The sequence below is a fragment of the Corynebacterium sp. CCUG 69979 genome, assembly GCF_024454095.1.
Lineage (GTDB): Bacteria > Actinomycetota > Actinomycetes > Mycobacteriales > Mycobacteriaceae > Corynebacterium > Corynebacterium genitalium.
On sequence record NZ_JAGPZA010000001.1, the window covers coordinates 283,546 to 341,216 of the forward strand.

The window sequence follows — 57,671 nt, forward strand, 5'->3', positions numbered from 1 at the left end:
TTCGACGGATTCGTACCCACCCGTGCGCACATTGCTGTCGACGGTTCCAAGATGGGCGACACCATTGTCATTGACACTCCCGGCATCGGCGGCATCGGCTCTGCGGACTCAGCTGTGCAGGCGGACACGGAGAACTTCGCCAGTGTGGTCGTTGTGGTGGCAGATGCTTCTAGCCCGTTGACCAAGCCGGAGATGGACTTTCTCAAGCACGCCCACGAGGTCTCCGCGTCCGTGGTCGTGGCGGTGACCAAGACGGATAAGAACATGACGCGGTGGCGCGACATCGTCGCCGAGGACGAGAAGCTCATTGCCGCCCACGTCGGCGAGAACATTCCCGTCATCGGTGTGTCCTCGCTACTGCCGTTCGCAGAACTGGGCACTGACGACGACAATGTCGATGCCTTCGCCGGCTTGGCACGGCTGCGTAAAGAGATCGCGGATCGCTTCGCCAGCGCGGAGTCGCTGCCGGTGGCCAACGCGCTGCGGATCATGAACCGTGCGCTGGAAGACATCGAAGCGGAAATGGAGACGGAGCAGCGCGATCTCGAGCAGGCCGAGGATGTTCTGCCTGAACTGGAGGAGCAGAAGGCCAGCTTCGAAGAGCTGCGCCAGCAGGCCAAAGTGTGGGAACGCCACTTGAACCGCGACCTCCAGCTCATGCGCCAGTCTGCCGCGGACAAGTTGGATGAGGATCTCATGGAGATCCGCACGAAGTGGACGGATTTCATCGACAAGCACGGCATCCAGGTCTTGCGCAAGGATCCGCAGCACTTCACCCGTTTGATGGAAGAGGATTTCCAGCGTGCGGTGGTGGTGTCGGTCAGCCAGTTCGGTAATGATGTGGAGGCCTATCTGCACAAGATCTTCGGCAACTCCACCGTCCCAGACGAGATCATCGCGGAGATCCGCGAGCAGCTGCACATCGGGGAAATCCGTACGGCTGAAGTGAACCGCAACATGCGCGACACGTTCGACCCGATGATGCTCATGATGGGTTTCTCCGGCGGTTCCACCATTGGTGGTCTGCTCGGTGCGGCCCTGGTGCCCGGCGTGGGCATCATTGCGGGTGCCGCGTGGTTCGGCGTGACCTTCGGGTTCCGTGCCATCAAGTCGGGTAAATCCCAGCTGAAGAGTTGGCTCAATGAGTCCCGCAATTCGGCGGTGAAGCACACCAACAACATCTTGACGCAGTTCACACTGGTGGCTCAACCGCTGATCTCCGCCCGTTACACAGCCCAGTTGGAAGCGCAACTGGGTGACTTGAAGCAGCGCATCGCGCGTGCTCAAAAGACCATTAATCAGCGGCAGGAGACACGGAATCGGCGCCTGGAAGTGATCAAGAAGAACCGGTCGCGCGTGCGCAAGGCTCACGGTGATGCAGAGACCATGATCGATCAGCTCACGGCACGGAAAGCGGGGTAGTACATGTCCATTCTCGAATTGATTGCGAATGAGCTGCACCGCTTGGCGTCGCTGTCGCCGGAGATGGCCCACGCCTGCGGCCCGCTCATCGCGCGCGTGCAGACGCCGCCGCGCATCGTCATTGTCGGCCGCATCAAGGCCGGCAAGTCGACGCTGCTCAACGCGCTCGTCGGCGCGCCTGTCGCGGAGACCCGCGCGCTGGAGGCCACCAACGTGGTCACCGTGTTCCAAAACGGCATGCCGGATCGCGCCGTGGCCTACCTGCGCAGCGACGAGCAGGTCCCCATCCCGATCCAGCGTGGGCGCGTGTCCCAGTTGCCGGTGCCGGCGGCGGAGATCGCGTTCATCGACCGCTGGTTGCCGTCGCAAGCGGTGAGCAGGTACACGCTCATCGATACCCCGGGTACAGCAACGCTGACAGCGGAAAATGAAGCCACAACGCGCGCCGCGCTTATCGACGGCTACGAGCAAACCCGTTCCGCCTCCGTCGACGCCGATGCTGCCGTGTTCCTGTTTGACTCTGCACCCCGCCGCGACGAGGTCGAGTTCATCCAGCAGCTCGGTTTCACACCCTTGAACACGCTGGGCGTGCTGTCGCGCGCGGACTCCTTCGGTGAGGGGGCCTTGGGCGACGAAGACCCGATCATGAAAGCCCACGAGCACGCTGCGCGCCTGTCCCAGCAGCTGGGCGGTTTCGTCTCCCGGGTCATGCCGGTTTCCGCCCTGTTGGCGCAAACAGTGGCGACGGGCGTGGTCAGTGAGTCCTTGACCCGTGAGATCGCCGCGGTGACATCGCAGTCGCGTTTGGAGCTTGTCTCCGCCCTCTACTCGAAAGGCAATAAGGGTTCCGGTGGACCCCGCAACATCGATGCCAGCTTCTCCGCCCACTCCCTTCAAGCGGCCCCGGACCCGAACCGGCACGCAGCGCACCGCATCGAGAACGTCGTCGACCTGATTGGTGAGTACGGCCTGTTCCGCGGCCACGAGGAAGCCGTCAAGGGCGGCGCGGCGTTCAATGACTGGCTGATCCGCGCCTCTGGCATCGGTGCGATCCGCGAGGCGCTGGAGCGCGACCTGTCCTGGTACGCCTACCTGCACCGCGCTGGTGAGATCCTCACTGACCTTGAGGGGCTGGTCTACCGCCACCCGGCCTTCACCGAGCCGATCCGACACACGCTGCACACCCTGCGCAACCACCCCGTTGCCATCCCGGCGAAGTTGTTGATCACGCTGAAGTCGCTGCTGGCAGCGCATGCTTCCGAGGAGTTCATCCACGAAGCCGCGCGGCTCGCCCATGCTGGTCCGCCGCCGACGCGCTTGGACCTGCCGCCGAACGCGAACCCGTGGACGGTTCTGGACCGCATCCGCGAGCGTCGTTCCCAAATGCAGATGCTCTCCTTCGGGCTGCTCGACCCTTCGGAGGAAGAAGCGATGGTCGTGTTTAACCAGGCCTACGACCAGATGGAGCGCGACACCCAGGCGCTGACCTAAGCGGAGCCTAGCGCTGCTTTTGTTGCATCGAAGCACTTAGCAAGGTTCGCCGCTACGGATTTTGTAGAGTTTCTCCTGAAGGTCTGGTGAACCCGCATCGATCAAGCGTTGGAACATTCCATCATTTCGTAAGCGCTTCCTTTCCTGCTCCGCTTCACGTCGCTGCTCTACCTCCCAGAACCTAGTAGCCTTGGTGAGCTGATTTGGAAAACAAGTAGAATCCTTCGTCGGAGAATTGGACCATACAACAGAATTATCGGTCGGATGCGAGAGCTTAAAAATCTCTCGTCCTAGATCTACTGACCAAGCGAACTGGGACTCCTCCGCGAAGTGGTAGTCCGTCAACCTCCCCAAAAGAGCGCAAGTCCAGTCAACTAGCTGAACGGTGTTGTAAAGATGGCTCTCGGTCTGTAATGGAGTTTCGACGATGCTGCGATTCGACTTGTTACTGCGCGAGTAAATCGTGGCGCTCAGAGTGGCCACTGCGCGTTCACGGTTGTCAGTTTCCGTAGCATCCATAACTACGAGTATTAGCTCTTCCTCGTCTGAGGCAAGGGATCCGAGCCTGTTGATGGCTTGAATAAGACAATGGTTCTCCCTGTCCTGGGATTTCTCTCTTGTTTTACTCACTGGACCAACGGGTTTCTGCTGTCCGTAGAAGAAGAGATGTCCGCCGAACTTTCCCAGCTTCCGGTAGATACGGGAGAGCGCCGGGGCTAGTTCGTCCCCGTAGCGCTTAATGTTTCGCGTCGTGAGTAATGCAGAACCTTTCTTTTCCCACTGGTCTGACGGCACTCCGGATAGTTCGATCTCCACGGCGAGTAGCTGCTCTTTAACGTACTTGAAATAGCCACTCATCTCGCGAACGTTCTCAGCAGGCAAGATGTAACCTGCGTAACCGAAACACGGATGCGTGTTGTATTTCGCGTGGTCGTGAGAGATGTACGGACCTTGGTGTCCGAACTCGTCAATATAAGCGATAAGCATTCGTGAAGCCCCCAGCAGATAGCTCAGTGGCCGAGTCGCTCAAAGCGACCCGGCCACCGGAAATAGCGCGGTACGTGTGTTTCAACGCCGCCACTGTGGTCCCAACTTTAGATGGTGCTTTGCGCGATCGCAAGCGGGATAAGACGATGCTTCACATTTCAAGCCTTGTTCTCAAGTCCAGCTGACACACCAAAACCCAGGAAAGCAAGGTCCATGTGGTGCGTCACTCTGTGCTAGTCGCTTCTGGCAGCGCATGCTTCCGAGGAGTTCATCCACGAAGCGGCACGGCTCGCCCATGCTGGGTTACCGCCGAACGCGAATCCCTGGCCGGTTCTGGACCGTATTCGCGAGCGCCGGTCCCTGATGCAGATGCTCTCCTTCGGCTTGCTCGAGCCGTTAAGTGATCACATGGTTCACCAATTGATAAATTGATAAAACCGGAGCGCTGAGCTTCACAGCCCTTGGATCAGGTCGCCGTATTCGTCCTGGCCGCGGTGACGGAACACGGCGACGGTGCGGCGACGCGGGGCAGTCGGTTCAAGGTGAAGAGCTTCATTGATGGCGGCAAGCGCTGATTCAGAGTTGCCGGCGAGAGCCGGATCGAGGCCCATTGAGTCCAGGAGGTGAGCCAGGTCTACCACTGCGTCATCTGCAGGAAATGCACGAGCGGGAGCGGGGAAAACCGCGAATTCCTCCGGAGCGAAACGGAGCCACACCCGGTCGCCCACGGATACCTCGGCCTCGAGAAGGAAGCGGCGGATCGTGGATGTGTCGGACTGCTCCGCTGCGTTCACGCCCACGAACTGGTCACCCAGGCGGCTCGGCACAGCGACTTCACCGCCCGCCGGTACACCGTAGATACTGGCCACACCGAGCGGCAGGCTGAAGCCGGATCCTCCCAAGTGATCGTGGTTGACAGTGAGCAGCATGCACCACGCATCGTCGCGCCAGTAGAGGTCCGGGTCATCCTGCGGGTCAACCTCGGTCGTCTCACCCCGGCTGGTATCAGAATCGCTGGTGGCATCGGAGTGGTCGTGGAGCACGGAATCCGCCCCACCGGCATAGGCCTCCAGACCCCACTCGCGTAGCCCGTAGAGGTCAGATGCCACACGAATAATGCGCTCATCGACGTTCACGGCGTTGGTGATAAAGCGCTCATTGATGTCCATCGGCGTTGCCTGGGCAATCTCCGCGGTGCTCATCGGCGCTCCGTTGAGCGACAGCACGCCCGCGGCGAAGTCTTGGTGGCTGGACGCGATGAGGACGTGCGCGTCGTCGGAAAGCACGACCAGCCCGTTGCGCTGCGACATCCATTCCGCCAGAAGATCGCGGTCGGTCCCTAAAGACTCGGCGGCTGCGCTGATAAGCGCCGCGTTATGCTCGTCGGCAAGCTCTGCCAGCGCCGCGTCGACAGCGTTTGCGAAACCCGGCGCGGCGATCCACGTTTCGTCGGTGTCCCACAAGCCCCACATGCGGAAGTAGTGCTCGTACGTGCCAGTGAACGGCTCTGCATCCATTGCCAGCGCTGGAAGCTGCGCGTTCACCGAGGCGGTTGTTGACAGCGGCAGGAACCTCGCCGCGAGATGGTGCGCAACGTCAGTTGATAGGGCGGTGGTCCCCACGACGTCGTGTCTGATCTCCGCGTCGAGCTGCTGGATGCGCTTGTGCGAGATGTTGTAGAGTTCGCCCAGCTCTTCCAGCGTTGTGTCACCCATGTAGTGCATGGATATCATGGTCATCTTCATCGGATCGTCCGAGCACGCGGCGGCTAGTTCTTCGACGCACCGCGCGAACAGTCCCGCAATCGCGTCTCCCGCCATGCGCTTTTCGACGCCCGGTGCCAACCCCCTTACCCCACGCGGCAACTCCGTCCCCGTCAGCGTGAGCCAGCCAGCGAGAATGTCCAGTTCCTTTTCGATTTCAGCCTCCGTCTCCGACTCTGTGGCGTCATCGGGGCCGGGGTCGGCGGACGCCAGCGGCTCGTCGGGTGCGTCTGCGGGTGATGCCGGCTGATCCTGCGGTTGTTCTGTCTCCATGCTGGCCAGCAACCGGGAAAAGTGCAGCTCGCTGACAATCGGGATGTTTAGTTCGCGGGCACGGCGGGCCTTGCGGCTCATGGTGTCCGGGTTCGCAGCAACGAGGAGCGCAGTATTCTGTCCTACCCCGCCGACCGTTAGGCCGTGGCTGAGTGCCCGGGTTCTCCACTCTTCGCGCGACACGTCCATGGAACCGGTGAATGCGATGCGGTCGTGTGGGGTCAGCTCGACCCATTCCTCATCGTGATCGTTGTCCATCTGAGGCGTGGCGATGAGCTCATGGACCAAGGCCGGGTCAACGGCGAGTTGTTCGGCCAGCGTGCACAGTTCGGTTTTCTCGCGTTCGGTGATGACACCGTCGACCCAGGCTTTGCTGGCGATCTGGCGGATGAACTCCTCGTGGATCTTCGCGACATCCTCCTCGGTGAGTCCTGTGTCGTGGGCGAAACGGGCCAGGCCGTAGAACTCCGCCGGGGTGAGGTGCCGGTCGCCGAGGCAGACCCGCAACAGCTCGCGGTACTGGTCCGTGTCCGTGTCGCCGCCCGCGGGAAGCGTTTGGATGAGACGCGCGAGCCAGTTCTCTTCACCGCCGGGCTCATGGAATTCCGCCGTCTCGGTGTGCTCGGTGTGCTCGGTGTGCTCGGTGTGCTCGGTGTGCTCGGTGTGCTCGGTGTGCTCGGTGTGCTCGGCGGGTTCTGCGGTTTCTGCGGTCTCTGCGTTCTCCGCGGCGAGATCTTTCCGGGTGATCAACGTGGCGTTGGTGGGGGTCGTGTTGCCGGTGAAAAGCAGAGGAACGCCAATGAGCGTGCCGGAGAGGGTGCGCAAGAGTTCCGCTGTCGCTGCCGCGTTAGGTAGTGCGGCGTGTGGCTCGCTATTGGTCAGACCTGCTGCCTCGAGTGCGTCGGCGAGGCTACCGCAGCCCAGCTGCGCCGTGGCCAAGTCCTTCGTATCTACCCAGTGGGCCTCACCGACGTTCGTGGGAATGCCCACGCGGCGGAACTCCTTCGAAAGGAACCGCTTCTCAAACGACGCGTTGTGCGCCACCCCGATCCTTCCCCTGATCACTTGAGCGAGTTCGGGCGCGACTTCTTCCCACGTCGGCGCGTTCTTCAAATGCGTGGCGGTGAGCTTGTGCACGTGGCAGGTGGCAATGTCCCGGTTCGGCTGCACCAATGTCTCCCACGTTCCCTGCTCCCGCAGCTGCTGGTCCAGCAGCACGACACCGACTTCGACGATGCGATCAGAACCACCAAAACCGGTTGTCACAACGTCGATGACAGCGAAGCCGGGGTGCGGGCTCATGGCAGAAAATTCTCCAGCAGGAAGGGGCTAGGACTCCCCCACGGTAGTTCACCCTCCAGTGGGGCGCACGGCGAAAGATCGGGCTGGAAGGGCTACTGCGGATATTCAACGGTGGTGTTCAGGAAGCATCAGTTATCTTCACCGGCGGCGTCCAGTGCCCGGCCCGTCTGGAACCGTTCAGGTGGTCTTTCTCACCGGCCCAGATGAAGATGACGATGACACCGGATAACGGTGCGGTCCGGACAGGTTTAAGTCCTTTTGTGTGCTCGGGAAAGATCCCCTAACCCGCTTATTCTGGCATCCACGAAACCGGCACGACGTTCTTCACCGTTGGCACCAGCGGGTGGACGCAAAACTGCGCTGCTCAGATGATGTAACCACCTGCCGGCTTTCAGCTTTCGTCGAGCGAGGAGGATCGGTCACGCCATTTTCTTTTGATAATCCAGAGATGGATCACGGCAAGTGCGGCGCCGCATGTAAGTGGCGCTGTAAAGCGCAGCGTCAACGCCAGTGCAATTCCCCACGTGCTGTCCTTCACTGACTCCGTTGACTGGAGAACAACCCAAAGTCCCACGGCAGCCGCGACCGTCGTCACGAGCGACACAAGGAACAACACGGTGACTGCTCTGATCCACTTCTTACCCATTGCGGTTAAATTCTGCCTAGCGGAGTGCGGCGATGACGCGGCAGACTGGCGCGCTCCGCCGCGCGGCAGCCACGTGCTCGGCGGGGGATCGTTCGGCCCGGGTTCTGGCTCGAACTGATTCCAGTAGCTCTCCGGCCTTCCGGTGGGGTGAGCCATGTCGCTGTCGCCTTCCTCTGGGGGCCGAAGTGGATATCAGTCAATATCACGGTACGCATAACGCGAGGCCACTGTGGTGTGTGACCTCGCGTTATGGTCTGAATTCTGTGCCGGAGTTTACCCGTATCGGGCCTCGAGAATCAAGGGTGTGAGCTGGGTAGGCTTTAGTTCCTCCGGCCAATCTGGCAGGGCCCCGCTCGGGGCCCAAGCGATGGCCCAGGAGGCGCGTTCTTCGGGGGAGTCGCCTCCGTGGCCGCCCTCGTCCACGTGACCGTGGTCCGTGGTAATCACCACGAGCCAGTCTTCACCGAAGGTGTCGTAGCGGAACTGAATGTCCTCCGTCAGGGTCTGGACATGCGCATCCACCCGTCGGATCGCGTCGGCGTACTCATCCGACACTGCGCCGTAGACGTGGCCGGCGTCGTCCACGTCGCAGCAGTATACGAACCCCATGTCGAATGCCGGCCCCCGCAGTGCTGCGTGGGCGTAGGCCACGCATTCAGCGTCGGTAGCAATGTAGCCATGGGTTTCTCCGTCGCGTGCGACGATGCGGTGCAGGCCCGCCTTCTGCTGATCGTCCCGCGGGTGGAGAATCGGTCCCAGCCCCGCCGGATCGATCAGCACCGGCCAACCAGCCGCCGCAAACGTGCGGGTGGTGGTGTCCCGGTGGAACGCCAAAGAGAGAACGTCGGGGTAGGCCCAATGGTGGCTTCCCACCATGGTGTTGTCCACAATCCCGTGCTCGGCGTGCGAGGCTCCCGTCAACAGGGAGGCCCACCCCGGCCCAGAGATGGTCGGCACTTCCATCGTGATGGTGGAGAAGCGGCCTTCCTCGGCCAGGCGGGGAAGAACGTTACCGACGCCGTCACGCTGGACGAGGTCCCACCGGGTCCCATCGAGACCAATGATCAAGATGGGCCGGTGCGCACCCGGGCCGACATCGTTCGTGCCCTGATGCTCGTTGCTTGGGATCAGCATGTGTGAACCTGCTCCTTACTCGTGCGGCTGACCTGCTTGGAGCGTCGGGTAGGTGCCCAGCGGACGCTTCGCGTACAGCTCCTGGGCGACGGTCAGCTCCTCCTCGGTTGGGGTGTCGATCACGGCCTCGGAACGGACTAAGTCCAGCTTCACTCGCTGGCCCGGGGCGATCTGGTCGGCCTTCGTGGTGGAGACGTCGACACGCACCTGGCCCGGATAGTCGTCGTGGTCGAGCATCACGGCGGAGAAGATGCCACGGAGCTGAATGTCCTGGACGGTGAAACGGCCCTGCTCGTCGTGACGCAGCTCGAACTCCTCCGGGCGGAGAAGCGCGATCATGATGTCGCCGTCGGAGGCGGGCATGTCCTTGTTCACAATGTCCATCTCGACATCCATCACGTTGAGCCGGCCGTTGCGCACCACGCCGGGGATACGGTTGGTAATGCCGACGAAGGAGGAAATGAACGGGGACTCCGGGTGGCGGTAAATCTCGGCCGGGGTACCGATCTGGGCGATCACACCCTCATTCATGACACCGATGCGGTCCGCCATGACCAGAGCTTCCTCCTGGTCGTGGGTCACCATGAGGGTAGCGATGCCCTCTTGCAGCTGAATGCGGCGGATCTCGTCGCGCAGCTGCACACGGACCTTGGCGTCGAGGGCGGACAGCGGCTCGTCGAGAAGCAACACCTCCGGCTCCACCGCGAGAGCGCGAGCGAGCGCGACACGCTGCTGCTGACCACCCGACATCTGTCCCGGGTACTTCGCGGCGTGCTCATTCAGGCCGACGAGCTCAACGAGCTCTTCCGCGCGCTTACGGCGAGCTCCCGCATCAACGCCACGGATCTTCAGGCCGTATGCGACGTTCTCCACCGCATCCATGTGCGGGAACAGGGAGTACGCCTGGAACACGATGCCCAGGTTGCGCTTGCGGGTAGGTAGGCCCGACACCTCGCGGCCGTTGATGATGACCTCACCGGAATCTGCTTGCTCAAGACCGGCGAGGATCTTCAGCGAGGTGGACTTACCGCAACCGGAGGGGCCGAGGAGAGCGACCATCTCGCCCTCGCCGATGGACATGTTGAAGTTACGCAGGACGGTTTTTTCACCGTAGGACTTGACTAGATCCTTGACGATCACAAAGGGCTCAGCCATGGCTACGAGGCCTTTCTATTCTTTTTGAGCGAGATGGTGGATGCCGCTCTATTCTTTTTGAGCGAGATGGTGGATGCCGCCGAGATCAAACTGAGCAGAATCCAGGTGAAGATCATGACGAAGAACGACAGGGCGGCGATACCGCGCGGGTTCGTCGAGGACACTTCGACCATGAACACGGGGAAGGTGTACTGCAGGAGCAGGGAGGCGATAGCGAACTCGCTGACCACCATTGCGATGCAGAGCAGCGACGCGGACAGCATGGCGACGCGCAGGTTGGGGATGACTACGCCGCTCAACGTCTGCCAGGTAGTCGCACCCAGCGACGACGACGCAGCGAACATCGTGCGCAGGTCCAAGGCCTTTACACCAGCGTCAATGGCGCGGTAACACAGCGGCAGCGCGTTGATCACGTACAGCGGAACGAGGATCCACATCGAGGTGAGCAGCCCCGGGGCGAACGGCCGGAAGAACACCGACACACCGTTGACCAGAGCCACGGCCGGGACCACGAGCGGGAGCACCGACAGGAACTCCGCCGCCTTTGCCATCTGCGGCGCCTTGAGGTTCAGGAAGATGATGGTGGGCACGAGAAGAATCAGCATGACCAGGGTGGTCACCACCGTCAACAGCAGCGTGTTGATCAGGGATTCGCCTGCGCGCGAGTGGTTGAAGGTTTCCGCCAGGGTGTCTGTGGTGAAGCCGACACCCGGGCGGGTGAAACCGAAGACGGCAGCCGCCAACCAGGGCAGCGCGAAGTAGATCGCAGCGACGATGAGGATCGCGGTCGAGGCTGCCGACGTCTTGTGCTGGTTGCGGCGGCGGACCTGCTTGTCGGACGCGGGGTCAATGGCTTCCTCGGCCGGAGCTGTCGTTACTGGTTGAGCCATTTTTCACTCCTTCTGGTGAAGTAGATGCGCAGAGCCATCGCCGCGATGATGATGAGCATCATCCAGGTGACCAGCGCAGCTGCAAGGCCCGGGTTGAGCAGCACGTTGCCGCTGATGAAGAAACCGATGAGGATCGGCACCAAGTTGAGCGAGCCGCCGGCCAGGGCGAACGCGGTGGCGTAGGCAGCGAATGCGTTAGCGAACAACAGCAGCAGGGAACCCAGGATGGCGGGCCACAGAACGGGGATGACCACATCCTTGATGTATTGGCTGCGGGTGGCGCCGAGAGACGATGCAGCGTCGTACCACTCTTTGCGGATGCCCTGCATGGCCGGCAGCATCAGTGTGGCCATCAGCGGAATTTGGAAGTACAGGTACACCAGCGACACACCCCAGAAACCGGTCAACGAGAAGACGTCGCGGAAGCCGGGCCAGCCGTTGGCGATGGCAACGGTGAGCAAGCCTTCGGTGCCCAAAAGCGCGATGAACGCATACGCCAGACCCACACCACCGGACTGGGCGGCGAGAGCGGAGAAGCTGTTGATCAGACCGGAGAGCTTGCCCGGGCGCCTGTCGTGGGTCAGTGCCCACGCCAGCAGCACGCCGAAGAAGCCACCGACGACGGCGGTGAACAGGGACAGGTTGAAGGTGAGGACGAACGCACTGCGGTAGGTCGAACCCATTGCCTCGCCCATCGTCGCGAGCGTGAAGTTGCCTTGGGGATCTTGGAACGACTTTAGGGTGTTCGCCAGGATCGGCATGATCAGGAAGACAGCCAGAAAAAGGAAGTACGGGAGGGCACCGAGGGAAGCAGGGTTGAAACTGAACTTCCCTTTGGGTGTGCGCTCCCGCTTTTCCTTCTTCTTGCCGTTCTCGTCATGCCCCAGAGTAGATTGCGGTTCCACCGCGTCCTGGGAAGAAGAGACGGCGCTAGACATTAGTTACGGACCCTCTTTGCCCACTCGGTAGCGATGACTTCGTTGGCCTTGTCGCCCTGCTCAACGGACGGGACCTGCACCTTTTCCAGGACAGCCGGGTCCGGCAGCTTCTCCATAGCCTCATCGGAGAGTTTGCCTTCTTCTGCCAGCTTGGTGAAGCGGGACGGGATAGCGCCGCCGAGGGCGTACTGCTCTGCGCCCTCGTCGGAGTTGAGCCACTCAACCCACAGGCGTGCCGCGTTCGGGCGCTTCGGGTTGACGGAGATCGGCTGCGCGTAGAAGTTGCCGAAGACGCCGTCTTCCGGAACGACGCGCTCAAGGTCGACGCCGTCCTTCTCCAGCTGCTCGGTAGCGCCAACCCAGTTGTAGTTCCAGTCGAGGACGATCGCGGCCTCACCGGTGGTCAGAGCGGCAGCCGGGTCGGAAATGCTCACCAGGTTGCCGGACTTGGACAGCTCCTCAAAGAAAGCGACACCCGGCTCAATGTCGTTGAGGGAGCCGCCGTTAGCCAGCGAAGCAGCGAACACGCCGGCGATGGAGGATGCGCCCTGGCGCGGGTCGCCGGACAGAGCAATCTGACCCTTGTACTTCGGGTCGAGCAGGTCCTTGAAGGTCTTCGGGACGTCGTCGACCTTCTTGGTGTTCACACCGAACTCGATCACGCCGTAGTACGCGGACACCCACTTGCCTTCCGGGTCCTTGAAGTCGTCGGGGATCTCGTCGAAGGTGGACGGCTTGAACGGCTCCACCAGACCCTGGTCAATGGCTGGGTTGGTGAAGGAGTAGCCGATGTCCAGCACGTCAGGCTGGGAGTCCTGGCCTTTGAGGTTCTGGACGGCTTGGAGCTCCTCGGCGGAGGACGCGTCCGGGGAATCGACGGCGACCTTCACGTCGTACTTCGAGGTGAACTCGTTGAAGTGGCCTTCGTAGTTCGCCCAGGTCTTCGGGTAGGCGATGAGGCGGACTTCACCCTCCTCCTTGGCCAGCTGCGCGATCTCCTCAGGGGAGCCACCCACGTTTGCCGAGGCGCCGTCATCGCCCCCACCACCGCACGCCGCGAGGCCGAGAGTGGCGGCGACTGCGAAGCTGGCTGCTGCTACGCGTGCAGCCGCGGACTTCTTTGTAAAGAACATGTAGAGCCTTTCCATTAGGGCGAAGCTGGGCAGGAGTTTGCCCGCTTTCCGCTTAAAGGTTTCACAGGTTTCTTAATGATCAGTGGCAGCTTTGTGACAAATCGGCGAACAGGAGTTGATCATTATCTTGCGTTGGTTTCTGCGAAAACTGCTGGTCAAAAGGTTGCGTGTCGTCCAAACGGGCCGTGGCACAATCTATTGCATGGCCAATTTCTTCCTAGAACAGCTCAGGGATTGTGACGGGGTCTTGTTCGATTTCAACGGCACGCTGAGCGATGACGAGCCGGTTCTGGAAGCGGCATACGAAACGGCCCTGCAGAACGTGGGGCTCGACGGCTTACGTTCCAGTGAATATGAATCCTTGGTCGGCCTGTCCGATCCCGATATCGCCCGCCGGCTTTTGGCGGCGCGGTCCTCGGACGAATTCGATGCGCTCATCGGCCACCTATCCGACGCATATACATTGGCGGTGGCTGAGCATCCGACGATCACGAGTGCGTCGGCTCGGTTCGTCTCTTCGCTTATCGACGACGGCAAGCGCGTCGCCGTGGTCACCGGAACCTTCCGCGCACTGATGCAGAGCGGCTTAGCCCAAGCCGGGCTCGCTGGGATAGGGGAGCGTAGCGTCGCCATTGAAGACGTCACCCACGGCAAACCTGATCCCGAGGGGTTTCTGCTTGGTTCCGCGAACATTGGCGTGCCCACCGACAGGATCATCGGGTTCGAAGACTCCCGGGCCGGGTGGAAGCGCTCACACGTGCTGGCATTCGTGCCGTCGGCATTGGTCCCCACCTGGTGGAAGCAGACGGGCTGATCGCTCACTTTCCGAGTATGGATGACGCAGCCCGAGCGTACCTCGGCAATTAAGTTACGCGCTCACCCCGCCTACCAGATGAGCTCAGGCCGTTCGGCTTCTATTGTTGCTTCGGAAACCCGAAGAGGTGGCTAATGTTTACACCCATGAGCACGTCGATGTCGGTTGATCCCGCTGAGCACAGCCAGGCCGCCTACGCACCGGGCCTGATGGTCCGAGTCCGTGACGAGCTCTGGCTGATTACCCATGTCACCCAATCCGTGGACGGCTACCTTCTGAAGGTGCGTGGCCTGTCCGATTACGTGCGTGACACCACGGCGAGCTTCTACACGGCAATCGATGAGGTCGAGGTATTCGACCCATCTAGGGTCGAGGTCGTTGCTGATGAATCGTCCGGGTACCGCACCACGCGATTGTGGCTGGAGACAACGCTGCGCCAGACTCCGGTTCCGCTGTACCAGAAGGAGCTCTCGGTTGCGGAAGAGATGCTCATGGATCCGCTCGACTACCAACTCACTGCGGTCCGCAAGGCGCTTTCCGACGATAACCTCCGCCCCCGAGTTCTCATTGCCGACGCCGTCGGTTTGGGAAAGACCCTCGAAATCGGGATGATCCTGTCAGAGCTCATCCGCCGTGGCCGCGGGGACCGCATTCTCGTGGTGACCCCGAAGCACATCATGGAGCAGTTCCAGCAGGAAATGTGGTCGCGCTTTGCTATCCCGCTCGTGCGTCTGGATTCTGCGGGAATTCAACGCGTGCGCCGGATTCTCCCCGCCAGCCGGAACCCGTTCACGTACTTCTCCCGGGTCATCGTCTCACTGGATACGCTTAAGAGCCCGAAGTACCGCGCACAGCTGGAGAAAGTTCGCTGGGACGCGGTGGTCATCGACGAGATCCACAACGCCACCAATGTGGGCACGCAAAATAATGAGCTGGCCCGCACTCTGGCGCCGACAACCGAGGCGCTGCTTCTCGCCTCTGCGACACCGCACAACGGTGACCCCGAATCTTTCAAGGAGATCCTCCGTCTGCTGGACCCGACTGCTGTCATGCCGGACGGCACGATTGACAAGACTGCGGTGAGCCGTCTTCTCATCCGCCGCCACCGCCATAGCGAAGAAGTCGCCTCCGTGGTGGGGGAGAAGTGGGCTGTCCGGCAAGATCCACTGAATATTCCGGTGGAGGCATCAGCGGAAGAAAACGCAGTGGCCGGTGAACTCGAGGCCACATGGATCCACCCGGAGAACGGTCAAATTCCGGTGCAGGACCGGCTCTTCCCGTGGACGTTGGTCAAAGCGTTTCTGTCCTCGCCTGCGGCGCTCGAAGAAACGATCTCACACCGGCTGAAACGCATTCCCCCCAGCGACCCGAAACAACGCGAGGCGCTCGAGCGGCTCAAAGACCTGAACTCCACGGTGACCCGCCAAAATTCCAACAAGTACGCAGCGCTGATTAACTACCTGCATGACATCGGTGTGGAAAAGGGGAGCGACACCCGCGCGGTGATCTTCTCGGAACGCGTTGCCACTCTCCATTGGCTGCAGGAAAACCTGATCAAAGACCTCAAGCTGCCTAAAGACGCCGTCGCAGTGATGCACGGCAGTCTTTCGGACGAGGAGCAAATGAGGCTTGTCGACGAATTCAAGCGCGAAGACTCCAAACTCCGCATCCTTGTCACCGGCGACGTCGCTTCAGAGGGCGTGAACCTCCACACGCTGTGCCACAACCTCGTCCACTACGACATTCCGTGGTCGCTCATCCGTATTCAGCAGCGCAATGGCCGTATTGACCGCTACGGCCAGACCGAGCCGCCGCAGATCACGGCTCTTCTGCTCGATACCGCGCAAGGTGGCTACGTCGGTGAGCTCCACGTGTTGCAGAAGCTCATCGAGCGCGAGCACCAGGCCCACGAAATCCTCGGCGACGTCGGTTCACTCATCGGACAGCACTCCGTGAAAGGCGAGGAAGACGAGATCCGCAAGATCATTCAGAACCAGGCCGGTTTCGATGACGTTGTGAAGTCCCCGGAACACATCGCTGAAGAAACCGCGCACACTGAAGAAGATCTCATTGACCAATGGATGGCGGGGTTCGGCCTTGAGCTCGACGAACAGGACATCGACTCCGCTGCTCCGCACACCCACAACACAGCGGGGAGTACCAACCGCGGCAGCCTGTACGCGTCCGAGATCGACTACCTCGAAGACGCATTGAGCGAAGCGTTCCACGGCGCCCCGGAGAAAGACATCGCAGCTAACGGCGTGGGCTACGTCCGTCACCCGAACCAGGTCGCTGAACTCACTCCGCCGGAGGACCTGCGCCGCCGCCTGGAAGTGCTCCCACAGGACTACCTAGCGGACCGTAAAGTGCGCGAACGATTCCAGCTGGCCACCAACACGGACATCGGCAACGAGGTGCTGCGCCGCGCCCGCACCGGACAGGACGGTTCGACGTGGCCGAAGGCCCACTTCCTCGGACCACTGCACCCAGTGACAGATTGGGCCACCGACCGTGCGCTCGCGTCGCTCTCCGCCGGCCAGATCACCGCCATCACCGGCGACGTCCCCACCCCGACCGTGTTGCTCATGGCGACGTTGACCAACAAGCGGGGCCAGGTCGTCTCCCGCGCATTCGTGGCGGTGATGGACGGCATGATCCCACAGGACGTGCCGGATCCCATCGGGTGGTTGCGCGGTATCGGACTCACCGAGCAAGCCATCAATCCGGGCACGTTCACCCTGCCCGACAACGCCCAGGAGCTTATTTCCCAGTCAGTGCAGGTGGCTAGTGGTCAGCTGCAACCGATGATGTCTGCTGCGCGCTCACATGCGGAGGACCGTATTGGGTACTGGATCGACCGCGCGGACAGTTGGCAACACGCCAAAAACGAAAGCCAGACAATGCTGCGCGTCGGCCGCTCGGCATCGCTTATCAGTGAAGAGAAAGCACTGATCTCCTCCCTCGAACCCGATCGCGAACTGATCCGCCCACTCGTCCTCATCCTGCCCGCCGACACCAACACCGAGCCACACGCAGGCGCGAACTAGGAGACGAACACCAATGGCTGCATACGATTCCATCCTCAACGTCGACGAGTGGATCAGCGATCACTACTTCACCACCGATGAGACCAAGGGCGAGTCCTTCACCAAACGCGTGAAGAACCGCACCAAGGAATGGTCGGAGCTCGAAGATGAAACCGGAACACTCTCGCCGGTCAAGCGTTTCCAGCAGTACCGCGGTGATCTCCAAAAAGCGTTTGCGACGAACCCTGATGCCGACGCCACCGATTCGCTCATCCGCACAGCTTTCGGGTTCGGGGCACCCTCGCAGACGACCTACGAGCGCGCTGGCGAAGAACTGTCCTACGTCGGTTGGCACGGCAACGCCGGCACTCTGATCGTCGTCAGCGCAGCACCCGCAACCGGAGCCCATGACGGAGGGGAGGGCGAAACAAACAACGACGTCACCGAGGACACTCTCACTTCCCTCCCGGTCGCTGGGGGAGTGACGCCAGCGGGCAAGGAATCTCAGCCCACCACAGTCACAGTGTCCAAGCTCATCGGTGATCTGTTTCTCTCGCAGGACCCGCCTGAGTTCATTGTGGTCATCGCGGGAACGTGGGTGCTTGTCGCTGAGCGCGAATCGTGGCCGCTCGGCCGCTATCTGGCCGTGAACCTACAGCTTGCCGTCGAGCGCAATGACACGAAGAAGGCCGGTGAGCTGGAACGCATTGCCGTCATCCTCGCCCGTGAAAATCTCGAGCGCACCCCCGACGGCACCACGTGGTGGGTTCAAACCCGCGAGGAATCCCAGCAGCACGCAGTGAAAGTCTCCGGCGACCTTCGCGATGCCGTGCGCGAGTCCATCGAGATCATCGGCAACGACGTGCTCGACCGGCGCCGCGAGCAGAACCTGCCCATCGACGACCTCGACGGCAACGAGCTCGCCCGCCAATCCCTGCGCTACCTGTACCGCATCCTCTTCCTGCTCTTCGCGGAGGCGTCCCCGGAGCTTGCCATCTTGCCCACCGGCGCGCCCGAATACGTCGACGGTTACGGCCTGGATCGTCTCCGCGACCAGATCCTGGAACCGCCGGTGACGGATAAAGCCCGCCGTGGTACGCACCTGTACGATTCCCTGCAGCTCTTGTTCACCCAGGTCAACCACGGTCACGACCCCCTGGAGACCCCCGACGCCGACAAAGACGCGCAGAATGAAGGCCTGACCTTCCGCAACCTGGAAGCAGACTTGTTCAAGCGCGAAGCGACATCGCTTATCGACGCAACGAAGCTCTCAAACGACGCCCTCACCCGCGTCCTTCAGAACCTGCTCCTATCCAAAGTCTCCGCAGGCAAAGACCGCGGATTTATCTCCTATGCCACCCTCGGCGTGACCGAGCTGGGCCAGGTGTACGAGGGCCTGATGTCCTATCACGGCTTCATCGCCCAAGAAGACCTCTACGAGGTCGCGCCGAAGGGCGACGCCTCCAAGGGGTCCTGGGTGCTCCCCACCAACCGCGCCGACACCGTCCCCGAGGACAGCTTTGTCATGGAGACCAAGCAGATGGAGGAAGGCGGCACAGCCAAGACCCGCCGCCGGCACCCTGAGGGTTCCTTCGTGTTCCGCCAGTCCAGCCGCGACCGCGAACGTTCCGCTTCCTTCTACACCCCGCAGGTGCTCACGGAGTTCACCGTCGGCCAGGCCATTGAGGTCCTCCAAGAGGAAGGCCGCATCGAAACCTCCGAGGACGTGCTCAGCCTGACCATCTGCGAGCCCGCCATGGGCTCCGGCGCCTTCGCCGTGGAGGCCGTGCGCCAGCTCGCGGAGCTCTATTTGAAGCTTCGCGAGGACGAACTGGACACCCAGGTTGAACCCGAGCAGCGCACAATCGAACTACAGAAGGTCAAGGCCCACATCGCTCTGCACCAGGTGTACGGCGTGGACCTGAACCCCACCGCGGTGGAGCTCGCCGAGATCTCTCTGTGGCTGGACACCATGACCAGCCAGCTCAAAGCCCCGTGGTTTGGCCTGCACCTGCGCCGCGGTAACTCACTCATCGGCGCACTGCGCTCCACCTACTCCGCAGCCCAGCTGAAGAAGCGCGAGTGGCTCAGCGCCGTCCCGCGCCGGGAGTCCGTTCAGAATCTCGCCGAAGCTATCGATGCCGGTGAGCCCCGCGACATCAATGCCGCCGGCCGCATCCACCAGTTCCTCCTGCCTTCCGCGACCTGGGGCGCCGCCGCCGACGCGAAGGACCTGAAGACCCTGGCCAAGGACGAGATCGCCGCGATGAAAGCGTGGCGCAAATCCGTCACCGGCAAGGTGCCCACCAAAGAGCAGGCAAAGAAGCTGACCAACCTCGCCGCCCGCGTGGAGTCCCTCTGGGCGATCACGCTGTCCAAAATGCGCATCGCGGAGGACCAGATCCGCCGCGACATTCACCTCTGGGGTCGCGCCGCCGAACACACCGCGAAGAACGTGCGCCGCGAACAGATCGAGCGCGAGCTGCTTCACGACGCCGAAGGCGCCTACCTCCGCCTCCGCCTCGCCATGGACGCGTGGAACGCGCTGACCTTCTGGCCACTAACCGAAGTGGACCAGCTTCCCGACCTCGACGAGTGGCTCGCCACACTTACAGACCTCCTCGGCGTAGACACCCAGGCCCGCGACACCAACCAGATCCGACTGGCCAGCGCCACCAACTGGGACGAACTGGTGGAGCTGGAACGCACTGAGATCGGCCTCTCCGGCGCCCGCAAGATCGAGACCGTGCTAGCGAACCACCCGTGGTTGCGCGTGGTGCAGTCCGTCGCCGCTGACCAAGGCTTCTTCCACTGGGACCTCGACATCGCCGCTGTCTTCGCCCGCGGTGGCTTCGACCTGCAGGTGGGCAACCCGCCGTGGGTGCGGCCGACCGCTGACCCGGACGCGCTCTATTCAGAATCGGATGCTTGGTTTTCCCTCGCGCTCAAACCAACTCAAGTTGAAAAGAATGCGCGCCGAGAACAGTGGAACGACGATCAATCCGCCCGTGAAATTGTGTACCGGGGGCTGGCCGAAGCTTTGGCAACCTCGTCAGTTCTGGGGGACGTGACCCGGTATCCTCACCTCGCAGGCCAGCAACCGGATCTTTACCGCGGCTTCATGGAGCGCACGTGGGGCAACGCTTCGGAGGATGGTGTCACCTCCCTCATCCACCCCGAGTCTCACTTCACCGAGAAGAAGGCTGCACCCCTGCGGCGGGGTGCCTACCAACGCCTTCGGCGCCACTGGCAGTTCATCAACTCCCTGTTTCTCTTCGACGTCCATGATCTGGTTCGGTACGGAATCCACGTTTATGGAAGTCAAGAAGACTCCCCAAACTTCATTCATGCCGCGTCGCTCTACCACCCTTCGACTATCGAAGAATCGCTCCGCCACGATGGTTCGGGAGTTTTGCCGGGCTTCAAGGACGATGATGATAAGTGGGATCAACGGCCACACCGTGATCGCATCCAAACGGTTGATCTCAAGGCGCTTGAGGTGTGGCACTCGATTCTTGAGGATGAATCGGTTCCGCCCACCGAATCCCGCATGGTCTACACGGTCAACACCGAAGCCGCGGCAGTTCTCGAGAAGCTTGCCGCCGCACCCCGTATCCGCGAACTCGGACTGCAATTCTCCGCCGGTTGGCACGAAACTGCCGACAAAAAGGCCGGTTACTTCGACACTGGATGGGCGCACCCAGATTCATGGGACGATGTCATTCTCCAGGGCCCGCACCTCGGCGTAGCGACACCGATGATCAAACAACCCAACCCCACCCTGAAACACAATCAAGACTGGTCTGAGGTCGACCTAGAGGCGATGCCCGTCAACTTCGTTCCAGCGACGGCGTACCAGCCTGACCGCGAACTATCGCCAACGTACGACATCGACTACGGAACTTGGAATGAAGTGTCCGCGAAGGAGCCATTTCGGATTGCATGGCGGGTAATGGCAGCGACAACAGGTTACAGAACTACATACCCGTCTCTAATTCCTCCCGGGGCCGCACACGTCGACGCTGTGGGTTCTGCAGCCAGCACCGAGAATGATGCGGATACCGTCCTGTTGGGCGCGATTCTCTCCAGCTTCGTCGTGGATTTCCTAGTTCGTGCCTCAGGTGTGAGCCATCTCCGACCAGCCGCCATAGAAGGTTTGGTTTACGGAAAAAGATCTTTGGGCTGCGTGCACCTGTTGCGCAACTACCTCCGTCTCAACTGTCTCACCGAGGCGTATGCCCCGTTGTGGGAGGAGCTGATGGGGGAGGCGTGGGACGTCGATAAGCCTTTGCGTAAGGATGAGGACCGTCGGGCCGCGCAGGTGGAAATCGATGCGATAGTGGCGTTGTCGTTGGGTGTGACGGCGGATGAGTTGTGCATGATTTATCGGACGCAGTTTCCGGTGATGCGCCGTTATGACCAGGAGGATCGGTTTGATGCGAATGGTCGTAAGGTGCCGAAGGAGATTGTGAAGGCTGACGCGAAGTTGAAGGGTGGTGCGGAGTTGTCGGTGGCGGATCGAACGTGGGTGCATCCGCAGTCGGGGGTGGAGTACGTCTACGAGTATCCGTTTAGGCAATGGGACCGGGAGGCGGGTATGCGGAAGGCGTATAAGCGGTTTGCGGGGATGGCGAAAAAATAAAAAAGGCTAACCCATGAGGGGATTCGAGCGGTTCGTAGAACTAATTTTTTCGGCCACGCTAAGCTAAAGCGACGCTGATCGCGAGCAGCGATTATGTTGATTTAGTCTGTTACTATCGAAATCCCAGAACGCTGTGTAGAAGGGGAACGCAATGCCTGCGACCGAGACACCGTTACGGTACCCCGGCGGGAAATCACAGGTGTACGAGCAGATAGCGTCGATTTTGAGTTTGAATAACGTGTCTCAACGTACTTACGTGGAACCGTTCGCGGGTGGTGCCGGACTCGCCTTAAAACTTCTGCTAAGAGGTGACGTTCCTGCGATCATTCTAAATGACATAGATCCCGCGATTGCGAATTTCTGGCTAACCGTACTTAGCACCCCTAATTACCTTTGCGATCGACTTGCCGAAACGCCTGTTGATGTGAGCTCGTGGTTCGAACAAAGGGCAATTTACGAGGACGATAGTCTGAAATGGACTCCCCAGCATGCTTTCGCAACGCTCTTTCTGAACAGGACTAGCAGGTCAGGTATCCTCCGAGGAGGACCCATCGGCGGGCGTAGGCAAAGTGGCTCCACCAAAATCGATGCGCGTCTCACACCGGTGACCATCAAAAACTTACGTTCAAAAATCGAAAAAATCAGCCGGTATCGCGATCGAATCACAATCCACTCGAAGGACGCGGTAGAGCTTCTACAGGATCTATCGTACGAAAAAGACGAGTACTTTATTTACGCCGACCCTCCGTACATCACCAAAGGCGCTGCGCTCTACCACAACAGTTTTACGCAGGAAGACCATAGGCGATTCGGTGCTGCAGTTATGGAATGTCACTGTCCATTCATCGTGTCTTATGACGAGCACCCTCTTGCTTGCGAAATTTACGAGCGGCTACGGATGCGCCCCTTGGTTCTCAGGTACTCGCTCAATAGCCGACAAAGAACCCAAGAGTATTTGTTCTTCTCCCAGGATCTACAGATTCCAGATGCATTCGATGCAGATTGATAGAGGCAAAACAGATGACAGACGAGAACTCCCCTTCGAAATCCGCTAAAGGTAAAGAGCCTTGGGCGGGGCACGTGGAATCAATTGAAATTTTTTCTTATAGGAAATTTAAACAGATCGAAATTAACTTCAAGCCAGGACTGAACATAATCAGCGGTGCTAATGGGATAGGTAAGAGCAGCATCCTGTATTTGTTGAGCAACGCATTTCAGCGGCCAACGAGCAATATTCCGTGGATGGCTGCCGCTTCGAAAGCTCAAACATTGACTGGGGTATCTGGGGTTCTAAATTTAAAGGTAGAGAAGCTATTAAAGAATTCTAAATACAGCGATCCTTCAGTTGGCGTCAAGGGCGTACTGTTTAGAATTAAATACGAAGGGGGGCGGAGTCTCAATTTTCGACGGCATAACTCCGATAAAAATAACCGGCACCGTATGACTCCATACTACGACAAGGGCGATTCATGGGGGCTGCCATCAGTGCCAGCAATCTACCTCGGCCTCTCGCGATTGGCAGCCCCAGGTGAGATTTCCGATAGTGAAACCTTTAAAAAGCAAAATAACTTGAGTCCTGAGTCGTTGAATGACCTGAAGCGGGCGTATAAGTATATAACGGGTTTGGACTTGCTAAACCCCCAAACTGGTAGCTGGAGCGGGGTGAAACTTTCAGGTACTTTTGATACGACCGCGGAAGGCGTTGACTCGAACACTATTTCTGCAGGGCAAGACAACGTTTTTGTAATTCTGTATGCGCTTCAGACGCTCGTAGAATTCTCTCAGTTAACCAACGGGAAGCCGTCAGTTCTTCTGATAGACGAGTTCGATGCCACACTGCACCCAGCCATGCAGTGGGATCTCATGAACCATCTGCGATCGGCTGCGGTTAATCATAATATTCGAGTCGTTTTTACATCGCATAGCTTTAATGTTTTGGAAAGCGGTCTTGGCGCGAAAGACCACATTCTCTATTTCAAGACTCTCGCCAATGGGGATCCCCAGCTGGACCCCGAGCCGTCAATGACGAGTTTCCGAATGGACCTCAGTACCCTTACCAGAACTGCCCTCCTTAAGAGCAACCAAATCTTTGTGTTGATGGAGGATGATGAGGCACGCACGTTTTTCAAGATTCTCCAAAGATCCCTATCAGACGTCGATCCAAAATTTGCGCAGATTGCTAATCGGTTTAGCCTCATCGACGTGAAGATGAGCGAGTCTAGTTTAAAGCAGCTTTTCGCAGCTCGAGATTTGTTCGCGGAAACACCAGCATTCGCCGTTTTAGATGGCGACCAGATGGGTAGCGCTCGGCTGTCTGACAAGGTTCTTGCCCTACCCGGGGGCACTTCGCCCGAAAGACTATTGATCGATTATGGGAAGGAGATCCAGACCGATATTCCAAGCTTTTGGGATAGCCCTCCCATGACACAAGAAGGATACTCTTTTAGATTCTTCGAAAAGCACATCGTTCACGAGGTGGAACAGAAGCTAGCGGGTTCGCAGAAGCCAAGAGAGATCTATAAAAACATCTGGAAGAAATTTGAACCAGCCTTCCGTATGCTGGCGCGCGCGTGGGTCGCTGATCCCCGAAATCGTTCTGAAGTATCCAAGTTTTTCGAGGAGCTGGAGAAGGTGATCATGAAGAATAGCTCGTTAGTCGGCCTTCCGAGTAGCACCTGGATTTTCGATGCGACTCTTTTGGAGCAACTAAAACCTTCCGAATTCTAATATTCCTTTGTTCAGTCGAAGCGATGTGTTAGTTGGGCAGTTGACTCGCCTTCGCCGATAGACTCGCTTCCGTGTCTACCCTCATCCCCGTCCACGCATCGCAGCACGTCCTTGGTAGCGTGTCTGAGTACCTCGCCACTGCGTTCTCGCTCGCGAACCCGGAAACGTCCGCTGCGCTGAAGGCGTTTTTGGAGGACACGGAGCGGGGCATGTTCCACGGCCCGTACGTGCGGGTGCGGCTGCCCTACGCGCGTGCAATTGGGTGGGACGAGATTTTGGACTGGATGCCGGAGTCCTTCGATTTCACGCCGTACCACCACCAGGCTGAGGCGTTCCTCAAGCTGCGCAGCCGCGACGAAAATGGGGAGCGCCGCCCGGATCCCGCGCTGGTGATCACGGGCACGGGCTCGGGTAAGACGGAATCTTTCCTCTACCCGGTGCTCGACCACGCGGCGCGTGCTCGCGCCCAGGGGCACACCGGCGTGAAGGCGTTGCTGCTGTACCCGATGAACGCGCTGGCGAACGACCAGGCTGATCGGTTGGCGAAGTTAATTGCCGATGAACCGGCGCTAGCGGGGGTTACGGCGGGTATCTACACCGGCGAGGCCGCGGGCAATGTGAAGAAGGTGACGGCGCATTCGTTGATCAATGATCGCGACGAGATGCGCCTGAACCCACCGGACATCCTGCTCACCAACTACAAGATGCTGGATCAGCTGCTGCTGCGCCCCGAAGACCGAGAGATCTGGCGCAAGTCCGCGACGTCGTTGCAGTACTTGGTGTTGGATGAGTTCCACACGTACGACGGTGCGCAGGGCACCGATGTCGCACTCTTGCTGCGCCGCCTCGGGTTGATGCTGAAGGAGCACCAGCCGACTGGCTTCATGAGTGAAAATGCGTCGAACCCGTTGGGGCGTGTCACGCCGGTGGCAACCTCGGCAACGCTGGGCGGCGACGATGACCGCTCCAAGGTGTTGGAGTTCGCGGGCACCATTTTCGGGGAAGCGTTCACGCCGGATACGTTGGTGAGCGAGAAGACGCTCACGTACGACGAGTGGACCGAGGAGATCGCGCAGACTTTTGGTCGCAGTGCCGCTGCCCTGCCGCCGGATATCGATGAGCTGCGCGGGATCGTGGACGCGGTCGCGAGCGACACCTCCGGGCGCGACCACGCGGACGTGGTGCTGGATATCTTCCGTACGCAGCTGTGGGGGCTGGATGCGGGTGCGGACCTGGACGCGACGATCGCGGCGTACGCGGTGCACCCGATCACCAAGGCGCTGCTGGATGGGGACGGCAAAGCTAAGCCCCTCATCCAACGCGAGGATGAAGAGACGAAAACGCTGCCGGAGGAAATGTTCGACCCGATTGTGCTGCGCAGTTTGGGCGAGGACACGGCACGGGAGTTCGTCACGCACCTGCTCACCGCCGTGGCGCACGTGCGCGCGCTCGCAGGGGAGGAGTACGGTTTCGGAGGCAAGCGCCTGCCCGGTGTGGAGACGCACCTGTGGGTGCGTGAGGTCTCCCGCATCGAGCGCGCTGTCACGCCGACGGAAGACGGCCAGGTGTTCCGCTTCGGGGACGATGGACAACTCGGCGCCGACGATGCCGCGGTGTGGTTGCCCGCGATTTATTGCCGCGAATGCGGTCGCGCCGGGTGGATGACGGCGCTTGAGCCCGGCACCGATGCGGTGGTGTTGGATGGTGGGGCGATTAGGAAGGCGAGCGTCGATAAGCCTGAGCTCCCGCGTCCGCTCATCGATGCCACGAACGAGTACCGCCGCGGAGTCGCCGATGGGGCGGAGCTGAGTGCGTTTGACGACGAAGACGGCAAGCGCGCGCTGATGTGGTTCCACACATCCACGCGCACGCTGAGCACGAGCGAGCCGAGCGAGGAAGCGCGTGCGGAGGGCAGCTCGGTGCCCGTGCTCACGTACTCGGGCCTAGGGGCGGAGGATTACGCGCGCGACCAGGTGTGCCCGAACTGCGGGGAACCGGACGCGGTGCGGTACATCGGTTCGCGCGTGGCCACGCTGCTCTCTGTGGGGCTGTCGAACCTCTTCGGTATGCCCTCGCTTGCCCAGGAGGAAAAGAAGACGCTGGTGTTCGCGGACTCGGTGCAGGACGCAGCGCACCGGGCTGGCTTTGTGCAATCGCGGGCGCGGGCGTTTGGGATTCGTACGCTGATGCGGGCGGTCGTTAGCGCCGTCGCAGGCTCCGGCGCCAACGACGAGGGGGTGACGATCGCGCAGATGCCGCTGCGGATCCTCGAGCGTGCCGATGCTGCCGAGGACCCGCTGCGCGCCCGCTTCGAGCTTTTGCCGCCGGAAATCGCAGATGCGCCCACGTTCGTTCCGTTCTGGTCCAAGGACGCGGACGGAAACGCCCGGCGCGAGGCCACAACTGCGGTGCTGCAGCGGTTGGAGCTGGACGCGGCGTTAGAGTTCGGGCAGCGCGCGCATCTGCCGCGCTCGCTGGTGTCCACGGGTTCGCTTTCGCCGTCGGTGGCGGTGGATGATGCGGTGTTGGTGGAGGCTTCCCGGGAGGCGCTGAAGAGCATCGATGCGGGCCTGTTCGATGTCGTCGATGCGGACGCGGACGAGGTGCAACTGCGGTGGATGCGTGGGCTTCTGGAGCAGGTGCGCGACCGCGGCGGTGTTTATACGCCGATGTTCGCCAGTTATCTGCAGGATGACGCGAATTCGTGGCGGCTGCATAACCGCTACGCCAAGGCGCGCGGCATGCGGCGCTTTCCCAAGGGCGGTGCGCCAGAGTTTCCGCGTTCCGGCCGGGCGTTGGACGACAAGGACCGCGGGGTCACCCCGCTGGGCAGCCCGCGCGGGCGCTACGCGCGTTGGACATCCAAGGTGCTCGGCATCGGCACCCACGATGCGGCGACAGTGTTGACCAACGTTTTCCGCGAGTTGGCTCGGCGCGAGGTGGTGATGGCGGTGTCCACGGACACCGGCGCCACCATGTACGCCATTGCGCCGCAGCACGTGGTGGTGCGGTGCGAGGAGGAACCGGCGCTGCTGCAGTGTGAGGTGTGCAATGCGACCTTGGGTGCGGATAAGCACGCCCGCGATTTGCTTGATGGCGTGCCGTGCCCAACGCCCGGGTGCCCGGGAACGCTCGGCGTGGAGGGGGTTACTGCGAACTACTACTCGCAGCTGTACTCCTCGACCACCCCGCGCGCGATTGTGGCGCGGGAGCACACGGGGTTGATTCCCAAGGAGGAGCGCCTGGCGCTTGAGCGGGCGTTTCGCGGCAGTGAGGACGCTGGCGACCCGAACGCGCCGAACGTGCTGGTGGCCACGCCGACGCTGGAGATGGGTATTGATATCGGGGACCTCTCCACCGTCATGCTCGCCTCCCTGCCCAAGTCCGTGTCCTCGTACGTGCAGCGCGTCGGGCGCGCCGGGCGTCTCACCGGCAACTCGCTCGTGCTCGCGTTCGTGCAGGGGCGCGGTACCAGCCTGCCGAAACTGAACCAGCCGCTGTCCGTTATCGCAGGCAATGTGGTGCCGCCGGCGGCGTTCCTCTCCGCCACAGAGATCCTGCGCCGCCAAGCCACCGCGTATGTGGTGGACACGCTCGACTTCAACGCGCACGGGTTGGATGTGAAGAAAGCGAGAGATGTATTCAGTTTCCACAGGGTGTCGCTACTCGATGTATTGGCAGACGAGATCGGCCAGGGCGTCGAGGCGCGCGTTGAGGCGTTCCTTGCAACCATTTCCGGGTTCGTGGACGAAGTCACTGTGGACGGTGTGCGCCAGTGGGTGTGCGGGCAGGGCCCCGATTCGCTGACCGGGGAGATACAGCGCACCCGCACGCTGTGGGATAGCGAGGTGAAAGAGTTCACCGCGCGCCGGGACACACTGCAGGAGCGGTTGGTCGAACTCGAGGCAAAGGTGGACCCGAACGCGGGCACTGAGAACGCTGACCCGGATTTGGAGCGCGAGAAGCGCAGCACCAAGGCGGCATACAAGCGGATCTCGCGGGATCTCGACTCGATTCTGCGCAAAGAGCACTGGATTTCCGCCATGGAGCGCTACGGCCTTCTGCCCAACTTCACGCTGTTGGACGACGCTGTAGAGCTCGCCGTCGTCGTGTCCCAGCTCGACCCCTCCACGATGCAGTTCAACCCGGAGACGTTCGAGCTCTCCCGCGGCGTGTCCTCGGCGCTTACGGAACTCGCGCCGGGCAACACTTTCTACGCCCGCGGCATCGCCGCCAAGGTGGACGCGGTTGAGGTTGGGATGAACGGCGCCGACATCGAGCAGTGGCGGTTGTGCCCAGCCTGCTCGTACGGCGAGCGGGTAGTTGCTTCGACCCACTCTGGGGCGTGCCCCGAGTGTGGAGCCAGCGCCTTCGCCGATAAGGGGCAGATTGTGGACACCGTGCGCATGCGCCGCGTTTCCGCTGAGGTGGACAGAGCACGTGCGCTTATCGACGACTCCCGCGACTACCGCCACGAACTCAGCTATCACACCGCTTTGAGCTTCTCCGTGCCAGAGGGCGGGCGCGGTGCGCGCTGGTTCCTCTCCCAGGGCTTCGGAGCGGAGTATCTCCGGTACGTGAACCTGAGCTGGTTCAACCTGGGCCGAGGTCCGTCGGCGAAGAGGATGTTCGCGAACAAAGAGATGGACGCACCGCTGTTCACCGTGTGCAATTACTGCGGCCACTTAGATTCACAAAACGGCGAGAACTCAAAGTGGGATCATCGTCCGTGGTGCCCGAAGCGCACAGCGCGGGAGGAAGAATCGGTGACGGTGGCACTCAACCGCACGCTGCAAACCCAGGGTGTGCTGCTGCACGTGCCGGTGCAGTTGACCGCCGGCGACAACTCGACCATTCCCAGCCTCACCGCTGCCATTCGGTTGGGTTTCAAGGAGGTGCTCGGCGGAGATCCGGATCACTTGAGCGTGGTCACGGTACGCGTGCCGGATCACAAGGGCGACACTGTCGAGGCGTTGTTGATGCACGACAACGTGCCCGGTGGAACGGGATACCTCTCGCAGTTCGCTTCTCCCGAAGATGTGCGTCGCCTGCTCGAGCAGGCCTTCATCCGCGTCAAGACATGCTCGTGCGCAAGCGATGAACGCCTCGCCTGCCCGGACTGCCTCTTGCCCTACACTCACTGGACGCAGATAGAGGTCACGTCCCGGGCAGCTGCTGAACGCGCTTTGCGCTCCATCCTCGCCGACCAGGTTCACCCGGCACCCGAACTTGACCCCTTAACGGTCGCATGGGAGACGCAGACTCACGCGCCGGAGCACGATACCTCCTCCCACTTGGAGGTGAAGTTCCGGGAAGTGCTGCGCAAAGCGCTGGAAGACCGCTATGCGACGGTGAAGGACGTACCCAACGCCGGGCAAGTGGAATGGCAGATCACGTTCACAAACGGCGAGTCCTGGAAGATGCGCGAACAGGTGAACAAGGGGTACACCACACCTGATTTCGTGTTCACGCACCGCACGAACCCCGGGGTGCGCCCAGTCGCCGTCTACACCGACGGAGTTGCGTTCCACATCAGTGAGGCGCACTATCGTTTCCCCGATGACATCGTGAAGCGCAACCGGCTCCACTTCGAAGAATCTTGGCTGCCGTGGAGCGTCACCGATGCGGATATTGAGTGGTTCAAGCAGGAGCAAGACCAAGTCGAGGAACCTCCATTCTGGACGGTGGTGCAAAACCAACCTGAGCTTGCCGGGTTTGGCGCAGGCGGGTGGAGCTTCCTTAAGTCCTCGCCGGTGACGCAGTTGCTGACCTATCTGGCCACCCCAGTGACGAGCATGCACGCGATGACGGACAAAGCGCTCTTCCTGCTCCTCAAACCGAAGGTGCGTGCAGCGAATACTCCCAGCGGGCCACGGCTCACATTCAACAATCAGATACACGTCGGGGGTTCCGTCACGGAAGGGCAGTTCCACGCGAAGCGGTTCTACGTGGATGCGCCGGCTGCCGGTTCCATCACTGAGGGCAACTGGCGGGATTTCTTGCGCTTCGCCAATATTCTCTGGTTGGCGGATTCCCCGGTGATCATCGCCACCAGCGAGCACGATGAAATTCCGGTAACCGAGACGGAGACGGAGGTTCCGCCAGCAGTGTCTGCAAGCGCAGACACAGGCGACTACCCGGCTGCGTGGGCAGATGCCCTCGAGGAGTTCGAAGACGAATCAGTTGTGGTAGCCGCCCTGCGGTTGCTGGCACACGCCGGCGCGGAAGCGACTGAAGAGATCGGTGAAGAAGTGGGCAGCTTGCCCACCGCAGTGGCCTGGCCGGACCGCAAGATTGCGCTGTTGATCGAGCGCGACGATTCCTACGTCGACGCGGAAACCCGCCTACGGGAAGACGGTTGGACGCTCATGTACCCGGATACACTCGACGAGCAGACGATCCCGGCGGCGTTGCTGGGGTAAGGAGTACACAGATGGTGACGTTCAGCTTCTACAGCGGCCTGAAACTCGACGGCGCGCTGTACAAGCCGGTGATGAATTTCCTGCAGAAGCTCGCGGAAGACCCGGCGAACCCGTCGTTACGCATCAAAACGCTCAACAACGCCGTGGACAAACGCGTGCGCACCGGCCGCGTCAACGACCAGTTCCGCGCAGTGCTCTTCGAAATCAGGGATTCGGAGACGCACCATTTCGTCCTCGTGGACGTCGACTCCCACGATGAAGGCAACGCGACAGCGCAGCGGCTGGATCCTGCTCGCCTTCGCTTGACGGTCAACCCGGTCAACGGTCTCACTCAGCTCATCCAGGAAGAACCCGTCGCACCGGATGATTCCGATCGCGCCACCGGTGACACCGAGTCCGAGCGCAAAGCAAAAGCTGCGGCCGAAGCGGCGAAAATGCTGGCCGAGCAACAACTGCAGCGGGCAGCTCAGTTGTCGGAGAAGAAGGGGGTGGATGCGGTTGTCGTCGATAAGCAAAAGCCCGCTCCCCGGACCGAAATGGAACGCCACGGTTATACCCCGGCACGCTTGTACGAAGAGCTCGGCATCGAGCAGTCGCTTGCTGAGGCAGTATGGGAGGCCGAGACCGAAACAGAACTCGAGCTGCTCCTTGATTCCCGCCCGACCTGGGAGCACGACGCGCTCCTTGGTCTGGCAGCCGGGTACACGGTCGAGCAGGTCCGGGAGTCCCTCGGGCTGCAGAAGCTCGACCCGCACGAAGACACCGCCAACGAGGACACACGCTTGCTCGCGGGTCTGCGTCACCCTGCCGCGGAGCTCGACTTCGCGTACGTGGACGACGTTGACACTGACTCCCTGCGCGCAGTCATCGAGGCCGGATCTTTCGACCAATGGCGCGTGTACATTCACCCGGAGCAGCGCCGCATGGCGGAGGGTGCCCGGAGCGGATCTTCGCGCGTGTTCGGCGGTGCGGGCACCGGCAAGACTGTGGTGGCGGTGCACCGCGCGAACAATCTCGCACGGCGCTCGGTGCCCAATCAAGATGCTAGCGAGGTGCCCCCACGAGTCTTGCTGACCACGTACACGAAGGGATTGGCCCAAGGGCTGAAATCTCAGCTCAACGCGCTGAACCCTCAATTCCCTGAGGCATCTAATCCCGGTGAAGAGGGCATTTGGGTGGACAACATCGATGCCGTGGTGCGCCAAGTGCTCACTCTCGCATCCCCGTCCGAGGTGGAGGTGGCGACGAAGCGCGTACTGGGGCACTCGGCGTCCCGCGTGCGCCCCTACCTTGAACGCGATGCGGAGCAGGTGTGGGAGACAGCTGTTGAATCCGCCAGCGAAGAGCTCCCGCGTTCAATCGCCAACCAGACATTCTTGCAGCAAGAGTTTGAGGGAGTCGTCCTTGGCGGCAGTGTGACCAGCCAGGCCGAGTACCTGAAGGTCGCGCGCACCGGGCGAGGAACGCCCCTGAACCGCAAACAGCGCAAGCTCATCTGGGACATCATGCAATCCGTCATGCAGACCCAAGCCGTTGACGGCCAACTCTTCTGGCCCACGATGTCAGCTGTCGGCGCCGAGGTTTTGAACGTGCGCCACGAAAACGGCGGGGGCTCACTGTTCGACCACGTCGTGGTGGACGAGGCCCAGGACTTCAACGCCGGCCACTGGCGTTTCCTGCGTGCGTGCGTCGCCGAAGGACCGAACGACATTTTCATCGCTGAGGATTCCCACCAGCGCATCTACGGACAACCGCTTCGACTTTCGCGCTTCGGCATTTCCACGCGTGGCCGCGCCTCCAGCCGCCTGACGCTGAACTACCGCACCACCAAAGAGAACCTCGAGTACGCGCTGCGGATCCTCGCAGGCGAAGAGGGATTGGCCTACCTGGACGGTGAGGGCGAAACGGACTCCGTTGCCGGTTACCGTTCCGCCCGAACGGGTCCGCAACCATACCTGGTGCGAGTCGAATCGGCCGAGCAGGAATTCGATGTCGCGGATCACTACATCTCCCGATGGATGGACTCCGACAAGGAAGTTCGCATCGGCGTCATGTGCCGCACCCGCGGCCAGATCTCGCGCGTTGTCTCCGGCCTCGCTGACAGCGGAATTGATGCAGTAGCTACCCGGAACGCCGAACGTGCTTCACACGAGCAAGTCTCCGTCATGACAATGCACGGAGCCAAAGGCATGGAGTTCACCCACGTGCTCCTCATGGGGGTGGGCAAGGAGCTGATGCCTCTCCGCTACCGGCTGAAGGACCTCTCTGAGGAAGACGCGCGTGAGGCGCTCCAACGGGAGCGGTCGTTGCTCTACGTCGCGGCCTCAAGGGCCCGCGACGAGCTGGTCATAACTGCTACAGGGGAGCCGTCGGAGCTATTGCCGGATAACTAGAGTGCAGGAGCTGGACTCAGCTCTTCCATCTAAAGTGGCTAGTTGAGTGCACGAAACGACGGAGGGCCCCATGAAAGGCACGACGAACCCTATCCTCAATGCCTTCGACGGCAACCACAAGGAACTCTTTATTCCCGTTTACCAGCGCAATTATGACTGGCAGCTTAAGCAATGCGAGCGTCTATTCCAGGATCTCGAGGACATTGTTGCTGTCGATAGGAAGAAGCACTTCTTCGGCGCAGTGGTGGGGAAGCCCGAGTCGTGGACATGGGTTGTCATCGACGGCCAGCAGCGTTTAACAACGGTAAGTCTTTTGATGCTTGCGCTTGCCAATGCGCTCCGGGCCGGCGACATTGAATCCACGGACGATGAGCTCGCAGAGAAAATCGAAATGGATTATCTCCGTATCGGCGCGTCCAAGGAACGAACCAAGTTCAAATTGAAGCCCGTGAAGGATGATGACAAAGCCTACAAAAGGCTTTTCGGGCCGGAAAAAGAGTTCATCAGCAGCTCCAATATCACGGCAAATTACAAGTATTTCCGTGACCGGATTGCACGCACTTCTTTGACCGCAGATCAACTGTGGGAAGCGATCCGGCGTCTCGAAGTCATGCATCTCGATCTTGAGGATTTCGACGACGCGCAGCGAATCTTCGAGTCGTTGAACTCAACGGGCTTAGAACTCAAAGAGGCGGACAAAATCCGCAACTTTGTCCTCATGGGGCACGAGTTAGAAAAGCAAACTCGGCTTTATGAGGAACGCTGGAACCCAATTGAGGAGAACAGCAGTTTCGAGACCGATGCCTTTATTCGCTGGTATCTCACCACAAAGACTGCGCGAACACCGAAAGAGCAGGATGTCTACGAGGCATTCAAAGCCTACGTGGCAAAGAAGGGACGGACGACAGAAGAGATCTTGGATGATCTCTACGAGTTCTCCTCCTACTACCGCAAGATCAAGCAGGCGAAGACTGGCAACGACAAGGTCAATGCGCTCCTGCGGCGGATGAACCCGATCCGAGGCGCGGTAACTATTCCATTTCTGATGCCTGTTTTGCGCGCCGTCGAAAACGGGGAGACGACCTACCGCGACTTCTACGATGTTCTGAAAATCATTGAGTCGTTTGTGACTCGACGATTTGTCGTAGGCATTGCAACGAACTCGCTGAACAAGATTTTCGCCACCGCATTCTCGGACGTGTCCAAACTACGCACGGACAATCAGCCGATGGCGGACATTTTCGCGTACACACTGCTGCGTCGCACTGGGTCCGGCCGTTTCCCGAACGACGCTGAATTCAGGGAGGCGTTCGCCGCCAAGAACATGTACGCACTGCGTGCAGCGTGGCGCGAATACCTCTTCGATGTTCTCGAGAACGGTGATTCAAATGACCACCGGGATATTGCCGAGGCACTGCGAAGCGGCAACATCACGGTGGAGCACGTCATGCCCCAGACCCTGACACCCGCGTGGAAAGAGGAACTGGGAGCTGAAGCCGAAGAAGTTCATCAGACCTGGCTCCACAGAATCGGTAACCTCACGGTGACCGGCTACAACCCCTTCTATTCCAATTCGTCTTTCGAGCGTAAGAAGACAATGGACCACGGTTTCGACAGTTCTCCGTACCGTCTCAACGACATGCTCAAGGCGAACCACACGTGGAGCTTGAAACAGATTGAGGAGCGAACGGCACGGTTTGCCGATCAAGCTCTCCAATACTGGCAGACGCCGACCACCGACTTTGAGCCGCCAGCTACCGTGCTGCCGACTCTGCCCATGGGTGAAGAGGGGTCGTTCAAGGGGCGTGAAATTGTTGCTTTCCAGTTCGGTGACATTCACCAAACAGTGGAGAGCTGGGCCGAGATGGTCGAAATGCTGCTGTCTTACCTCATGCGCGAACGACGAACGGAAATCCTCGGCTACGTCAAGGATTACGGACCTCTGAGAATTATCGCTCCCGAGGAAGAGACACCGGCCGAGTGGCGCCGAGTGGATGACACTCTGATCGTGTTCACCGCGAACAACACTGACACGAAGCTGACATTCCTGCGCAATCTGTTCGACTACTTGGATATCGATCCAGAAGAGCTGGTGTTCAGCCTTCGTCCAGGCAAGGGAGATGTCGCTCCGGCGGAAGCGATACCGCAGAACATCGAGGAAGCAGAGAAACCGCAACCCGCCGCTTACGCTGCAGTGACAAAGTACCAGGATGAGCTCGACGAAGCGGCGACTCTGAAGTCGCCGGTTGAGTCGACCGCAGAACTACGGGAGCAATTCGCCAAAGATTTCTCTCCATATGTGCGAGACAATGCGGCGGCCGTTCTCGGCGATGCCCCGATTTTTGACTTCATCGCATCGGCTGATCCGTCGCAGGCGTCAGAGGAGGTTGTTCTGGCAGTTATCACCCAGATGCTTTCGGCGGGCGCGATAGTCGGTCAAGGATATGTCCACCAAGTGATTGTCGACGGCACTTTGGGTGAGTGGGTAAAGCAATTGAACCGCTTCTGAGTAGTGGAATGCCCAAGCGGCCATGTCTGGGGACTTCCGTCAGTCGAACGAACTTTTGCTTCAAGGCATCGCGATGTCCAGCGTGCAGTTTAAGGTCTTGAGCAAATTGCCGTCGTGAGTGGAAAAGGAAGAAAAATGAAACGGACGATCGGCGTTCTTCTCGCCGCGAGCGCTCTGTTCCTCGCAGGATGCTCGGATAGCTCAGAGCCTGTTCAGGAAACGAGTGCTGAAGTCACCAGCACGGACAGTTCAGAACCCGAGTTTGCGAAGGTGGGGGACACCATCGCGGTGCATTGTTTCGGAGCGGAGTGCCAGGGCGAGTTCGAGGTGGAGGAGATTCTTCTCGGGGTGGAGTGCAAACAGCAGATGGTCGAAGAGGACATTCCGGAAGACATGCAGTTAGTCCAAATCAGCGGCATCCTCACCGCCACGGAGAAGTTCGCTGACGATCAGGGTGTCGAACTTGGAGTCACTCCGGAAAACATCGAGGTGTGGGATAGCCAAAGTTTTAGGGATCGCAAAGTCGAAGTTTGATCTGTCGATGCTGTCGGACCCGTCCGAACAGGAAAAGTCGACTGATCTCAGCGCTGTCCAAGCTACGGATGATCAGGAATCCGCTGGCACCAGCGCTAATAAGTACCCCACCGCACCCGCTCAGCCGGAGGAGGAGGCCGTCATCGGCTACACCGAGGCTCCGGGGCAGGAAGAGCCGCACGTGATGGACAAGCAGATCGCTTCGTGCGGTGACCCGAGCATCCACGAAACCGGCACGACCTTCTTCACCGACGGCACGAGTGGCTGGACCGCGAACTGCGCTTCGCAAATGATGTAGTGGAATGAGGACGCGTGCGTCGTAAAGCAGCAGCCCCCACTCCCAGAGACCCTGGGTACGCTTCTGCTAATCCATCTGCAACACCGTGCGCAGTTCTGCGAAGGTCCCGGGGAGAACTTGGTGCGTGACTGTGCGGCCGTGCCGGGTTTTGGTCAGCAAGCCGGCGTCGGTGAGCTTCTTCAGGTGGTGGGAGACTGTGGGCTGGCTCAGGCCGGATTGCGCGGCGAGTTCGGAGACGCTGATGGGGCCGCAGCCGTCTTCGGCGAGTTGGGAAAGGAGCCGCAGGCGGGCGGGGTCGGCGAGCACTTTGAAGAGCTGGGCGTAGCGGTCGGCGTCTGCGGGGGTGAGCAACCCGGCGCTCAGGGAGCAGCAGGTGGATGCTGTCGGAGGGGTATTCGGGGCGGCCATGATTCCTACTCTTTCATGTTGACAGGGATCAATAACAGTTTTAGGTTTCATATTGATAGTCGTCGATACGAAAGGTGCCATATGTCTGACCCGGTCGCGGCGCGGGAACCCGCCCGCATGTCATTCCTCGACCGCTTCCTGCCGGTCTGGATCCTTCTTGCCATGGCGCTGGGACTGGGGCTGGGCAACTGGTTCCCGGGTTTGAGCAGGGCGTTGCAGTCCATGGAGGTCGGCGGAATCTCGCTGCCGATCGCGCTGGGCCTGCTGGTGATGATGTACCCGCCGTTGGCCAAGGTGCGGTACGACAAGACGAAGGAGATCGCCACCGATAAACGGTTGATGGCGGTCTCCATCGTCCTCAACTGGGCCGTCGGTCCTGCGGTCATGTTCGCCCTCGCGTGGATCTTCCTGCCCGATGAGCCCGCACTTCGCACCGGTTTGATCATCGTGGGCCTTGCCCGATGCATTGCCATGGTGCTTGTATGGTCGGATCTTTCGTGTGCTGACCGTGAAGCCACTGCGGTGCTGGTAGCGATGAACTCGGTCTTTCAAGTGCTCATGTTCGGCGTGCTGGGGTGGTTCTACTTGCAGATCTTGCCGGCATGGCTGGGGTTGCCCACGGCGTCGGCAAGCTTCTCCTTCTGGGCGATCGTGACCTCCGTCTTAGTCTTCTTGGGCATACCGCTGCTCGCGGGCGTTGTCTCCCGGATCATCGGTGAGAATGCCAAGGGCCGGGACTGGTACGAAGAGACATTCCTCCCGGCGATCTCTCCGCTCGCGTTGGTCGGCTTGCTCTACACCATCGTGCTGCTGTTTTCCCTCCAAGGGGAGCAAATCATGTCCCGACCGTGGACGGTGGCGCGAGTGGCAGTGCCGTTGCTGATCTACTTCGTCGGTATGTTCGTCATCGCACTTGTCGTGTCCAAGGCATCTGGGATGGGGTACGCGCAGTCGGCGTCGGTGGCGTTCACCGCTGCGGGCAATAACTTCGAGCTGGCGATCGCGGTGGCCATTGGTACCTTCGGTGCGGAATCGGCGCAGGCGCTGGCCGGCACGATCGGCCCGCTGATCGAAATCCCGATCCTGGTCGGCCTCGTCTACCTCATGCGGGGAATCGGTCCGAAGCTGTTCCCGGGTGACCCGACCCTGCCTGAGCGGCAAGAGTCGCCCGCGCGTGCATCGGCAGCGAGTTCATCGGTATAGAAAGGATGCATGATGTCACCTACTCCCAAGATCCTGTTCGTCTGTGTCCGCAACGGCGGGAAATCCCAAATGGCTGCTGCTCTCGCGGAAAAGCACGCGGGGAAGCGGCTTGAAATCCACTCGGCCGGCACCGAACCCGGAACGTCGATCAACGCGGAATCTGCCGCCTCGCTGGAAGAGGTCGGCGCGGACATGTCCGACGGGCACCCGAAGGCGGTTGACCCGGAGATCCTCCGCACTGCAGACCGTGTTGTGGTCATCGGTGAGGAAGCGCAGCTGGACCTGCCCGATGATGCCCGCGGGACGATGGAGCGGTGGGTGACGGATGAGCCGTCGACACGCGGAATTGAGGGCATGGAGCGAATGCGGCTGGTCCGCGACGACATCGACGCGAAGGTGCGTGGGCTGATTGCTGACGTGCTCGGCGAGTGACGGAGCTGCCCGTCAGCGGTCCGCTATAGGTGGATGACTTCCACCCCGGACCATTTCTCCGCCAGGTATTCCGCCGCAACGAGTCGGTGGCATGTGGACGGGTCCGCCTCCGAGCACAGCAGCGCCGCACAGTCGAACGTCGCCTTGGTGGGCATCTTGCGGTCGTCGAATTGCTTGCGGAGCTTCTCGGCGAACTCGTCGAAAGGCAGACCCTCCTTGCGGTAGGCGTGCATGAGCTCCTCACTCGGGGCGAGCTCCAAGACGTGCTCGTAGTCGATGCCCACAATGACATCGAGGAACCACGCGAGGTCGTCCTGTTTGGTGAAGCCAGCGAGCTGGTTCGTGTTGTGCCGGCGGATGTCCACCACCCGCTTCACGCCGTTGTCGCGCAACAAGTCGAAGAACTCCTCGGCGCTCTTTTTCGAATAACCGACAGTGAACAGCTTCATGTCCGACATGGCGCCCAGTGTAAGTCCAGCGGCGGGGTTGCGGAGCGGGTGCAAAACCGCAGGAACTCCGCAGTGCGGAGTCGGCGGAGCGTCTATTGCCGTTGAACTTCCTGGGTGCGGTGGTGATGCTGCGCGCGTTACCTCGATGTCCCGATACTCTGGACCCCATGACAGTTCAGGACATTGCCCGCATTGAATCCGAGGTCGCCGAGTACTGGAGCGACGTGCGCCATGTGGAGACAGCATCCTCGACGAATACAGAGCTGCTGGCGTCGGGGGAGCCGGGCCACGTGCTCATCGCGGACCGGCAGACGGGCGGCAAGGGCCGGCTCGGCCGGGTATGGGAGGCGCCGGCGGGAGCGAGCCTGCTCATGTCGGTCGCGGTGGAACTGAAGCACGCCGAGGATGTCGGCCTCGCCAGCCTAGCCACCGGCCTGGCCGTGACGGATATCATCCCGAACGCCCAGCTCAAGTGGCCCAACGATGTCCTGCTGAACGGCAAGAAGTTCTGTGGCATCCTCGGAGAGATCGACGTAAACGGCGACAACACCATGCTGGTCATGGGCCTTGGCCTCAACATCGCGTGGCGTGCGGAGGATCTGCCCACGGACTGGTCCACGGCGCTCAACCTCGAAGGCATCACTATTGAGTGGGACTCATTTGTCATCGACCTGCTGCGCGCGCTCGGCGAGCGCCTCACGCAGTGGCAAGACCGCGACGCGGCGATCCTCGACGATTACAGGGCAGTCTCGGCCAGCATCGGCCAACGCGTTCGCTTGTCGACGGTGCAGGGCGACGTGGAGGGGGTCGTCGACGACATCGATAAGCATGGCGAAGTTGTCGTGGATGGGGTGAGTTACTCCACTGGCGACGTGACTCACCTGCGGCCCGCCAACTAAACTCCCTGACGTGTCCAAGATCAAGCTCGGTAGGGGAGAAGTCGTCCTGGCGGACATGGCGCCGCCGATGACGACGCTGGTGTTCCCCTTCCTCGAGCTGATCGTCATCACCGCCCTGTCGTGGATGGCCATCGGATGGATGGACGTCAACGGGGTGGATGTAGCTTTCCGCAACGGCGCCGTGGCGGTGTGGGCGGTGCTCGCTCTGTGGCGGTTTGTGTTTCCGCTTGTGCGCTCGCGCCGGCAACGCTTCGTGGTGACTAACAAGCGTGTCCTCTACATCGGCCGCGGCCGGACCGAGTCGATCCCGCTGGCGCAGATCCGCGGTGCCCGGCGCTACCGCGGAGGAATGAGCATCGGCGTGTTCGGCTACGGGCAGCCGGTCTACTTCCCCAACGTGGGGCGCACCAAACGGGTGGAGGAGCTCATCCGCCGGCAGTTGCTCTAGCTGGAAGCTCTCCTTTTCCTTGGGTCGTCCCTCAAGATTCCGGGGATCGGGTCGTTGGAAGAGTAGTGCTCGAGCACGGCCGGATCAAGACAATTGAGAAGTTCAAAGATTTCCTTTCGCAATCTACCGCAGTCAATGTCAATTAGGGACTCTTGGTGGCCGATCCGGTTCCTAAGCAAGTTGATCCGGTGCATCAAGAAACTTGCTCGATCGGGATCAATCGGTCTGGGGCCCGCAGAAAGCGCCGGCTCAGTAATGGCCTCGTAGACCCTTGTGAGATCGTTGTATCGAGTCTCATCCGGAAAGAACTTGACTTCCCCGTCCGGCTGCGTTTCGGGGGAGCGGTAGAAGAAGTTTTCCTTCCACTGAGTCAGGGTCACCTGAGCAATCAGGTCATCCCGCGTAATTGGCTCCCCCATGCGGGGATGTTGCCCTCCAATTAGGCCTTCACCACTATCGCGTAGCTCCTTGGCTTTCGCTGCCTTGCCTTTAGCTGAGTTAGCAATGGACGCGCTCACTTTGGAAAGCGGCTCACGAACATTGTCCTTCGGCTCCTTGACCCACTGCTTATTGCTAGGGGGAGTGACTGAATCGCTCCAAGCATCAATTGCATCGCAAAGCTTGTTCCTTAAAACGACCTCGAAAAGCGAAATCAAACTCCACATCGCGGCAGGTAGTCTCGAATCCCACTTGTACAAACTCAAAGCCCGATCAGCGTTGTTTCCCGTCTGAGCCAAATACTTCGCAGTGCGCTCTTCACTAAGCGCGCTCAGAACTAGCTTGCCGTGCTCACTGCCGTGCATCCGATTTCCCCCTTCGAACCGATGCGTCTCTTGATTTTCCTCGACTACCGATCTATTATCTTATGTTGAGAGAGCACAGGGGCCGTATTGGCCCTTTGGATAGCTCCAGCCGAAGGGGTCACGTCCGAATACCGGTCCTAGAACCGAAGCATCGGAAGGGATCCCTTCACTTATTTCCGCTCCCACCGGCAGCTGTTTTAGCTTTTCACCTCAGTGTCGTGGATCTGCTGGTCTAGATCCTCAGGCGAGAGGTTGCCCGCCGCGAAGTCAGCTGTCAGCGGCAGGTGGAGCTCAATGTCGGTGCCGGGGCAGAGCTCAATTACGGCCTCGTGAACGGTGTAGTCCAGCACGTGGCCGCCGGTGGTCCGGTCCTCATCGATGAAGTGCACGTGGCAGCCCGGCACACCAATGCCCTTCGCGTAGCCGGGGGTGCGGAAGCCGCCGATGATGCCGCAGACGTTTTCAAACTTGATTTCTTTGTCGTCGGCAACGGCGTCCTGCATCGGCGGGTAGGGCTTCTCCTGCTTGGTCACGGTGCGGGTGGTCACGGTGTCGAAGCTGCCGGTAATGCGCACAGCGTGCAGGTAATTCCCGGACGGCTGCAGCTCGTCGATGAATGCGGATAGCTCGCTGCGGCGCATCCCCTTCGGTGCGTCGGCGACGATCTTCGGCACGAAGTTGGTCACTTGCCCGAACGGGCTCTTCTGGTCAAGGTCGGCGATGGTGGCGGAGCCGTCGCCGCGCAGCTGGTAGCACGTGCCGTCCAGGATGATCATCTCCCCGTCGAGGGCGTCGAAGGTGCCCAGGCCGAAGTTGCCCCGCGACAGCATGTCGCCGATGGTGAGTTCGCCATCATAGATGCCGTCGAGCAGCGCGGACATGAGGGAGTTTTGGAAAATCGTGTGGCGGCCAATCGTGGTCATAGGCCCGATGGTAGCCATGCGAGGCGGTTGGGGGCGAGGGGTGCCGGACTGCGCCATGGAACTGCGTAGGACCCATCCCGAACTGAGTCACTCCTGTCACATAGATGGCATTGTGTCCCGCGCGCCTAGTTGTGGCTGCTGTGGCGCATGGGACTGAGTTCGGGATGGGGCCTACGCCGCCCTGAATGGCATACCGAAAGCAGGTCCAGCGCTCGTCGGGCGGGCAGGCTCACTAGAGTGGACAAGCGTGAGTGACGCAGCGAACAGAGACCCCCAGGGAATGCCCATTCTCGCCGTGATCGGCGATGGCCAGCTTGCCCGGATGATGCACACCGAAGCTATTGAGCTGGGCCTGAAACCCCGGGTGCTCGCCAGCTCCGCCGACGCGTCCGCCGCGCAGGTTTTCGGCGACGTGGTCATCGGCGATTACACAGTGCTTGACGACGTCAAAAGAGTCTGCTCCGGCGCCGCCGCCGCTACCTTTGACCACGAGCATGTTCCTAATGAATTCTTGAATGAGCTCATTGCCTCCGGGGTGAGCGTGCAGCCGCAACCCCAGGCACTCATTTACGCCCAAGACAAGCTGGAACAGCGCCGCAAGATGGCAGAGATCGGGGCGCCAGTCCCGGAGTTCGCCGCCATTGAGAGCGTCGAGGATGCGGAGACCTTCTTCGACTCGGTCGAAGGCGCGATGTGCCTCAAGGCCACCCGCGGTGGGTACGACGGCCACGGTGTGTGGTTCCCGAAGTCGCGGGAGGGGGCGGGTGAGCTCGTCGATAAGCTTTTGGCAGACGGCACCCCGCTGTACGCGGAGCGCAAGATCGACTTTGACCGCGAACTCTCCGCCATGGTCGCGCGCACCCCGTCCGGCGAGATCCGGGCGTGGCCGGTCGTGGAATCCCGCCAACGCGACGGCATTTGTGTGGAAGCGATCGCGCCTGCGCCGAACATGGCGCCGGAGATGGCCACCTACTGCCAAGAGCTAGCGATGAACGTGGCCGAAGAGCTCGGCGTGACCGGCGTGCTGGCCGTGGAGCTGTTCGCCGACGGTGACGAGGTGATCGTCAACGAGCTGGCCATGCGTCCGCATAACACTGGCCACTGGACGCAGAACGGCTGCGTGACCAGCCAGTTCGAGCAGCACCTGCGCGCAGTGCTGGACTGGCCACTCGGTTCGGTGGAGATGACCGCGCCGTTCACCGTCATGGTGAACACTCTCGGCGGGGAGACCGAGCCAACCCAGCCGATGGAGGAGCGCGTTGCAGAAGTCATGCGCCGCTACCCGGAGGCGAAAGTGCACCTCTACGGCAAGGGCTACCGCCCGGGGCGCAAGATGGGGCACGTCAACGTCGCGGGCCACGACCTGGATACTGTGCTGGAGACGGCGAAGGCGGCCGCGGAGATTATCGTGAAGGGAACAGGAGCGTAGATGGAACCGCAAGTAGGCATCATCATGGGGTCCGACTCTGACTGGGACACTGTCGCCCCGGCGGCGGAGGTCCTCGCGGAGTTTGAAATCCCGTTCGAGGTGGGTGTCGTCTCCGCCCACCGCACCCCAGAGCGCATGCTCGCCTACGCCAAGGATGCGCACACCCGTGGCCTGCAGGTCATCATTGCCTGCGCGGGCGGGGCAGCGCACCTGCCGGGCATGGTGGCGGCCGCGACGCCGCTGCCGGTCATCGGCATCCCGCGCGCTCTGGCGGACCTGGACGGTCTCGACTCGCTGCTGTCTATCGTGCAGATGCCCGGTGGTGTGCCCGTGGCGACTGTCTCCATCGGTGGGGCGAAGAACGCCGGCCTGCTCGCTGCGCGCATCCTTGGTGCAACCGACCCGGCGGTGCAGCGCAAAATGGTCGACTACCAGGAGAACATGGCCAAGGACGTCGAGCGCAAAGACCAGGCCCTGCGCGAGCGTCTCCTCGGCGGTGAGTAACACCTCGGGCCGCGACCCGTTAGTCGTACTTGGCGCCCGCATTATCGACGGCCGCCCCTCCCGCATGCTCGAAGCTCGCCTCCGCACAGCTACCGAGTACGTCGCGTCACACGGCCGGCGGCCCGTCGTCGTATCCGGTCATGGGGAGGCTGCCGTCATGGCTGCGTGGCTGGCCGACAACGGTGTCGATGCCCGCGACATCATCGAAGAGCCTTTCGCCACCTCCACCAATGAGAACCTGGAACAGTCGTGGGCTCTGTTCCCGGACGCGCGGCGGCTGATCGTGGTCACCAACGGGTTCCACGTCGCCCGGGTACGCGTGTGGGCGGCGCACCTCGAGGTGCCCGTGACAGTGGTGGCTGCGCCGACGCCGGGAAAGCCCCGGTTGAAGAACTACGCCCGCGAGATTGTGGCCACGCCGCACTCGGCGGCGCGGGTGGTGTGGCGCAAGTACGTGCGGCGCCGCTACGGGCGCTAGCCGGTTTCGGTTAGCTGAGCGTCTCCGTGACCTTTTCCGCCTCCATGATCTGCTCCACGCGCTCGGCGGACGCCACGCCTGCAATGACCACGACGGACCCGCCGGCAGCCAGCGGGCACATGATCCGGCGCTCGAATTCCGGGCCCGTGGTCCAGCCGGGGACCAGGTAGCGCTCGGGGCCGTCCACTGGGAGAACCCAGCTGTTCAGATCGTACGGGTTGTCATAGAACTGGTCGCCGTAGAACCGCACCGTCGGGCCGAAGTCGACCAGCCCCGGTGGGAGAGTGCCGCCGGATTCGACCACGCCCCGGCCGAATGGGTCGTTGGAGACCACGACGACATCCGGTACGCCGTCCCAATCCTTCGCCCGCTCAACGGTGGTGAACACGAGTCGCGGACCCGCAGAGGACTGGTGCTTCTCATGGTTGACGTCCACGTACGGGCTCAGCCCTGCGTTGTATATGCCTACCGGGATGACTGCCGCCTGCCACGACACTGGCAGGTCCACGATGATGGTCGGGGATTCCCCGAAGGGATCGTGGGGGTCGAGGTCGAATTCGTCGATAAGCATGTTGGCAATCTTGTTGGCCCAGTTGTCCAACGTCATCGCCGAGAACTCCATGCGGGTGCCTGCGACCTCGTCGTAGACGGTCAGCCTGGGGCTGGCGGGGTCGGCGGAGAGGAGGGGTGTGAGCAAGCTCATGCGCCCCATAGTAAGGATTTTCTCGGCGGGGAGTGGCCGCGGTCACGGTTGGGGCGCGTAACCCCGGGGAGCTGGAATACTGCTCGGGGTTTTCCGGAATACTGCTCAGATGAACTCGCTGGTCACAAGGTTGCAAAAAATTGCATAAGGCCGAGCAGTATTCCAGCCGGCAGACACGGTTAGTTCACGCAGCGGGGGCCGGTGCCGCCGGCGTTGAACTCTGGGGCGACCTCGGCGGCTCCGAAGTCCTCACCGGGCGTACCCACGGTCTCTTCCTGGGAGACCTCGGTGGGAGCGGCGGCGGCAGAGTCGGAGGTCGGGCCGGTGTAATCGTCGTGGATGACCACGACGACAGAGCCTGCCTCCACAGTCTCATGTGCCACGATGGGCAGGCCACCGAGTGCTTCTGCCAGCTTGACCGCTGCCGGATCACTCGGGTTAGCGGCGAGGATCTGGGACTCGAAGTACAGGCCGGGGCTCGCGTTGCTGACGCTTTCGACCGTCATGCCCTGTTCCGACAGGTAGGCACCCACGCCGCTGGCCTGGCCGGTGATCTCCCCGGCGTTGAGGACCGTCGCTGTGTAGTTCTGCACGGTATCCGGCAGGGCAGCAGCGGCGCCTCCGGAAGCGTCCTTATCTGACTCTGCAGCACCGGCACCTGCACCGGCACCTGGATCGTCTGCACCTGGCTCCGTGACACCCTCCTCGCGCGCCAGCTCATCCATGAAGTTGTGCACCTGGCCGGTATCGACGGTGACGATGGACTCGCCGTAGTCACCCACACCGTTGACGGAGGTGACAGGGATGGTCACGAAATGCACGTTGCCGGCAGCCAGGTCGGACATCTGGGTGGCCATGGACATGATGTTCCAGCCGGTGTCCACCGTCACGGAGCGTTCCACGGCGGTGGACAGCTCGCGCAGTTTCGCCGGGTTCGACAGCGTGCCGGCGGAGATAGCCTTGTTCACCAGGGAGGCCATGAACACCTGCTGGCGCACAATGCGGTCCAAGTCGCCGCGGGGTAGGTCGTGGCGCTGGCGCACGAACGCCAGGGCCTGGGTGCCGTTGAGGGTGGAGCGGCCAGCGGGGAACCTCGCACCGGATAGCGGCTCGTCCACGGCGGCGTTCAGGCAGACGTCGACACCGCCGACAGCGTCCGTGAGCAGCACGAAACCGAGCAGGCCCACCTCGGCGTAGTGGTCGACTTCGACACCGGTCAGGTCCGCCACGGCGTTGATCAGTCCCTGCTGGCCAGCGCGCGCGACCTGTTCCTCCATGGGTTTGCCTTCGTCCATGCCGTCTGCGGTGAGCTCCTCGCGCTTGTCCAGCGCGTGAAGGCCGTAGACACCGTTGATCTTCGTGTTGCCGAAGGTGTCGTCGTGGACGTAGGTGTCACGCGGGATGGATACGGCGGTGGCGCGGGAGCCGTCGTTCGGCACGCGCACGACCATGATGGTGTCGGTGTTGAGCTCGCCCTCGGCCTCACCGGCGTTGAGGCGGGCGAGTTCCTCGTCAGAGAGGGGGTTGCCCTGAGCGTCCGTGCGCGAGTCGGATCCCACTAGCAGGATGTCCACAGCGCCGTCGGCACCATTGAGATCTTCACCGCCTAAGTCCAGGTCGGAGGCGGACAGGCTGTTGCCCAGGCGGCCGATGGAGTAGTAGCCCATTCCGGCGATAACGAGCAGCACAACAGACAACGTGGCCAGCAGGCCCTTGACGGCCGGGTGCCCTGCTTGGGAGATGTCCCGTGCACGCGACGGAGCCGCCTGAATGTCGCGCACAGGCCTCAAGTGCTCACTCACGAATCGTCTCGCCCCTTGTCTCGAATTAGCTCAGAAGTATACGGTACGGGCCCGCCAAAACTCTTCCCGCGCGCGGTAAGCTGCCCCACTGTGACCAACCCCGAAACTCCGCTGGCAGTGATCACCGTGACCTACTCGCCGGGCAGGCATTTGCCGGCGCTAGTGGAATCGCTTGCCGAGGCAACCGTGTTTCCCACCCGCCTCATCTGCGCGGACAACGGTTCCACCGACGGGGTGCCGGAGGATGTCGCCTGCGCCAACGACAGCGTGGATTTCCTGCCCACAGGCGGCAACATCGGGTACGGCCCCGCGATCAACTTCGCAGCGCGTTCGCTTATCGACGCTAAAAACGCCGGCCACATCAACCCCACCTACTTCCTCATCGTCAACCCCGACGTGGAGTTCCTGCCCGGTTCCATTGATGCGCTTATCGAGTGCGCACGGACGCACCCGGAAGCCGGGGCAGTAGGACCGAGGATTCTAGAGGCGGACGGGTCGGCGTATCCGTCGGCACGCGAAGTGCCCACGCTGGTCACCGGGATTGGCCATGCTGTGCTGTACCCTTTCTGGCCGGGCAATCCGTTCAGCCGCGCCTACAAGGCTGGCGAGGACATGGACACCCTGCGCCGCGCCGGATGGTTGTCCGGGTCGTGCTTGCTGGTCCGCTGGGATGCGTTTAAGGCGCTCGGTGGCTTCGACGAGCGCTACTTCATGTACTTCGAAGACATTGACTTTGGCGAGCGTTTGACCCGCTCCGGGTGGACGAACCTGTTCTGTCCCGATGCGCTCATCACTCACGACCAGGGCCACGCCGCGAAGAAGTACTCCGCGGTGACCACGCCGGCGCACCACGACTCCGCCTACCGGTTCCAGGCTGACCGCCATCCGCACTGGTGGGAGGCTCCGCTCCGGCTGGTGCTGTGGTCAGGGCTGAAGGCGCGCGCCCTGCTCGCCCGTGCTGTGGGGTAGCTGGGAGCTTGCTCCTATGAAGTTGCAACCGATCCGTGACAGGTTAATGCGCGGTTTTCTTGATCGATCGGGTTAGGTTGAACGCATGGTTTCTACGATTGATCCTGCGCAGACGGACGCCGTTGTTCTTGTCGGCGGCCAAGGCACGCGCCTTCGCCCGCTCACAGTCTCCACGCCGAAGCCGATGCTTCCCACTGCTGGCTACCCGTTCCTGGCGCACCTTCTTGCGCGGATCCAGGCCGCTGGCATCAAGCACGTGGTCATGGGTACCTCATATAAGGCAGAGGTGTTTGAGAAGCACTTCGGTGACGGCTCCGACCTCGGCCTAGAGATCGAATACGTTGTGGAGGAGGAAGCCTTGGGCACCGGCGGCGCGATCCGCAACGTCGAGTCCCGGCTGCGGTATGACACCGCGATGATCTTCAACGGCGATGTGCTCTCCGGCGCTGACTTGGGCCAGATCCTAACTACCCACGCCGAGCGCGAGGCGGATGTCACCCTTCACCTCGTGCGCGTGCCGGACCCGAGCCAGTTCGGTTCCGTGCCCACTGATGCCGACGGCCGCGTCCAGGCCTTCCTGGAGAAGACTGAGGCGCCGCCGACCGACCAGATCAACGCCGGCTGCTACGTCTTCCAGCGCGACGTGATCCAGTCCATCCCGCAGGGCCGCGCAGTGTCCGTCGAGCGCGAGACCTTCCCCGGCCTGCTGAAGTCCGGCGCCCGCGTCTACGGCCACGTGGACACAACGTACTGGCGCGACATGGGTCGCCCGTCCGACTTTGTCCAGGGCTCGTCCGACCTTGTGCGCGGCATTGCTCCCTCGCCTCTCCTTGAGGGGCGCACGGGCGAATCGCTTGTCGACGATTCCGCCGGCGTTGCCGGTGGCGCCATCCTCGTCGGCGGAACCTTCGTCGGCCGCGGCTCTACCATCGGCGCGGGCTGCCGTCTAGACGACTGCGTGATTTTCGACGGAGTGACCGTCGAGCCAGGCGCCATGATTCGCGATTCCATCATCGCCTCCGGCGCGCGCATCGGTGCGAACGCGCGCATCCAGGACTGCGTGATCGGCGATGGCGTGCAGATCGGCGCACGGTGTGAACTGCAGGGAGGCATGCGCATCTGGCCGGGCGTGAATATTCCGGACTTGGGTGTGCGCTTCTCCCCGGACGCGTAGCGGCACGCCAAATTAGTAGCGGAATAGTTGCTAACTCCTATTTCGGCTACTACATATAGTACCCCCAGGGTTTACCCCCGGAAAAAACCCCGTGTTACTGGTGTGACTGGTGTGGTGCCTTACGCGGAAAATGAACAGCTTTCTCTGAGGAAACCCTCTTATTCGGCTGAGAAGAGTCAATCTCAGTTGACGCTATTTGGTGCCCGCCGTTTTAATCGCATTAGTGTAATTCCACACGGAAAGCACGGAACCCACGAACTTCCAGTCGGCGACTCCAGACGGTGTCTCCAACGGTGCGATCGAAACTAATCAGAAAGGGGATGGCGTGGAAGACATGGTTGACAACGCCATTCTTCGCGGTGCGGCCGCGGGCGGAATGACCCTCGACGAACTGTTCGGCACCGTCGAGCAGGAATGGCAAGACCAGGCGCTGTGCGCCCAGACGGACCCGGAAGCGTTCTTCCCCGAGAAGGGCGGCTCCACCCGCGAGGCTAAGCGCATCTGCCAGGCCTGCGCGGTGCGCGACGAGTGCCTCGAGTACGCGCTCGAGCACGATGAGCGCTTCGGTATCTGGGGCGGACTCTCCGACCGTGAGCGTCGCCGCCTCCGCCGCCAGATCGGCTAGCTACCACTGAAAGTCCGGGTCAATATCCCGCGGATCGAGGTTGAGGTAGTTGGCCACCAAGGCGGTCAAAACAGTAGTCAACAGCTCGGCACGTTCCCGGGCTGTTTTTGCTCTGCGCTCAATGGGTGCGCGGAACACCACGAAACGCGCGCGGGTCGGATTGCCGTAGCGGTCCACGCCAGCTTGCAGGACGCGGCCGAGGGGGACCGGGCCGTCCGCGAAGATCTCATCCGGCAGAACTGCCGAAGCGCTCGCGTGCGCAGCATCCCGGCGCATCCGCATGCGCGGGATTGTGTCTACAGCCAGGTCCACGCCGGACAGCTGCGTAGAGTACGCGTTCTGCAACGGCGCGTAGGCCTCTAAGACGAGCTGGTCGAACGCCATTGAACGGGTCCGGTACCGGGGTACCGCCACCGGCAGCATAGGCCCGCGAACGCCGCGGCCATGCCGGTCCCGGCGCGGTGGCAGCCACGACGGGTCAGGCGGCGGGCCGGCTTGTGCGTCGTTGCGCTCGCCGCGCGGATCGCGCTCGCGGTCAGGGCCTGTCACGGTGGAGGACATGCCTTCAATCTAAGCCAGCCGGTCACGGGGGAGGATGGGGGCACGCCGCGTGGCGAGGGGCAAAAATCTGTCAGGCGCGCTTACACTAGTGAGCCGTGAGTACCTTTCGTCGTTGCTGCCGCCCGGGGTGCGGCCGGCCTGCCATCGCCACGCTGGTGTACGCGTACTCCGAGAAGACGGCCATTGTCAGTCCGTTGTCACCCAGCCCGGACCCGCACGCGTGGGATTTATGCCAGCGGCACTCGGAGCACATCACAGCGCCGGTGGGGTGGGACATGGTGCGCATCGACAACATTGAGCTGTCTGATGAAGAAGAGCTCACCGCGCTGGCCCAAGCTGTGTCTGAGGCAGGGCGTGTGACCACTGGCCTGGTGGATACTACCCGTGACCCGATCGAGTTCGACGGCCGCGACTTCACCAACCCGCAGACCTCCAACCACCCCGTCTACCGCACCAAGCGCATCGGGGAGCACCTCGAGGAACACAGGGCTGCCCGCCGTGCGCACTTGAGCATTGTGCCGGATCCGGAGGCGGAGGCTGCCGCCGAAGAGGGGAATTAGCGGCAGGCGTTGACCGCAGCCCCGACGCGGTGGACTATGTAACTACGTAACTACAAGGAGGGTGCGGTGACGACGATTTCTTCGCGCGATTTCAACCATGATGTTGGCGCCGCTAAGCGCGCCGCTCTCGACGGTCCTGTTGTCATCACCGAGCGGGGAAAACCTTCGCATGTCCTGCTCTCGATAGAGGCATACCGGAAACTGCAGGGGGATGGATCGAGCTTTGTAAGAAAGCTACGCATGAGCGATCCAGTCGACGCTGAGTTTGAAAGGGTAGATCTAGAGTTCAGGGTTCCGGAATTCTGATGTATCTCCTCGACACAAACGTTCTCAGTGAGTTTCAACGGTCCCGCCCCCATGAAGGGGTGCTGAGTTGGGTCGAGTCTGTGGACCCTTTCAAACTCAACATTTCTGTTCTAACCGTGCTCGAGATCGAAGTGGGTATCTTGCGGCTATCGCGTCGAGATGAGGTCCAGGCCATGCGACTGCGTAACTGGCTGGATGAAGCCGTGTTGGATGGATTCGAGGGCCGTACACTACCGATTACGCTGGAGATCTCCCGTCGAGCAGCGCAAACACACGTGCCTAATCCAAAGCCAGCGATAGATGCCTTGCTGGGTGCCACCGCCTCAGTGCACGGGCTCACGGTGGTGACGCGCAATGTCAAGGACTTTGCAGAGCTCGGTGTGCCTGTATTCAATCCCTGGCGCGCACCCGAGCGCTGACACCGGTCTAGGATCGTAAGGCATGAGCGAACCACTTAAGCGCAGCCGCGAGGCTGTCACGCAAGCAGTGAAGGCCTACGACATCCGCGGTCTGGTCGAGCCCGCCGATAAGGCCACTGTTGACCGCGACTTCGTCTTCGATGCCGGCGCCGCCTTCGCGTCCATCCTGCGCGAAGAAGGGGAGAAGACCGTCGCCGTCGGCCACGACATGCGCCCGTCCTCTCCGGAGCTCGCCGCCGCGTTCGCTGACGGCGTGACCAGCCAGGGCCTCGACGTCGTCGCGCTCGGACTGACCTCCACAGACCAGCTCTACTTCGCAGCCGGCACGCTCGGCTGCGCAGGCGCAATGTTCACCGCCTCGCACAACCCCGCCCAGTACAACGGCATCAAACTCTGCCGCGCGGGCGCGACACCGGTCAGCCAGGAGAGCGGTTTGGCGGAGATCACTCAGATGCTTATAAACGGCGCTCCCGCCTTCGACGGGCCCACCGGCACCGTCAAGGAAGACGACATCCTCGACGACTACGCCTCCTTCCTGCGCGAACTGGTGCCGCTTCCCGAAGATCGGAAGCTCGTCATCGCGGTCGACGCCGCCAACGGCATGGCCGGACACACCGTGCCCGCGGTGCTTGGGGACCAAGATGTTCGCCCCCTCTACTTCGAACTGGACGGCACCTTCCCCAACCATGAGGCCAACCCCTTGGAGCCGGAGAATTTGCGGGATCTGCAGGGGTTCGTCGTCAAGCAGGGCGCAGATATCGGCCTTGCCTTTGATGGTGACGCTGACCGCTGCTTTGTCGTCGATGAAAAGGGCGACCCGGTGAGCCCGTCTGCGATCACCGCACTGGTGGCAGAGCGCACGCTGGAGGACAATCCCGGCGCGACGATCATCTACAACGCGATCACCTCGCAGGCCGTGCCCGAGCTGATTGAGGCGAAGGGCGGCCAGGGTGTGCGCACGCGTGTGGGCCACTCCTACATCAAGGCGCAGATGGCGGAGAAGGGCGCGCTGTTCGGCGGCGAGCACTCCGCGCACTACTACTTCGCCGACTTCTTCAACGCGGACTCGGGCATGGTGGCCGCCCTGCACGTGCTGGCGGCCCTGGCGGAGCACGACAAGCCGTTGAGCGAGCTGATGGCGCAGTACAACCGCTACGCCGCTTCCGGCGAGATCAACTCCGAGGTCGCCGACCAGCAGGCCAAAATGGACGCCGTCGTCGACGCGTTCGCCGACCGGACGGAATCGGTGGACACCCTCGACGGTGTGACCGTCTCTTTGGCGGGGTCGAAGACGTGGTTCAACGTCCGCGCGTCCAACACCGAACCGCTGCTGCGGTTGAACGTCGAAGCCGAAACGCAGGCTGAGGTCGACGCTGTGGTCGACGAAGTGCTGGGAATCATCCGGTCATGACCGACCCCTCCAACCGCTACTTCGAGGGCGCAGCGCACTACGACCGGGAAACCGTGCGGTTCTTCGACGTCGCCCATGAAGGTGCGCAGCTGCGCGCCGTGGCCGAGGCTGCGGGGCGGTTGGAGCACCTTGCCGGGGTGAACCCGCGCAGTGTGGTGGTGCTGGCCACCGACCAGATCGCGGCTGTAGCGGCGCGGTGTGCTCTCGCTCTGGCGGGGCAGGATAGTGAGGCTGGGGCCGGTGCTGGCCTGCGCTGGCCTGTTGTGGTGGCTGACGAGTTGCCGGGCTATGTTGGCCCGCTCGATGTCGTCGTGGTCGTCGGCGACGCGCCCGATGCACAGGCCGTGACCCGCGCCATGGCCACCGCGGCAGGCCGTGGTGCTGAGACCGTTTTGGCCGGGCCGCAGACGGGGCCCGTTGTCGAGGACGCGCCTGATTCCACCGTGGTCCTCCCCGCCCCGCCGACCACGCTCGGGGCGTCGCCGCTGCGCACCATCGCGGCTGTAACAGCTGTGCTGCAGACGCTGGAGGGGGCATTGCCGCATGAGGTGGCTGAACTCTCCGCAGCAGCCGACGACGTCGATGAGGAACTGCGCCAGCTCTCACCCGAACGCGACGCGACGACCAACCTGGCCCGCCAGCTGCGCGAGTTCGTGGCGGGCAAGCGGATCATGCACACCGGCTACATGCGCACCGGGGCAGCGGTGGCCGAGGTGGCTGCGGTGCTGTGGTCGGTGAAGGGGTTGGCGGGAGGATTCGTCGATAAGCATGAGCTTGGCGGCGCGCTGGAGGAGACCTCGAGCCCTGCGGACGACATCTTCCACGACCCCTACCTAGACGGCCCGGTGGTGTCCGTGGGCACGATCGTGTGGGGCGAGGACGATGCGCGGCTGGCCTGTGGGCGAGCAGAGAGGTCGGCTGCTGCTGGCTCGTTTGCGCAGGCACTGTGCTTGATTGTGCGCGCCCACGCCGCTGCGGCGCTCTCAGACGATTCCTAGCTGGACCGCCCGTGAACGGGCCGTGCGCGCTCTATCATTGAGCTGACAAGATAGTAGGGGAGCGACCGTGAAACTGATCACTCCAGCCCTGCAGACTTACCCCTGGGGCTCCAAAACAATGCTGGCCCAGCTGCGCGGCGAGCCGGCGCCAACGGCGCAACCCGAAGCAGAACTGTGGTTCGGTGCCCACCGCACAGCGCCGTCGCTCGTTGACGGCACCGGTCTTGACTCCCTCATCTCCACCGATCCGACATCCGCCCTGGGGGCTGCGGTGGAGTCCCGCTTCGGCGCCCAGCTGCCATTCCTTCTGAAGATCCTCGCGGCAGAAGCGCCCCTGTCCGTCCAAGCGCACCCGGACAGCGCGCAGGCGCAGGCTGGTTTCGACGCGGAGAACGCCGCCGGCATCCCGCTGAGCAGCGCCAAGCGGAACTACAAGGACCCCAACCACAAGCCCGAGCTCCTCGTCGCGTTGACCCCGTTCCGCGCGTTGGCTGGTCTGCGCCCCGTCGCCGACACACTCGCATTGATCGAGCAACTCAACTGCGCCCCGCTGAACCGCTACGCAGCCTTCCTCCACTCGGACAACGAGGAAGAAGGTCTGCGCGCCCTGTTCACCACGTGGATCTCGCTGCCGCGCGCAAAACGCCTCGAGCTTATCGACGCTATATACGCCTCCGCCCAATCCCCCTCACCTGAAGCGGAAGCGTGGATGGTTGAGGCGATGGCCTGTTTCATCGAGCTCAACGACCGCTATCCCGGTGACGTCGGCGTGCTGGCCTCCCTGCTGCTCAACTACATTGAGCTCGCCCCCGGTGAGGCCCTCTTTCTCGGCGCTGGGCGGCTCCACGCCTACATCAGCGGCATGGCCGTCGAGATCATGGCCAGCTCCGACAACGTCCTGCGCGGCGGGTTGACCTCCAAGCACGTCGACGTCCCTGAGCTCGTGCGGATCTGCGACTTCACCACCCAAGCCGACCCGCGCATCGCCACCACCACCTCAACCGCCCCCTACGGTGAGGCCACCGAGTATCCCGTCCCGATTGAGGATTTCGTGCTCACCCGGCACCGGCTCTACCCCAGCGCAGGAGCGTTGCAGGTGGGCGACGGCGGTGCCGGCTCTGATGCCGGTGCGGGCCCGGGTGCAGGTTCCGGTGCGGGTCCCGGCATTCTTCTGTGCACAAAGGGTGCTGTCACGTGCGGTTCTGGCGAGGCCATTGACCTCAAAGCTGGCTCAGCCGCATGGATCCCGGCCGATGACGGGCCTTTCTCTGTTCGCGCTGCCGGCCACGAGGTGGCTGAGGTCTTCTACGCGCGAGTGGCTCTGTGAGATACCGACTGTGAGACGCCACCCGACGGGGGCGCCGGGCTGGAAGGGGTGAGCATCTGCGCAAAAGTTGACATCCGCCAGATACTGGTAGAGCGATAGAAATTCACTACCTGCGTGTTTGAAACCATAAAGAATCACGCATGTAAAGTTTTGCGCACGCTTTGCGCGCAACGCCGCTGGAAGCGGGTTAGAGGGGTGGCAGCTGCGAGGGATCGCACTTTAAGGCCAGGCTGATCCGAGCGCTAGGCCCCGAACTACTCCTGTGCTTGGCTCTCGCTGCCTGCACGCTCTTCGCGAGTTGCAGCGGAGAAGGGGTCTTCGGAGCGCTGCTCGCTGACCTGGCCGCTCTGCGGTGCAGCGTTACCACTCTGGACCGTGGAGTTATCGCCCTGCGGAGAAGCGTTTCCGCCCTGGGCCGTGGAGTTACCGCCCTGCGGAGAAGCGTTTCCGCCCTGGGGTGTGGCGTTACCACCCTGAGGCGCAGGGTTGTCGCCTTGCGGTGTGGCGTTGTCGTCGGCAGGCGAAGCGGGCTGGTCCGCAGGCTGCGGAGTTTGGTCGTTGGTGGAGTCCGGACGCGGTGCGGGCTCGTAGTTCTCGTTCGGAACAGTCGCCGGTGCGGTGCCGGGGTCCTGCGGGCGCTCCGGACGGGTGGTCTCGCCGTTGCCGCGGGTGGTTGGGCGCGACTCGGACTGGGAATCAGAGTCAGAACGGGACTGGTTGGCCTGGCCGGATCGCGGGGTCTGGCTCGGGGTGCGGGAACCGTTCTTTCCGTTCGTGCTCTCATCGGCGTTGCCGTTGTTTCGCGGGCTCGGGGCGGCGTTGGTGGGGCGGTAGTAGCTGGTTTCACTACCGTCCTCGCGCGCGCCGTCGAGCCGAGCGTTGGGCGGGGCGAGCGGGTCGGCTGCGTAGTTAGAATCTGCGCGATCTTCCGTGGCTGCACGTGAACCACTCTCGGAGGCTTGGAGGTCCTCGGTCATGGATATGGGGTCGGTGCTTGCTGCGGCTTCTTCATCGCCAGTTTTGGCGACGGGTTGGCCGGCGATCTCAGTGTCGTCGGAACGCATGTTCATGCTGGGGCTGGGGATCTTCCACACTGCGAGCCCGAGGAGCAGCGCCAAGGCAAGACCGGATGCCATGTAGACGGCGAAACGGCGTTTGGTCAGCTCCATGACATCCTCCTTCGCTCATTGTGTCGCGCAATGTCCCCGCGTTGTTGCTGATCAATAACAACTCGGTAACAAGTTACCATGGAAATGTAGGCTAGGCTAGACCCAATTTCCCGCGCGTTGCCTGGTTCTTGTAGACAGGCAGCCTGCCAAGCGCTAGTAGTAGATTCTGAAAAGCGCTGTATAGGGGCGAACTTGAGCAGATGTGAAGGGTAAGGAGCAAGGCATGAGCACGTGGGATACCGCGATCTTCAATAAGGATGTCAACGTCGACTTCCTCGACGAACTGGCCTCCCTTGATGCCGACGAGCGAATGGAGGCAGTGCGTGATGCTTGCCTGCTCGCCGTCGACCGCGACAACGCGTCTGAGGATGAGCTCCTCAACGGCCAGGCTGCAGCCACGGTCGCCGCGATTTGGGCGGGCGCGCCGTTCTCCGCAGGGGACATCGCGGATTCCTACCCGTTTTTGCGTACGACGTCCGCGGAGCTCGATGAAAAGCTTGTCGACGCTGCAGTTGCCATCCTCGAAGACCTCGCCGCGAGCGACACTGAGTACGACGTGGACCAGTTCATCGAAGCCCTCTCCTAAGGGGCTGGGGAATGACCCCGTATTCTCGTGCTGAGTCACTGAGACGCTGAGACGCTGAGACGCGAGACACTGCAGACAATAAGGAGAACCCCCACCATGGATCTGGACTTCAAGGTCGCTGATCTTTCCCTGCACGAGGCAGGCCGTAAGCAGATTGAGCTGGCTGAGCACGAGATGCCGGGGTTGATGCAGCTGCGGCGCGAGTACGAGGAGGAGCAGCCGCTCAAAGGCGCGCGCATTGCTGGTGCGATCCACATGACCACGCAAACGGCTGTGCTCATTGAGACGCTGACGCACCTGGGCGCGGAAGTCCGCTGGGCCTCCTGCAACATCTTCTCCACCGAAGATGCGGCTGCCGCGGCGATCGTCGTGGGCAAGGACGGCACCCCGGAGAACCCGCAGGGCGTGCCTGTGTTTGCCTGGAAGGGCGAGACCCTGGACGAGTACTGGTGGTGCATGAAGCAGATCTTCAGCTGGGGCGAACGCTACGGGGAGGCCATCTTCCCGAACATGATTCTGGATGACGGCGGCGACGCCACCTCCGCCGTGATCAAGGGCGCTGAGTTCGAGAACGCCGGCGCCGTGC

The 57,671-nt window shown here is 61.7% G+C and carries 46 protein-coding genes (2 of these 46 only partly in view); 30 read left to right on the forward strand and 16 right to left on the reverse strand.

Translation table 11 applies throughout. The features are described 5' to 3' along the window. Both KBX18_RS01375 and KBX18_RS01380 read left to right on the forward strand, forming a co-directional pair. Positions 1 to 1,422, forward strand: the 3' portion of a protein-coding gene (locus KBX18_RS01375; protein ID WP_005286240.1) for a dynamin family protein. Its footprint begins 405 nt before the window's first position; 1,422 of the gene's 1,827 nt are visible here — the last part of the coding sequence; its start codon lies off the left edge, out of view; its stop codon occupies positions 1,420 to 1,422. A gap of 3 nt (positions 1,423 to 1,425) precedes the next feature. After that, positions 1,426 to 2,913: a dynamin family protein gene (locus tag KBX18_RS01380; RefSeq protein ID WP_255994522.1), complete on the forward strand. Its 1,488-nt coding sequence runs from the start codon at positions 1,426 to 1,428 to the stop codon at positions 2,911 to 2,913. Positions 2,914 to 2,949: 36 nt separating this feature from the next. On the opposite strand, the gene KBX18_RS01385 is transcribed toward KBX18_RS01380, so the two are convergent. From KBX18_RS01385 to KBX18_RS01420, 8 genes are all read right to left on the reverse strand, one after another. Then, entirely contained in the window at positions 2,950 to 3,900 is a 951-nt protein-coding gene (locus KBX18_RS01385) for a DUF3800 domain-containing protein (RefSeq protein WP_255994523.1), read from the reverse strand. 452 nt (positions 3,901 to 4,352) lie between these two features. Continuing rightward, a complete protein-coding gene (locus KBX18_RS01390) occupies positions 4,353 to 7,238 on the reverse strand; it encodes an exonuclease domain-containing protein (RefSeq protein ID WP_255994524.1) in 2,886 nt (961 codons plus the stop codon). A 391-nt stretch (positions 7,239 to 7,629) separates the two neighbouring features. Then, positions 7,630 to 7,884 (reverse strand): hypothetical protein, encoded by a 255-nt coding sequence (locus KBX18_RS01395; protein ID WP_255994525.1) that lies wholly within the window; start codon positions 7,882 to 7,884, stop codon positions 7,630 to 7,632. A gap of 273 nt (positions 7,885 to 8,157) precedes the next feature. Continuing rightward, entirely contained in the window at positions 8,158 to 9,018 is an 861-nt protein-coding gene (locus tag KBX18_RS01400; RefSeq protein ID WP_005286224.1) for an alkaline phosphatase family protein, read from the reverse strand. Positions 9,019 to 9,033: 15 nt separating this feature from the next. Further along, positions 9,034 to 10,173: an ABC transporter ATP-binding protein gene (locus KBX18_RS01405; protein WP_255994526.1), complete on the reverse strand. Its 1,140-nt coding sequence runs from the start codon at positions 10,171 to 10,173 to the stop codon at positions 9,034 to 9,036. 2 nt (positions 10,174 to 10,175) lie between these two features. Then, positions 10,176 to 11,063, reverse strand: coding sequence for an ABC transporter permease (locus KBX18_RS01410; RefSeq protein ID WP_255994527.1), 888 nt, complete (start codon positions 11,061 to 11,063; stop codon positions 10,176 to 10,178). After that, positions 11,048 to 12,001: an ABC transporter permease subunit gene (locus KBX18_RS01415; RefSeq protein ID WP_255994528.1), complete on the reverse strand. Its 954-nt coding sequence runs from the start codon at positions 11,999 to 12,001 to the stop codon at positions 11,048 to 11,050. Before KBX18_RS01415 ends, KBX18_RS01410 begins: the two co-directional genes overlap by 16 nt. After that, on the reverse strand, positions 12,001 to 13,134 hold the full coding sequence (locus KBX18_RS01420) for an ABC transporter substrate-binding protein (protein ID WP_255994529.1): 1,134 nt from the start codon (positions 13,132 to 13,134) through the stop codon (positions 12,001 to 12,003). Before KBX18_RS01420 ends, KBX18_RS01415 begins: the two co-directional genes overlap by 1 nt. Positions 13,135 to 13,336: 202 nt before the next feature. On the opposite strand from KBX18_RS01420, the gene KBX18_RS01425 reads away from it, so the two are divergent. From KBX18_RS01425 to KBX18_RS01470, 10 genes are all read left to right on the forward strand, one after another. Continuing rightward, complete coding sequence (locus tag KBX18_RS01425) at positions 13,337 to 13,948, forward strand: HAD family phosphatase (RefSeq protein WP_255994530.1); 612 nt, start codon at positions 13,337 to 13,339, stop codon at positions 13,946 to 13,948. A 146-nt stretch (positions 13,949 to 14,094) separates the two neighbouring features. Then, complete coding sequence (locus tag KBX18_RS01430) at positions 14,095 to 16,995, forward strand: DEAD/DEAH box helicase (RefSeq protein WP_255994531.1); 2,901 nt, start codon at positions 14,095 to 14,097, stop codon at positions 16,993 to 16,995. Positions 16,996 to 17,008: 13 nt separating this feature from the next. Next, positions 17,009 to 21,616 carry a DNA methyltransferase gene (locus KBX18_RS01435; RefSeq protein ID WP_255994532.1) on the forward strand — a complete coding sequence of 1,536 codons (4,608 nt, stop codon included), beginning with the start codon at positions 17,009 to 17,011 and terminating at the stop codon, positions 21,614 to 21,616. Between the two features lie 151 nt (positions 21,617 to 21,767). After that, positions 21,768 to 22,622 carry a DNA adenine methylase gene (locus tag KBX18_RS01440; RefSeq protein ID WP_255994533.1) on the forward strand — a complete coding sequence of 285 codons (855 nt, stop codon included), beginning with the start codon at positions 21,768 to 21,770 and terminating at the stop codon, positions 22,620 to 22,622. A gap of 14 nt (positions 22,623 to 22,636) precedes the next feature. Next, complete coding sequence (locus tag KBX18_RS01445) at positions 22,637 to 24,343, forward strand: AAA family ATPase (protein ID WP_255994534.1); 1,707 nt, start codon at positions 22,637 to 22,639, stop codon at positions 24,341 to 24,343. Positions 24,344 to 24,414: 71 nt separating this feature from the next. Next, positions 24,415 to 30,765 (forward strand): DEAD/DEAH box helicase, encoded by a 6,351-nt coding sequence (locus tag KBX18_RS01450; RefSeq protein ID WP_255994535.1) that lies wholly within the window; start codon positions 24,415 to 24,417, stop codon positions 30,763 to 30,765. Between the two features lie 11 nt (positions 30,766 to 30,776). Next, positions 30,777 to 33,158: a 3'-5' exonuclease gene (locus tag KBX18_RS01455; RefSeq protein ID WP_255994536.1), complete on the forward strand. Its 2,382-nt coding sequence runs from the start codon at positions 30,777 to 30,779 to the stop codon at positions 33,156 to 33,158. A 70-nt stretch (positions 33,159 to 33,228) separates the two neighbouring features. Then, on the forward strand, positions 33,229 to 35,667 hold the full coding sequence (locus tag KBX18_RS01460) for a DUF262 domain-containing protein (protein ID WP_255994537.1): 2,439 nt from the start codon (positions 33,229 to 33,231) through the stop codon (positions 35,665 to 35,667). Positions 35,668 to 35,802: 135 nt separating this feature from the next. After that, entirely contained in the window at positions 35,803 to 36,201 is a 399-nt protein-coding gene (locus tag KBX18_RS01465) for a hypothetical protein (protein WP_255994538.1), read from the forward strand. A 7-nt stretch (positions 36,202 to 36,208) separates the two neighbouring features. Further along, the gene (locus KBX18_RS01470) at positions 36,209 to 36,499 is read left to right on the forward strand and encodes a hypothetical protein (RefSeq protein WP_255994539.1); all 291 of its coding nucleotides are present in this window, start codon (positions 36,209 to 36,211) and stop codon (positions 36,497 to 36,499) included. 66 nt (positions 36,500 to 36,565) lie between these two features. Here the strand turns inward: KBX18_RS01470 and KBX18_RS01475 are convergent, their stop codons facing one another. Continuing rightward, positions 36,566 to 36,907 (reverse strand): helix-turn-helix transcriptional regulator, encoded by a 342-nt coding sequence (locus tag KBX18_RS01475; RefSeq protein WP_255994540.1) that lies wholly within the window; start codon positions 36,905 to 36,907, stop codon positions 36,566 to 36,568. A gap of 81 nt (positions 36,908 to 36,988) precedes the next feature. Here KBX18_RS01475 and arsB point away from each other — a divergent pair, with 81 nt between their 5' ends. Together arsB and KBX18_RS01485 are read left to right on the forward strand one after the other, a co-directional pair. Then, positions 36,989 to 38,110: an ACR3 family arsenite efflux transporter gene (gene arsB, locus KBX18_RS01480; RefSeq protein WP_255994541.1), complete on the forward strand. Its 1,122-nt coding sequence runs from the start codon at positions 36,989 to 36,991 to the stop codon at positions 38,108 to 38,110. Positions 38,111 to 38,122: 12 nt separating this feature from the next. After that, a complete protein-coding gene (locus KBX18_RS01485; protein ID WP_040423403.1) occupies positions 38,123 to 38,542 on the forward strand; it encodes a low molecular weight phosphatase family protein in 420 nt (139 codons plus the stop codon). Between the two features lie 23 nt (positions 38,543 to 38,565). Here KBX18_RS01485 and KBX18_RS01490 read toward each other — a convergent pair whose 3' ends face one another. Beyond that, positions 38,566 to 39,000, reverse strand: coding sequence for a DUF488 family protein (locus KBX18_RS01490; RefSeq protein WP_005286164.1), 435 nt, complete (start codon positions 38,998 to 39,000; stop codon positions 38,566 to 38,568). A gap of 158 nt (positions 39,001 to 39,158) precedes the next feature. On the opposite strand from KBX18_RS01490, the gene KBX18_RS01495 reads away from it, so the two are divergent. Then, positions 39,159 to 39,890 carry a biotin--[acetyl-CoA-carboxylase] ligase gene (locus KBX18_RS01495; RefSeq protein ID WP_255994542.1) on the forward strand — a complete coding sequence of 244 codons (732 nt, stop codon included), beginning with the start codon at positions 39,159 to 39,161 and terminating at the stop codon, positions 39,888 to 39,890. Between the two features lie 10 nt (positions 39,891 to 39,900). Then, on the forward strand, positions 39,901 to 40,338 hold the full coding sequence (locus KBX18_RS01500; protein WP_255994543.1) for a hypothetical protein: 438 nt from the start codon (positions 39,901 to 39,903) through the stop codon (positions 40,336 to 40,338). Here KBX18_RS01500 and KBX18_RS01505 read toward each other — a convergent pair. After that, positions 40,335 to 41,141 carry a hypothetical protein gene (locus KBX18_RS01505; RefSeq protein ID WP_255994544.1) on the reverse strand — a complete coding sequence of 269 codons (807 nt, stop codon included), beginning with the start codon at positions 41,139 to 41,141 and terminating at the stop codon, positions 40,335 to 40,337. The two genes, KBX18_RS01500 and KBX18_RS01505, sit on opposite strands and share 4 nt — an antisense overlap. 197 nt (positions 41,142 to 41,338) lie before the next feature. After that, the gene (budA, locus tag KBX18_RS01510) at positions 41,339 to 42,064 is read right to left on the reverse strand and encodes an acetolactate decarboxylase (RefSeq protein WP_255994545.1); all 726 of its coding nucleotides are present in this window, start codon (positions 42,062 to 42,064) and stop codon (positions 41,339 to 41,341) included. A 247-nt stretch (positions 42,065 to 42,311) separates the two neighbouring features. On the opposite strand from budA, the gene KBX18_RS01515 reads away from it, so the two are divergent. The 3 genes from KBX18_RS01515 to KBX18_RS01525 are packed head-to-tail and all read left to right on the forward strand — an operon-like array spanning position 42,312 to position 44,475. Continuing rightward, entirely contained in the window at positions 42,312 to 43,493 is a 1,182-nt protein-coding gene (locus KBX18_RS01515) for a 5-(carboxyamino)imidazole ribonucleotide synthase (protein ID WP_040423401.1), read from the forward strand. Continuing rightward, positions 43,494 to 43,997, forward strand: coding sequence for a 5-(carboxyamino)imidazole ribonucleotide mutase (gene purE / locus KBX18_RS01520; protein ID WP_255994546.1), 504 nt, complete (start codon positions 43,494 to 43,496; stop codon positions 43,995 to 43,997). Next, the gene (locus KBX18_RS01525) at positions 43,990 to 44,475 is read left to right on the forward strand and encodes a YdcF family protein (protein ID WP_255994547.1); all 486 of its coding nucleotides are present in this window, start codon (positions 43,990 to 43,992) and stop codon (positions 44,473 to 44,475) included. The genes purE and KBX18_RS01525 overlap by 8 nt, the downstream gene beginning before the upstream one ends. Positions 44,476 to 44,485: 10 nt before the next feature. Here KBX18_RS01525 and KBX18_RS01530 read toward each other — a convergent pair whose 3' ends face one another. Together KBX18_RS01530 and KBX18_RS01535 are read right to left on the reverse strand one after the other, a co-directional pair. Beyond that, positions 44,486 to 45,178 carry a TIGR03089 family protein gene (locus tag KBX18_RS01530; RefSeq protein ID WP_255994548.1) on the reverse strand — a complete coding sequence of 231 codons (693 nt, stop codon included), beginning with the start codon at positions 45,176 to 45,178 and terminating at the stop codon, positions 44,486 to 44,488. A gap of 179 nt (positions 45,179 to 45,357) precedes the next feature. Then, positions 45,358 to 46,980 carry an LCP family protein gene (locus KBX18_RS01535; protein ID WP_255994549.1) on the reverse strand — a complete coding sequence of 541 codons (1,623 nt, stop codon included), beginning with the start codon at positions 46,978 to 46,980 and terminating at the stop codon, positions 45,358 to 45,360. Positions 46,981 to 47,070: 90 nt separating this feature from the next. Between KBX18_RS01535 and KBX18_RS01540 the strand changes: the two genes are divergently transcribed. The 3 genes from KBX18_RS01540 to KBX18_RS01550 all read left to right on the forward strand — a co-directional run bounded on the left by KBX18_RS01540 (position 47,071) and on the right by KBX18_RS01550 (position 49,748). Next, positions 47,071 to 47,949: a glycosyltransferase family 2 protein gene (locus KBX18_RS01540; RefSeq protein WP_255994550.1), complete on the forward strand. Its 879-nt coding sequence runs from the start codon at positions 47,071 to 47,073 to the stop codon at positions 47,947 to 47,949. A gap of 85 nt (positions 47,950 to 48,034) precedes the next feature. Then, the gene (locus tag KBX18_RS01545) at positions 48,035 to 49,123 is read left to right on the forward strand and encodes a sugar phosphate nucleotidyltransferase (RefSeq protein ID WP_005286134.1); all 1,089 of its coding nucleotides are present in this window, start codon (positions 48,035 to 48,037) and stop codon (positions 49,121 to 49,123) included. Between the two features lie 334 nt (positions 49,124 to 49,457). Next, positions 49,458 to 49,748, forward strand: coding sequence for a WhiB family transcriptional regulator (locus KBX18_RS01550; protein ID WP_370687010.1), 291 nt, complete (start codon positions 49,458 to 49,460; stop codon positions 49,746 to 49,748). Here KBX18_RS01550 and KBX18_RS01555 read toward each other — a convergent pair whose 3' ends face one another. Then, on the reverse strand, positions 49,749 to 50,171 hold the full coding sequence (locus tag KBX18_RS01555; RefSeq protein ID WP_083770338.1) for a metallopeptidase family protein: 423 nt from the start codon (positions 50,169 to 50,171) through the stop codon (positions 49,749 to 49,751). A gap of 233 nt (positions 50,172 to 50,404) precedes the next feature. On the opposite strand from KBX18_RS01555, the gene KBX18_RS01560 reads away from it, so the two are divergent. From KBX18_RS01560 to manA, 6 genes are all read left to right on the forward strand, one after another. After that, complete coding sequence (locus KBX18_RS01560) at positions 50,405 to 50,869, forward strand: DUF3499 domain-containing protein (protein WP_083770202.1); 465 nt, start codon at positions 50,405 to 50,407, stop codon at positions 50,867 to 50,869. Between the two features lie 66 nt (positions 50,870 to 50,935). After that, positions 50,936 to 51,175: a type II toxin-antitoxin system Phd/YefM family antitoxin gene (locus KBX18_RS01565; RefSeq protein WP_005286123.1), complete on the forward strand. Its 240-nt coding sequence runs from the start codon at positions 50,936 to 50,938 to the stop codon at positions 51,173 to 51,175. Beyond that, complete coding sequence (locus tag KBX18_RS01570) at positions 51,175 to 51,594, forward strand: type II toxin-antitoxin system VapC family toxin (RefSeq protein ID WP_255994551.1); 420 nt, start codon at positions 51,175 to 51,177, stop codon at positions 51,592 to 51,594. Before KBX18_RS01565 ends, KBX18_RS01570 begins: the two co-directional genes overlap by 1 nt. A 22-nt stretch (positions 51,595 to 51,616) precedes the next feature. After that, positions 51,617 to 53,005 (forward strand): phosphomannomutase/phosphoglucomutase, encoded by a 1,389-nt coding sequence (locus KBX18_RS01575; RefSeq protein ID WP_255994552.1) that lies wholly within the window; start codon positions 51,617 to 51,619, stop codon positions 53,003 to 53,005. Then, a complete protein-coding gene (locus tag KBX18_RS01580) occupies positions 53,002 to 54,003 on the forward strand; it encodes a hypothetical protein (RefSeq protein WP_255994553.1) in 1,002 nt (333 codons plus the stop codon). The genes KBX18_RS01575 and KBX18_RS01580 overlap by 4 nt, the downstream gene beginning before the upstream one ends. Positions 54,004 to 54,070: 67 nt before the next feature. Beyond that, positions 54,071 to 55,330 (forward strand): mannose-6-phosphate isomerase, class I, encoded by a 1,260-nt coding sequence (gene manA / locus KBX18_RS01585; RefSeq protein ID WP_255994554.1) that lies wholly within the window; start codon positions 54,071 to 54,073, stop codon positions 55,328 to 55,330. A gap of 254 nt (positions 55,331 to 55,584) precedes the next feature. On the opposite strand, the gene KBX18_RS01590 is transcribed toward manA, so the two are convergent. Then, positions 55,585 to 56,499 carry a hypothetical protein gene (locus KBX18_RS01590; protein WP_255994555.1) on the reverse strand — a complete coding sequence of 305 codons (915 nt, stop codon included), beginning with the start codon at positions 56,497 to 56,499 and terminating at the stop codon, positions 55,585 to 55,587. Positions 56,500 to 56,722: 223 nt separating this feature from the next. Here KBX18_RS01590 and KBX18_RS01595 point away from each other — a divergent pair, with 223 nt between their 5' ends. Both KBX18_RS01595 and ahcY read left to right on the forward strand, forming a co-directional pair. After that, the gene (locus KBX18_RS01595) at positions 56,723 to 57,085 is read left to right on the forward strand and encodes a DUF4259 domain-containing protein (RefSeq protein WP_040423400.1); all 363 of its coding nucleotides are present in this window, start codon (positions 56,723 to 56,725) and stop codon (positions 57,083 to 57,085) included. 96 nt (positions 57,086 to 57,181) lie between these two features. Then, positions 57,182 to 57,671, forward strand: the 5' end (the start) of a protein-coding gene (ahcY, locus tag KBX18_RS01600) for an adenosylhomocysteinase (RefSeq protein WP_255994556.1). The gene runs 959 nt beyond the window's last position; only the first 490 of its 1,449 coding nucleotides appear in the window; it begins with the start codon at positions 57,182 to 57,184; its stop codon lies beyond the right edge, outside the window.

Excerpts from the sequence above, each read along its gene's own strand:
- KBX18_RS01460 (WP_255994537.1), top strand. The coding sequence starts at position 33,229 with ATGAAAGGCACGACGAACCCTATCCTCAATGCCTTCGACGGCAACCAC.
- KBX18_RS01505 (WP_255994544.1), bottom strand. The coding sequence starts at position 41,141 with ATGCACGGCAGTGAGCACGGCAAGCTAGTTCTGAGCGCGCTTAGTGAA.
- KBX18_RS01550 (WP_370687010.1), top strand. The coding sequence starts at position 49,458 with ATGGTTGACAACGCCATTCTTCGCGGTGCGGCCGCGGGCGGAATGACC.
- KBX18_RS01570 (WP_255994551.1), top strand. The coding sequence starts at position 51,175 with ATGTATCTCCTCGACACAAACGTTCTCAGTGAGTTTCAACGGTCCCGC.
- arsB (WP_255994541.1), top strand. The coding sequence starts at position 36,989 with ATGTCTGACCCGGTCGCGGCGCGGGAACCCGCCCGCATGTCATTCCTC.
- KBX18_RS01400 (WP_005286224.1), bottom strand. The coding sequence starts at position 9,018 with ATGCTGATCCCAAGCAACGAGCATCAGGGCACGAACGATGTCGGCCCG.
- KBX18_RS01465 (WP_255994538.1), top strand. The coding sequence starts at position 35,803 with ATGAAACGGACGATCGGCGTTCTTCTCGCCGCGAGCGCTCTGTTCCTC.
- KBX18_RS01595 (WP_040423400.1), top strand. The coding sequence starts at position 56,723 with ATGAGCACGTGGGATACCGCGATCTTCAATAAGGATGTCAACGTCGAC.
- KBX18_RS01415 (WP_255994528.1), bottom strand. The coding sequence starts at position 12,001 with ATGTCTAGCGCCGTCTCTTCTTCCCAGGACGCGGTGGAACCGCAATCT.
- KBX18_RS01575 (WP_255994552.1), top strand. The coding sequence starts at position 51,617 with ATGAGCGAACCACTTAAGCGCAGCCGCGAGGCTGTCACGCAAGCAGTG.
- KBX18_RS01590 (WP_255994555.1), bottom strand. The coding sequence starts at position 56,499 with ATGGAGCTGACCAAACGCCGTTTCGCCGTCTACATGGCATCCGGTCTT.
- KBX18_RS01580 (WP_255994553.1), top strand. The coding sequence starts at position 53,002 with ATGACCGACCCCTCCAACCGCTACTTCGAGGGCGCAGCGCACTACGAC.
- KBX18_RS01485 (WP_040423403.1), top strand. The coding sequence starts at position 38,123 with ATGTCACCTACTCCCAAGATCCTGTTCGTCTGTGTCCGCAACGGCGGG.
- KBX18_RS01495 (WP_255994542.1), top strand. The coding sequence starts at position 39,159 with ATGACAGTTCAGGACATTGCCCGCATTGAATCCGAGGTCGCCGAGTAC.
- KBX18_RS01420 (WP_255994529.1), bottom strand. The coding sequence starts at position 13,134 with ATGTTCTTTACAAAGAAGTCCGCGGCTGCACGCGTAGCAGCAGCCAGC.
- KBX18_RS01455 (WP_255994536.1), top strand. The coding sequence starts at position 30,777 with ATGGTGACGTTCAGCTTCTACAGCGGCCTGAAACTCGACGGCGCGCTG.
- KBX18_RS01380 (WP_255994522.1), top strand. The coding sequence starts at position 1,426 with ATGTCCATTCTCGAATTGATTGCGAATGAGCTGCACCGCTTGGCGTCG.
- KBX18_RS01390 (WP_255994524.1), bottom strand. The coding sequence starts at position 7,238 with ATGAGCCCGCACCCCGGCTTCGCTGTCATCGACGTTGTGACAACCGGT.
- KBX18_RS01545 (WP_005286134.1), top strand. The coding sequence starts at position 48,035 with ATGGTTTCTACGATTGATCCTGCGCAGACGGACGCCGTTGTTCTTGTC.
- KBX18_RS01385 (WP_255994523.1), bottom strand. The coding sequence starts at position 3,900 with ATGCTTATCGCTTATATTGACGAGTTCGGACACCAAGGTCCGTACATC.
- KBX18_RS01395 (WP_255994525.1), bottom strand. The coding sequence starts at position 7,884 with ATGGGTAAGAAGTGGATCAGAGCAGTCACCGTGTTGTTCCTTGTGTCG.
- KBX18_RS01475 (WP_255994540.1), bottom strand. The coding sequence starts at position 36,907 with ATGGCCGCCCCGAATACCCCTCCGACAGCATCCACCTGCTGCTCCCTG.
- KBX18_RS01490 (WP_005286164.1), bottom strand. The coding sequence starts at position 39,000 with ATGTCGGACATGAAGCTGTTCACTGTCGGTTATTCGAAAAAGAGCGCC.
- KBX18_RS01410 (WP_255994527.1), bottom strand. The coding sequence starts at position 11,063 with ATGGCTCAACCAGTAACGACAGCTCCGGCCGAGGAAGCCATTGACCCC.
- KBX18_RS01405 (WP_255994526.1), bottom strand. The coding sequence starts at position 10,173 with ATGGCTGAGCCCTTTGTGATCGTCAAGGATCTAGTCAAGTCCTACGGT.
- KBX18_RS01470 (WP_255994539.1), top strand. The coding sequence starts at position 36,209 with ATGCTGTCGGACCCGTCCGAACAGGAAAAGTCGACTGATCTCAGCGCT.
- budA (WP_255994545.1), bottom strand. The coding sequence starts at position 42,064 with ATGACCACGATTGGCCGCCACACGATTTTCCAAAACTCCCTCATGTCC.
- KBX18_RS01530 (WP_255994548.1), bottom strand. The coding sequence starts at position 45,178 with ATGAGCTTGCTCACACCCCTCCTCTCCGCCGACCCCGCCAGCCCCAGG.
- KBX18_RS01425 (WP_255994530.1), top strand. The coding sequence starts at position 13,337 with ATGGCCAATTTCTTCCTAGAACAGCTCAGGGATTGTGACGGGGTCTTG.
- KBX18_RS01555 (WP_083770338.1), bottom strand. The coding sequence starts at position 50,171 with ATGCTGCCGGTGGCGGTACCCCGGTACCGGACCCGTTCAATGGCGTTC.
- KBX18_RS01440 (WP_255994533.1), top strand. The coding sequence starts at position 21,768 with ATGCCTGCGACCGAGACACCGTTACGGTACCCCGGCGGGAAATCACAG.
- KBX18_RS01435 (WP_255994532.1), top strand. The coding sequence starts at position 17,009 with ATGGCTGCATACGATTCCATCCTCAACGTCGACGAGTGGATCAGCGAT.
- KBX18_RS01445 (WP_255994534.1), top strand. The coding sequence starts at position 22,637 with ATGACAGACGAGAACTCCCCTTCGAAATCCGCTAAAGGTAAAGAGCCT.
- purE (WP_255994546.1), top strand. The coding sequence starts at position 43,494 with ATGGAACCGCAAGTAGGCATCATCATGGGGTCCGACTCTGACTGGGAC.
- KBX18_RS01430 (WP_255994531.1), top strand. The coding sequence starts at position 14,095 with ATGAGCACGTCGATGTCGGTTGATCCCGCTGAGCACAGCCAGGCCGCC.